This window comes from Nitratireductor indicus C115 (assembly GCF_000300515.1).
In the GTDB taxonomy this organism is placed as follows: Bacteria; Pseudomonadota; Alphaproteobacteria; order Rhizobiales; family Rhizobiaceae; genus Nitratireductor; species Nitratireductor indicus.
Map to the genome: position 1 here is coordinate 115,344 of NZ_AMSI01000010.1, position 56,365 is coordinate 171,708.

A 56,365-nucleotide genomic window follows, 5' to 3' on the forward strand; every position below is an offset into this window, starting at 1 on the left:
GTCAAACCGCCTGTCGACGGTAGCCGACAACATCGCAAACTCGAGCACGAACGGTTACAAGCGCGCCCAGGCCGAGTTCTCCACCCTCGTCCTGCCGTCTTCCGGCGGCTCCTACAATTCAGGCGGCGTCACCACTTCGATCCGCTATTCCATCTCCCAATCCGGCCCGCTTCAGTACACGACCTCCGGCACCGACCTTGCGGTGAAGGGCAACGGCTTCTTCGTCGTACAGGACGCCAACGGCCAGCCGGTCCTGACCCGTGCGGGCTCTTTCGTGCCCAATGCCGAGGGCGAACTGGTCAATGCTGCCGGTTACAAGTTGATGGGCTACAGCTACGCCAATGGCGACCCGACTGTGACGGCGAACGGCTTTGCCGGCCTCGAAGCCATTTCCATCGCCCAGTCGGAACTCGTTGCCACCCCGTCACGCAACGGCATACTGACGGCAAATCTGCCTGCGGACTCGACGCCCGTTGCCGCCGGCGACCTGCCTTCGGCCAACAGCGCAACGGCAAGTTACACGCAGAAGACCTCCCTCGTCGTCTATGACAATCTCGGCGGTGAGAAACTGCTCGACATCTACATGACCATGACCGGCCCTGACAGCTGGGAAGTGGCTGTCTACGACCGTGCGGACGCATCGCCCAACACCTCGTTCCCCTACGCGAACCCTGCGCTTGCAACCCAGACCCTTTCCTTCGATCCGACAACCGGTCAGTTGACCGGCGCGAGCGCCACCGACATCGCGATCCCCGTCCCCGGCGGCGACACGCTCACGCTGGACATGTCCGGCATGACGCAGCTCAGCGCAGGCTTCACCGTCACCGGCGAAGCGGATGGCGCTGCTCCCTATTCGATCGACAGCGTCGAGATTTCGACGGATGGTACCGTCTTTGCGAAATACGCGGACGGGTCGATGCGCGCCATCTACCGCATTCCCGTCGCAACGGTTCAAAGTCCCGACCAGCTTCAGGTCCTGAGTGGCAACGCTTTCGCCGAAAGCACAGATTCGGGCGGCGTGCAGCTGGGCTTTGCAGGCGAAGGCGGGCGCGGCACGGTCGTTTCCGGCGCGGTCGAGAACTCCAACGTGGATATCGCCCAGGAGCTGACCGACATGATCGAGGCTCAGCGCAATTACACGGCAAATTCGAAAGTGTTCCAGACGGGATCCGACCTCATGGAAATCCTCGTCAATCTGAAGCGCTAATCCGGCACGCCTGAAAGGTGGGAGTGAAAGAGAGTAAATGTCCCTGACATCGGCACTCAGTATCGCGCAAACTGCACTGTTCAACACCTCCCGCCAGACTTCCGTGGTGTCCAGGAATGTCTCGGAAGCGTCGAACCCGGACTATGCGCGCCGCAGCGCGGTTCTGAGCAGCACCCTGCCGGGTGCGCGCATCGTCGCCATCCAGCGGGCAGCCAACGAGGTTCTGTTCAGGCAGAACCTCTTTGCCGTCTCCTCCTGGCAAGGCCAGAAGACGCTTTCCGATGGTCTCAACACGCTGCAACTCACCCTGAACGGCGAAGACAACGCAACAGCCGCCGGCACGGCAATCAGCAAACTTCAGGTCGCCTTGCAGCTCTACGCCTCCACGCCCTCAAACGGCACGCTTGCCGAAAGCGCCGTTCAGGCCGCCAAGGATGTGGTCCGCACGCTCAACAGCGGCGCAGCGACAATCCAGACCTTCCGCGCCGATGCCGATCAGGAAATCGCAACGGCTGTCGACAGCCTGAACAAGCTCCTCGGCGAGTTCGAGCAGGTCAACAAGGAGATCGTGAACGGCACCCGCAGCGAACGGGACGTGTCCGATGCGCTCGACCGCCGCGACGCTCTGCTCAAGAAAATCTCCGAATATGTGTCGATCTCGACGACGACCCGTTCGGGCAATGACATGGTCATCATGACCAGCGACGGCGCCACGCTATTTGAGACCATTGCGCGTCCCGTCACCTTCACCGCCAACACGACCTACGGTCCCGCAACCAGCGGCAATGCCGTTTACATCGACGGCGTTCCGATGTCGGCAGGCACGGGCGGAAACACGAATGCCAGCGGTCTGATCTCCGCCAACCTGCAACTGCGCGACGAGGTCGCACTCCAGATGCAACGGCAACTCGATGAGGTCGCCCGCGGCCTGATCACGGCGTTTTCGGAGACCGATCCTTCCGGAACACTTGCCGACGCGACGGGTCTCTTCACCTGGGCAGGCGCTCCCGCCGTCCCGTCCGGAGCGACACTTGAAACCGGGCTTGCGGCCACCATCAGCATCAACGCAGCTTTCGACGCCCAGGCGGGCGGCAATCCGAACCTTTTGCGCGACGGCGGTGCGAACGGTGCGGCCTATGTCCATAACACCAGCGGCGCAGGCTCCTTCTCCGACCTTCTCATTTCCTATTCGGAGCGTCTGGACGAGCCCATGACCTTCGATGCGATTGCAGGCCTGGAAACCTCCGGCAGCGTCACCGACTTTGCATTCAACTCGGTTGGCTGGCTGGAAAGCCTCCGGCAACAGGCCGCAGCCGGTTCCGAAGGCAAGGAAGCGCTCGTGACGCGCACGGCTACCGCCTTGTCCAACCTGACGGGCGTGAACGTGGACGAAGAAATGGCCCTGCTCCTCGATCTGGAACACGCCTATCAGGCGTCATCGCGCATCATCGCGGTGGTCGATGAGATGCTGGCCGCACTGTTGCAGGCCACGAACTAGGGAACGGCCCCATGAAAACCTCCTTCATCTCCTCCTTGGCCATGTCGCAGACCCTGCGCTATCAGGTCATGCGCATGCAGGTGGAGCTGGCCGAACGCACGCAGGAATCCCAGACCGGTCGTGTCGCGGATGTCGGCGTGGCACTCGGCGCCCATGCCGGCCGCAACCTCTCCATGAGCCGCAATATCGAGCGGCTCACGGGGTTGATGGACGCAAACACGCTCGCGGCAAACCGATTATCGGCAAGCCAGGATGCGATGACGCAGATCGGCGATCTGGGTCAGAACCTCCTCGCTTCTCTGACGGCTGCAAATTCGAGCGCAGGTCAGGTTTCGGTTGCGCAGGGCGAGGCCGAACGTGTGCTGAAAAGCATGACCAGCCTGCTGAACACAAATCTCAATGGCGAATATCTGTTTGCGGGCATAAACACCGACGTGAAGCCAGTGGCTGATTTCAGCGATCCGTCATCCGCCGCGAAGGCAGCCTTCGACGCGGCCTTCCTCGCCAAGTTTTCCTTCACCCAGTCCGACCCTGCAGCTGCAAGCATCACCGCTGCGGATATGGAAGACTTCCTGACCAACTATGTCGAGCCGCAATTCCTTGGCAGTGGCTGGGAAACCAATTGGTCAGCAGCATCCAATCAAAAGATCACCAGCCGGATTTCGCTGAACGAAACAGCTGAAACCTCGATGACGGCAAACGAGATCGGCATCCGGAAACTCGCCATGGCCGCCGCCAGCCTGTCGGACCTGTTAAAGGGATCACTCAGCGACGAGGCGCGTGAGGTTTTGAACAAGAAAGCCCTGTCGCTGACCGGCGAGGCGGTGGCTGATATCGCCGGCGCCCAGGCGCAGGCAGGCCTCGCCGAAAACAGGATTGAAGACGCAAACACGCGCCTCTCCTCGCAGGTCACCATCTACAAGAGCTTCATCAAGGAGACCGAGGGGGTCGACCCCTATGAGGCTGCGACGCGCGTCAACGATCTCGTGACGCAGCTCGAAGCTTCCTATGCCCTGACCTCGAGGCTGCAGCAGATGAGCCTCCTCAAATATCTGTGGTGATAGAGCCAAAGAGAGACAAACGGGAAACCCATGTATCAGTTCTCCTATAGCGAAGTTCAGACCGACTCGCTCGCCGACGCGAAGGATCGCGAACAGCAGGTTTTGTCCCGTTCGATCGATCTCCTGATCGCCGCGCGTGACAAGGGTGTGAACTCGCACGAGGCGACCGAATCCATCCTCTTCATGATCCGTGTCTGGACGGCCTTTATCGAGGATCTGGGCAACCCCGAAAACGAACTTCCGAAGGAACTGCGCGCAAACCTCATCTCCATTGGCCTGTGGTTGATGCGCGAAGGCGAGGAAATCCGCCAGGGGCGTTCGGACAATTTCGATGGACTCATCGAGGTTTCACAGATCATCCGCGACGGCATCCAATGACTAGTGCCCTTAAAATATCGCTCAAGGCGAACGAGAAGATCTACGTCAACGGTGCCGTAATCCGCACCGACCGCAAAGTGACGCTCGAGTTTCTCAACAACGTCCAGTTCCTTCTGGAAAACCACGTCCTTCAGGCTGAAGAGGCCTGCACGCCCCTGCGGCAGCTCTATTTCACGGTCCAGATCATGCTGGTCACGCCTGAGAATGCGGGCGAAGCGCGTGCGCTGTTCTCGAAGATCCTTCCCCAGCTCTTACGCACCTTCAAGAACGAGCGCATCCTGGCCGGATTGAAACATGTCGACCAACTTGTCGGCAGCGGACAGGTCTTCGACGCGCTCAAGGAAATCCGGGCACTCTATCCGCTCGAGCAGGAAGTCATGCATCAGGCCAGCGTCGCGCCCCAGGAAGCGGCCGTCGTCATGGCCGCAATGGAGTAGGTCCATGAACGTATCCAGCGCCACCGGCACATCGTCGAACTATCAGAACCAGTCGACAACTGCGCCCCAGACGGTCGACTACAAGTCGTTCCTGCGCCTTCTCGTGGCCCAGATGAAAAATCAGGACCCCACGAGCCCGATGGAATCCACCGACTATGTGGCACAGCTCGCCACCTTCTCGCAGGTGGAACAGACAGTGCAGACGAACAGCAAGCTCGACCAGATCTTGCAGGCTTCCGCGCTCGCCCAGGCAAGCAGCCTTGTCGGCCGCGAAATCACCTCCGCCGACGGCACCGTCACCGGCAAGGTTTCCGAGGTTCGCCTCTACAGCGACGGCGTAATGGCGATCCTTGAAACCGGTGAAGAAGTGCCGGTCGGGCCCGGCGTCGAAATCCGCTAAGGGCGGCAGGCTGGCATGAACGAAGCCGACGCCCTCGACATTGTCCAGTATGCAATCTGGACCGTCCTCGTTGCCTCCAGCCCCGCAGTGGCGGTGGCAATGATCGTCGGTGTCGGCATCGCTCTGGTGCAGGCCCTCACCCAGGTGCAGGAAATCACCCTCACCTTCGTGCCGAAGATCGTCGCGATTCTGATCGTCGTCGCATTTTCGGCGCCCTTCGTCGCCTCCCAGATCTCTTCCTTCACCAACGTCATCTTCCAGCGCATCCAGGACGGGTTCTGATCTCAGCCTCCGCCCTCGCGCAAGCTTGAGCCTCTAGCCTTTAAGCCGGGGTGCTTTCGGCGTTTCGCAATCAGGCGGCTTCGCCTGGGATCGCAGGATCGCGCCGGAAGCCCATACGAAGACCCGCAGCGACTGGCCGCAGCAATTGGCCCCGCAGCAATTGGAAGGCAGGCATGGCTTTAACCGAAGCGATCACCGGCGGCGAAACCCGCAAACATGGCCGGGATATCGGCTTTGCGCTCGGCATTGTCGTAATCCTGGCGGTGCTTTTCCTGCCCGTACCGCCATTTCTCATCGACGTGGGTCTGGCATTTTCCATCGCCCTGTCGGTATTGATCCTCATGGTTGCGCTGTGGATCCAGCGGCCGTTGGATTTCTCGTCGTTCCCAACGATCCTGCTGATCGCGACCATGTTGCGCCTGTCGCTGAACATCGCGACGACCCGCGTCATCCTCTCGGAAGGCCATCAGGGCGCCGATGCCGCAGGCTATGTCATCGGCGGCTTTTCGCGTCTGGTGATGAGCGGTGACTTCGTCATCGGCCTCATCGTCTTCATGATCCTCGTGGTGGTGAACTTCGTCGTCATCACCAAGGGCTCGACGCGTATCGCGGAAGTGGGCGCCCGCTTCACCCTCGACGCCATTCCCGGCAAGCAGATGTCGATCGATGCCGACCTTTCCGCCGGCACCATCGATGACAAGGAAGCGCAGCGCCGCCGCGCGGAACTGGAGGAGGAAAGCTCCTTCTTCGGCGCCATGGACGGCGCCTCCAAATTCGTTCGCGGCGATGCCATTGCCGGCCTGATCATTACCGCCATCAACATTGTGGGCGGGATCGCCATCGGATACGCCCGTCACGACATGAACGTCGGAGAGGCCGCCGACGTCTTCACCAAGCTTTCGGTGGGCGATGGTCTGGTCTCGCAGATTCCGGCTCTGATCGTCTCGCTTGCCGCAGGCCTTCTCGTCTCGAAAGGCGGCACGCGCGGCTCTGCGGATCAGGCCGTCTTCGGACAGCTCAGCGCCTATCCCCGCGCCCTTTTCGTTGCTGCCGTGCTTCTCATCCTGCTCGGCCTCATGCCGGGCCTGCCGCTCATTCCCTTCCTGTTCCTGGCAAGCGTCATGGCCACCATCGCCTATGTGTTGCCGCGCCGTGCCAAACAGAGAGAGGAAAAGGCAGCCCAGGCGCAGCGTCAGGAAAAGCTCGACCAGGAAGAAGAAGACCGCAATTCGGTGAAATCTTCGCTGCGCACCGCCGAGATCGAACTTCTGATCGGCAAGCAGCTCTCCTCCCGCCTGCTCGCCTCGCATCAGGAGCTGGCTTATCGCATGGGCAAGATGCGCAAGAAATTCGCCGGACAATATGGTTTCGTCGTGCCGGAGGTGCGCCTTACGGACGATTATTCCATTCCGCCGAAAAGCTATCAGATCAAGATTCACGGAACGGTCGTCACCGAATACCAGATGCGGGTCGGTGAATTGATGGTTCTGGTGGGCGCAAACCGCCTGCCCGAAATGCCTGGCGAGGAAATCAAGGAGCCGGCCTTCGGCATGCGTGCCTATTCGGTGCCGGAAATGTTCGCCGAAGACCTGAAGCGCGAGCAGTTCCCCTATGCCGACAACATGTCGGTGCTCCTGACCCATCTCAGCGAGGTGATCCGCAACAACCTGCCGCAGCTCCTTTCCTACAAGGACATGAAGGTGCTTATCGAGCGGCTCGATCCCGAATATCGCAAGCTTGCGGATGAGATATGCTCCTCGCATATCACCTATCCGGGGCTTCAGGCCGTGCTCAAGCTGCTCTTGGCCGAGCGCGTGTCGATCCGCAACCTGCACCTGATCATCGAGGCCATAGCCGAGATCGCCCCTCACATCCGCCGTACGGAGCAGATTGTGGAACATGTGCGCATACGCATGGCGCAGCAGATTTGCGGTGACTTGACCGAAGGAAGTTCGCTCAAGGTCCTGCGCCTTGGAGCGCGCTGGGACCTCGCCTTCCATCAGAGCCTCAAGCGCGATGCCAAGGGCGAGATCCGCGAATTCGACATCGACCCGAGGCAATTGGAGGAATTCGGCGCGGAAGCAAGCAAGGCCATCCGCAAATATCTGGATGCCGGCGAACGTTTCGTGCTCGTCACCGCACCCGAGGCGCGCCCCTATGTCCGCATGATCGTCGAAAGGCTTTTCCCGACCCTTCCGGTCCTCAGCCATGTCGAGATCGCCAAGGGCATCGATCTCAGCGTGCTCGGCTCGATATCCTGATCATGCGACCCGGTTCCCACGCGGCCTGACACCATGCTGGAAACTCCACTCCTTGCCGCATTCCTGGCATTCTGCCGCATCGGTGGCTGTTTCATGGTCATGCCCGGTCTGGCAAGCGCGCGGGTTCCATTACAGGTACGCCTTTTCGCGGCCGTCGCGGCTTCTCTCGCGCTCCTTGTGCACCTCTGGGACCTGATCGCCCCACATGTTTCAACCAAGCCCGGCCCGCTCCTGATCCTCATCGCGTCGGAATTGGCCATAGGCGCCCTGATCGGCCTCGTGGCCCGCCTCTATCTCCTTGCCCTCCAGTTCATCGGCTCGGCCATGTCGATGATGACCGGGTTCGGTATGAACGGTGGCGCTACCATTGAAGAGAACGAGCAACAGCCGGCATTAGGCGCCATAATTTCCTTTTCCGCGCTGATGCTTCTGTTCGTTCTCGATTTCCATCACGAGATCATCCGCGCGCTTGTCGCCTCCTATCGACTGGCTCCGATAGAAAGCCTGTTCGATCCCCGTTCGGCGCTGACCGACATCACCGATACATTGTCGGACTCCTTCTTCGTGATGATCCGCCTTGGCAGCCCGTTCATCGCCTATGCGATCCTCGTCAACCTCGCCATCGGTTTCGTGAACAAGCTGACACCTCAGATACCCGTCTATTTCATCTCCCTGCCCTTCGTGATCACCGGCGGCCTGATCCTGCTTTACTTCGCCATCGGCTCGCTGCTCGGCCTTTTTGCCGATGCGTTTTTCCCCCTCTTCTCCGGCACCTGAGGAGCCCCGATGTCGAAGGATCGCCGTGAAAGACTGGGCAAGCTGGTGAACGTGATGGAACGCCTGAAGGATTTCCACCAGGCGCAGCATGCGGGCCATCTGGCGGCCGCCGTTCGCGCGAATGCGGAAGCCGAGGAGATCGCCGGGCGCATCGATGCGGGCGATGCGATGTCCTCGCTCTTCCCCGATCTCTATCATCGCCGTGTGGCCGATGCCCTGCGCCGCGGTCGCGAAAGCACTCTGCGCGCAGAAACCGAAGCGCGAGCGGTGATTGCCGCCGATGCGCGCACCAATGCCCTTGCACGCGCCTATCGGGAGGCAGCCGCGTTCGAGGAACGCGACAAAGCAGACAAGGAACGGCTCGAATTCATCCAGAGACCTGCGGCAAACGGGCCTCAAGCCTCCCGCAAGCTTGATCTGGAAGAATAGTTTCCAACAAACAACGGACGATGGAGGACGCCTTGGCGATTTCGCCTCCCGGCGACATTGTGCTGAACGTAGCCCGCGCGGCCGATCCCCAGAAGGTCGCGGCAGCCCGTGCACGCCTGGCAACGCATGGCGCCGTCACCGCTGGTTTCTCCGCGACCCTGGACGCCACACCCATACAAGGTGCGACGGTCAGGAAGCCTGCGCTTTCGCCGACAGAAACGAAGTTTGAGGCGATGGTCCTGCAAAACTTCCTCCAATCGCTCCTGCCCGAAGAGACAAGCTCCGTCTATGGCGAGGGCATCGCCGGTGAGATGTGGCGCTCCATGATGGCTGAAAAGCTGAGCCAGACCCTTGCCGAACAGGGCGGCCTCGGCATCGCCAGCAAGGTGCTGACCGACTACACGGTCGAAGGCGACAAGAAGATGCCGATCGGTGCTGTTTCCACCACAGCCGAGCAGCAGGAAGCCGGCAAACGCGCATTGATGTCCTCCGCCCTCCTCAACGAGATCGAGCGGCAGGCAGCCAAGACCCTGGGCATCGGCGTCAGCACGGCCCGCAAAGACGACAAGAGCTGAAAGCCTGAAACGGAAAACCTTCATGTATGATCAGATGACCACGGCAAAGTCCGAGACCTCCCCCAACGCGGGCAAGCAGCACCATGGCGGCGCAAGCGCAATCGCCATCATGCGCCGTATCGAGGAAACGATCGACGCCGAGACCACAGCGATCCGCACCGATCCGGCCTTCGATCTGAAGGCTTCCAATGCCCGCAAGAGCCGTCATCTCTACGAGTTGAACAAGGCCCTGAAAGGCGCCAACGAGGAAGGCCTCGCCTCCGCGCATCGCGATGCGCTGTTGCGGCTGCGCGCCAAGCTCGCCGCCAACGAAGCGACCATCAAGGCGCATATGAGCGCTGTATCGGAAGTAGCCGCGCTCCTGCGCGAAACTATCGAGCAGGCGCAGACGGACGGCACCTATTCCGAACGCGCCTTCGGACAGGCATCGCCCGCATGATCAAGTTCGTCCTGGCCGCTCTGTGGATTTGCGCCGTCACGGTAGGAACGGTGCTCTTTTCCTTTCAGTTCTCGCAGGCCAGGAACGAGGCTGCGCCCACTCCAGCCGCATTCTTCGGCGGGCTCGAGCATATCGCGACAGACATGATCTCCATCCCCGTTGTCCGCAAGGGCGGCGTGGATGGCTATTTCCTGACGAAACTCTCCTATTCCATCGATTCCAAAAAGCTGAAGACACTCAGCGTGCCGGTCAACGCGATGCTGGTCGACGAGATATTCTCCTATCTCTACGCCAATCCGCAGATCGACTATGAGACCTCTGGCGGGCTCGATGTGGTGGCTTTCCGGGAAAGTCTGCGCGATGCGATCAACAAGCGCGTCGGCGACGAACTGATCCATGATGTCTTCATCGATCAGGCCGACTACCTGTCAAAGGCGGAAATCCGGGCAAACACGCCCCGCCAGAAGATCGGCCTCGCAGAACCCGCCGCAAAGGCGGAAAAGCCCGCGCCGAAGGGGCATTGAGCCGGGTCTGGTCGCTCCATGCTGAAGACCTAAACGAGCAGGCTCATCGGATTTTCGATCCCGCTTTTGAAAGCTGCAAGCCATTGCGCGCCGACAGCTCCGTCGACCGCACGATGATCCACCGACAAGGTGCAGGTCATCGCCTCCGAAAAAGCGATCGTATCGCCTCGCTCGACCGGCCTGCGGCTCACCGCCCCCACGGCAAGAATGCCGCTCTGCGGCGGATTGATAATCGCCGAGAAGGCTTTCACCCCATACATGCCCAGATTGGAGATGCTGAAGCATCCGCCCTGATATTCCTCAGGCTTCAGCCCTCCATCGCGCGCCCGCGCGGAAAGAGACTTGATCTCATCAGAAAGGCTTCCGAGGCTTTTGCGGTCGGCATCGCGCACAATGGGGGTAATGAGCCCGCCTTCCGTTGCCACCGCCACTGAAACATCCACCGCATGCGGCCGCAGAAGAGCCTCTTCGTTCCATATGCACCGCATGTCCGGCACGGCCCGCAGGGCAAGAGCAACAGCCTTAACGACGAAGTCGTTGATCGAGATGCGAGCGCTTGCCTCGCGCCCTTCATTGCATTGCGCCCGCAACGCTATCAGCGGCGCCATCTCGCATTCTGTTTCGAGGTAGAAATGCGGCACCGTCGTCTTCGCCTCGTGCAGGCGCCGGGCGATGGTGCGGCGCATGGACGATAGCGGCAGCACCTCATAGTCCCCGATCCCGAGCGGGACATGAGCAGTAGCGTGCACAGACTGTTTTCCGGGCTCTTCAAGCGGGGGAATACGGGTAGACGATCGATCGGCCAGCGCATGTTCCACATCGAGGCGCACGATACGCCCTTTCGGCCCCGACCCGGAAAGACCCGAAAGCTCCAACCCGTGCTCTGCGGCAAGCCTCCGTGCCAGCGGAGAGGCCGAATGCCGAGGCACAGCCGGTCCGGAAGACCTTGCAGGCACGTTTACGGCGACAGGGCTGAGTTTGTCGGCTTGCGCCGCAGGCTTCGACGACGCCGGCATCTCGACATTTTCCTCGCCCTCGGCAAGGATCACCGCGATCAGCTGATTGACGCCCGCCCGCTTTCCGGCAGGCACCAGAATGCGGCCGAGTTTTCCCGAACCGGGGGCTTCGATCTCCATCGTCGCCTTGTCTGTTTCAACCTCCGCTACGGGTTCCCCGGCTGCGACATCGTCGCCTTCCGCCTTCAGCCATTGCGCGATAACACCGTCTTCCATCCCCGCCGCAAGTGACGGGAGAACGATCTCGATAGCCACTGAAATCTCCCTTTGGGCCGCATCGACCGGTGCACGTCAATCGACACAGGATGCGGCAAAAGCAAATAAGCGAACCGCTCCCCTCAGGCGTCGAGCGGCAAGCCCTGATCCGCCATGAGCGAACGCAAGGCCCGTTCGATATCCTGGGGACGGGCGCATGCGGCAGCCTCCAGAACCTTCGAGATGGAAGGAGAGGCTTCCGCCCCGTGAACCCGTTGCACCGGCTGGTCGAGCCAGTCGAAAAGCCGTCTCTGGATCTCGTCGGCAAGCCATCCGCCGTAGGATGTGCCAGCCGCCCCCTGCTCGACGATCAGGACATTGCCGGTCTTGCGGACCGAGGCTTCGATGGTTTCCCAATCGAGACCCGCGCGGTCGAGGCTGCGCAGATCGATCACCTCCGCGTCAATGCCCAGTTCCTCGACGACGGCACGGGTTTTCTCGACCATGGCAAGATAGGTGAGGATTGTGGCCTTGCTGCCCTCGCGCACGACCCTGGCCTTGCCAAGCGGGATGAAGAAATCGAAATCCTCTACGGGAGCCATGCCCTTGGAGGCATAGAGATCCACATGTTCAATGACCAGAACCGGATCGCGGCATAAAAGCGCCGAGTTCATCAGCCCCACATAATCGAAGGGCGTCGAAGGCGCCACGATGCGCCAGCCGGGCGCAGTCGCGAATATGCCCGCCGGGTCCATCGAATGCTGCGAACCATAACCCGTTCCCATGGCAATCTTGGTGCGCAGAACGAGCGGCATGTCGCTTTCCCCGCCAAACATGTGGCGTGCCTTGCCGATCTGGTTGAACACCTGGTCGGCGGCCACCCACATGAAGTCCGGATACATGAACTCCACCACCGGACGCACTCGTCCGTCGGCTGCCATTCCGGCGGCAATCCCCGTAAAGGCATTTTCGCTGATTGGCGTGCCAAGGATACGTCCGGGAAACCGGTCGGAAAGGCCGCGCGTCGCACCATTTGTGCCACCCTTCAGACGATGGACGTCCTCGCCCAGAACCACCACCCTGTCATCGGTCTCCATGCGGCGGGCCATGACGTCGGCGACCGTGTCGATGAAGCGGACTTCTTCCAGCGCGCCGGAAAACCCGGCCTCTTCCGCGAAGCGCTTGCCTTCGAATTCGGAAAGGTCGCCACGAACGCCGAAATCGCGAAAATCCTCGTCGGGCCAGAGGGCTGGAACGACCCGCCGGACACCGTCCACCTCTTCGATCAGCTCGCCGGCGACCTCGTCCATCAGGGAAACGCAGCGCTGGCGCAACGCCTGCGCCGCCTCATCTCCGAGAATCTGGCGATCCCGCAAGGTCCGTCCCAGCGCGTCCAGCGGATCGCGCGCACGCCATTCCGCTTCCTCCGCCTTGCTACGGTAACCGAAGGCACTGCCAGGAAGCGCACCATTCTGGTGGAAATACCGATAAAGATCGGCCTCGATGATCGTCGGCCCCTCGCCAGCCCGCATGATGCGATTTGCTTCTTCGCAGGCGAGATAGACCGCCAGCGCATCCATGCCGTCGACCTTGATCGAGGGTATGCCGAAGGCCGAGCCGCGCGATGAAAGTCGCGGTTCGGCCGTCACCTCATCCACATGCGTGGACACGGCATACCGGTTGTTCTCGATAAAGAAGCAGATCGGCAGCTTCCATGCGGCGGCCACATTCATCGTCTCCAGCACGGAGCCGATATTCGTCGCTCCATCGCCGAAATAGGTATAGACGACATTGTCGGTACCCGCATGCCGATGCGCCCAGGCAGCGCCGGCGGCCATGGGTACGCCACCGCCGACGATCGCGTTCGTGCCCAGATTGCCCGCTTCTTCCCAACGCAGATGCATGGAACCGCCACGGCCATGGCAAAAGCCCTGCGCAAGACCCATGATTTCGGACAAGGTCCTCGACGCAAGGTCGCGCAGATCGGCCCCGAAAGCGGCCGTTGGATCGAGCCCGTCCTGCGCAAGATAGGAAAGCGCCTTGGCGAGAAACTGGTGATGTGCCCGGTGCGATCCGTTCACCTGGTCGCCGGGTTTCATGGAAATGGCCGATCCCACCGCACCCGCTTCCTGACCGATAGCAGAATGCGCGGGACCGTGGACGAGCCCTTGCGCGGCCAGTTCCAGAACCTTCTCCTCGAAAGCGCGGATCAGATGCATCTGCACCAGCATGCTGCCGGCGAGCTTCGGATCGAGCGTCAGGCGGTCGTCTTCGCTGACCCTCAGTTCCCGCCACGGGCTTTTCGGAGTGAGATCGAGATAGTCGGGCATTCTGGTCTCCGCAATTCGGTCGGATTGATACTGGCTCAGGCCGCCAGGAAGCCGCCATCGACCGGCAGGATGGCGCCGGTTACGTAGCTGGCGAGATCGGAAGCGAGGAATGCGACGGGACCGACCACTTCGTCGGCTTCGCCAATGCGCTTCATTGGCACACGGTTGAGAAACCAGTCCGCGCCGCCCGGTCGGGCAAGCTGCGCCGTCGCCATTTCGGACATCATGATGCCTGGCGCCACGGCGTTCACCCGCACACCGTGCGGCGCCAGATCGCGCGCCATGACCTGCGTGAGCGAACGGATCGCCCCCTTGGACACCACGTAGCCCGCTGTCGATCCGCCTGCGACGAAACCCGCCACCGAGCACAGATGCACCACATTGCCTTTATGCGCCTTGAGAGCCGGCACGAAGGCATGCGAGACGTTGAAGGCGCCTTCCAGATTGACGGCCATGACCTGGTCCCAGACCTGGGGAGCTTCCGGCTCGCCGAACGCAGCCCGGCCCGCCCGCCCCGCATTGTTGACGAGAATGTCGAGCCCGCCATGCCGTTCCTGATCGGCCTCAGCGAAGGCCTGCACCGCAGCGCGGTCGGTCACGTCCAGCGCAAAGCCTTCCGCCTCATGCCCCTGCGCGAGCAATGACGCGGCCGTGTGTCGCGCGTTGTCGCCGTCGATATCCACGATCGTGATGCGCGCGCCATGAGCCGCCAGGCCCGAGGCGATAGAGGCCCCAAGGCCACGCCCGCCACCGGTAACGAGAGCGCGCCGGCCTGCTAGAAGTAAACTCTGTATTTGACTGGTCATCTGACAACTTGCATCGGTTGTGGCCACATCGGCCAAGGTTCAAAGGTGGCGCGGTGCCGGATCGTTTCGCGTTGCGGCGCTAGACCATGTAGATGCCGCCATTCACCTGAATGGTTTCGCCAGTGACGAAACTCGCCGCCGGAGAGCACAGGAAGGCCACGACGGAAGCGACCTCCTCGGGAGCGCCAAGGCGGGCAAGCGGTGTCTGGGCGACGGAATCCGAACCGCGCCGAGCGATGAGGTCCCGCGTCATCGGTGTTTCGATGATGCCGGGCGCCACGGCATTCACCCGCGTCTTCGGCGCCAGTTCCCGTGCCAGGCTACGGGTCAGGGAGGTCAGCGCGCCTTTCGTCGCCGAATAATGGGCGTTGCTGAAAGCCCCCCGGTGCGCGGCAAGCGATGTCATGTTGACGAGCGAGGACCCTTCGCGCAGTGCCGGCAGCGCCCGGCGCGAGAGATAGAATACCCCGTCGAGATTAATGCCGATGGTGCGGTGCCAGTCGGCATCGCTCATCTCGGAGAACGCAACCGATTGGTAGATGCCGGCAGACGGGATCAGGAAATCGATGCCGCCGAAGCGGGAAACAGCAAGCTCAACGGTCGCTTCAGCCGATGACGGCTCGGAAGCATCGGCCTTGAGCCAGGCAATGCGATCCGTGTCGCCAAGCTCCATTGCCAGTTCCTGAAGCGCCGGCTCGTCGAGGTCGCTCAGAACGAGATTGGCCCCCGCGTGAAAGAAGAGCTTCGCCACGGCGCGGCCTATGCCGCCATTGGCTCCGCTCATGACAAGGGTCCTGCCCCCGAAATCGAATGTCACACCCATGAAATTCCTCCCGGCTCGAGCCCGCGAGCCATCGGTTTGTTACGCATCGTGCCCTCCGAAAGCCCGCTCCGGTTTTCGGGTCGATGCGCTAGAGCGTTTCATCGTTTCATGGAAACCCTGAACCGCTCTATCTCTTTGTTTTTCTGCATTTATGCAGACGTCAGGTGATTCCACCTGACTGCGAAATGCTCTAGTGCACTGCCGCGTACATGATCTTTTCCTCAGTTGCCTCGCCCGGCGAGAATTCCTCGACCACCCGCCCCATCCTGCTGACCAGGATACGGTCCGAAAGAACGAGGATTTCGGGAAGATAGGAGGAGATCACGAGAACGGCGATCCCGCTGTCGGCAAGTCCCTGGATCACCTTGTGAATTTCAGCGATCGCCCCCACGTCGACACCGCGCGTTGGCTCATCGAAGATGACAAGACGCGGCTTCTGGGTGAGCGACTTGGCGATTACCACCTTCTGCTGGTTGCCGCCGGACAACTCCACAATGCGGGCATTGGGATTGATTGCGCGGATATGGAGAAGGCGCGACCATTCCTCGGTTACCTTGCGCTGCGTGCTGGCGCTTGCGATGCCGCCTGCGGGCGGATCGGTGACGATATGGCCCATATAGATGTTCTCGGCGATGGACATCTGCTCGAAGAATCCTTCGGCCTTGCGGTCCTCGGAGACATAGACGATGCCATCCATCACGGCGCGGTGCGGCTGGCGGTAGCGTACCGAACGCCCCATGAAGCGCAGTTCTCCACCATGGAAGATATTGCGCTTCAGAACGCCGGCGATGATCTTCGCGGTCTCCGTGCGCCCCGATCCGATCAGGCCGAAAAGCCCTGTCACCTGGCCGGCATAGAGCGAAAAGGAATTGTTGCGGACCATCGAACCCATGGAGAGGTTCTCAACGCTCAACACCTTCGGACCGGGCTTGCGGGCCTCCTCGTCGCTGCGCTTGTGGTAGAAGAGCTCGTCGGAAAGGCTGCGCCCCACCATCGACGCGATGATGCTGTCGCGGTCGAAGGTTTCCGTCTTGTTCGATGCAACGAGTTCGCCATCGCGCAGGATGGTGATGCGATCCGATATCGCCAATGCCTCTTCCAGCGCGTGGCTGATGAAGACGATCGACACGCCGCGCTTGCGCAGCCTGTCGATGAGCGAGAAGAAATAGTGCTTCTCCTCCGGCGTCAGCGTGGCGGTCGGTTCGTCGAAGATGATCACGCGCGCATTGAGACGCACGGCCCTGGCGATCTCCACGAGCTGCTTTTGCGCAGCGCCGAGCGTCGACACCGATGCCCATGGATCGACATTGAAGTTTAGGGAGGAGAGAAACTGCTGGGCTGCAATGTAGAGGCCACGCAACCGGTTGAAGAGTTTTTCTTCCCCCAGATAGAGGTTCTGGGCGACGGTCATGGAGGGAACGAGGCTGGTTTCCTGGAACACCATGGCGATGCCGCGCTCCAGCGCCTCCGCCGGGTTCTGGAAATCGATGACCTCGCCGTCGAGCGTGATCGTCCCGTTCGAGCGTTGGGTCACCCCAGCGATCATCTTGGTGAGGGTGGATTTGCCCGCTCCGTTTTCACCCAGCAGCGCATGTGTCTCACCTTCATAGAGGGAGAAATCCACATTCTTCACCGCGTAGACGCCGCGATATTCCTTGGAAACACCGCGCATTTCGATCAAGGGCGCCTTCATTGCTTTTCTCCCCCGCGGCTTGCGTCCGGTTTCAGGCGCAGCAATGCATCGCCGCCGCGTGATGTGACGAGCAGGCCATCGGCTGTCGCAAGAGCGCTGGTGATACCGTGGCGGCTGCCATCCGCGCGGCTGTGATAGCTGCTGCGCGGTTGAAGCGCCCCGTCAAGCCGCACAAGCAGGCCATAGGATCGCGTCGGCGCCCAGGGCTTCAACACACCGAGCTGCTTCACCGCTCCGCCCTGCAGCGGTTCGCGGAAACTGCGTCCAGAACGCATGGCGGGAGCAACCCAGAATTCCGGCTCGACCTCGTTCAGCATCCGCTTGCGGAAAGTGGCCTCGCGCAGCACGAATTCGATGAGCTGGCTGCGCGGCGCAAAGCAGCTGAGCCACACATCGCCCTTATCCGCCTGGAGACACCCGGGATAGGCCGGAAGATTGTCGAGCAGCACCTTTGGCTGCTCCTCTTTCATGGCAACGCCCAAAAGCCGATGCCGCCATGCCTCGGCCACAACGATCTGGGTGCTCTCGGCTGAACGGACAAGAAGGCCGGACGGCCAGGCCAATCCGCTGGCCAGCCGGCGTGCCCGCGAGGGGTCGCCAGCCGGAACATGCCAGACCGTCCCATCGTGGCGGCGCTCCATGAGGTTGCGCGCCCAGTCCGAGGGGCCATGCCGCGCAGAACCGCTGGCAACCACCAACCCGCCATCGGCGGCAAAGGCAATGGCCGTGACGCAATGGGCGCCCGAAAAGGAATTCGCCTCGATCCGGCGCTCGCCGGAGGCATCGTCACGCAGGAGAATGCCCTGCCCCTCTAGGGCAATGGCGATTCGTCCCGCGCCGTCGCTTGCAAGCGCGCTGATCGGCGCACCGAAGCTTTCCAGCATTTCCGTCCTGCCGTCGGCAGCCAGTCTTATCAGGCTGCCGCCGCTGCTGAACATCACCCGCCCGCCATACTCGATGAGATTGTCGGGCTCGGTCTGTTCGACAACACATTCGGCTGTATCGAGAACCGTATTCGGCTGGAATGCCCCGTCGAGCGGCGGCACCGTGACGGCGGCCTCGCCTGCGCCGAAGAGGTTGTCGAAGGCCTTTTTCACGACAGCGATCATTTGCTCCCCCAATAGGCGGCCTGGCTTGTCCAGTTCGGGTCGGCATCGGGCAGCGGGTAGCAACCGATGCGATTGTTGTTGATGCCGCCAAGGTAGAGCGCACCCTTGTGCTCGCGGATCGAGGTGATCTGCGGGTGGGACTGTCCGCCCAGATCCCACAGCGATTCCGTCACCGTTCCATCGAGCTTGAGCTTGAGCACGCAGCCCGTGTTCAGATTTGGATAAAGCCATTCGTCCATGGCCACGCGCTGCGCCATGCGGCGGCGGAAGGCCGGCATCTTGAGACTGAGATCGAAGGCCGGTGAGCGCATGCCCGCAAGCGCCACCCAGAACGAACCGTCGGACGCCAGGTTGATATTGTCGGGATATCCCGGAAGGTCCTCGACCACCGGTTCCACCTGGCCCTTGCGCGGCCCGTCGAACCAGAAGCGGCTGATGCGGCACGCCCAGGTTTCGGCAAAAAGAAGGGACTCGCCGTCCCCCACCATGCAGATGCCGTTGGGAAACACCCGGCCCGTCAGGACCGTGCGTGTGGAACCGTTCCTGGGATCGTAGGCGATGATGCGGCCATTGCCGCGTGCTTCAAGCGCGTCCACCGCCCAGTCCGAAACGCCATAGCGGATCGTCGCCTCGGAGAAGAACACCCGACCGTCAGCGGCGATATCCAGATCGTCCGCCATGCGGATGCGGGAATCGTCGATGATCGAGAACAGGCTGCGATTGGTCTCGTCCGAGAGGCAGCGGATCTCCCGCTCGGGCGTAACCATGTAGAGCCCCATACCGGCCACGCAGGCATGGAGATTGTCATCCTTGTCGAAGGCCAGTCCCAGCGGGAAGCCCCCGAGATGGACGAAAACCTCAGATCGCTTGTAGTCGGGCGCGAGGAAGCGGATGATATCGCCCTGGCGCCCGCCCGTATAGAGATTGTCCCTGGAATCGAAGATCATGTCCTCGGGGCCGTCCAGCTCTCCGAGCCCGATCGCGCCCACACCCCTGAAGCGGTCATTGACCGCATAGGGAGACGCCGAGCCCGCCTCGGTTTGCGGCGCGTCCGGCAAGTCGAAATAGGTCGGCGACACATAAACCCGCGACAGAAGCTTGTGGCGGTTCTTCAGCCAGCGGATATCCACCGCAACGGCAAGCAGCAGGAGGAGGCCGAGTACAAGCGGTGTCGAGCCGCTCGGCATGTTGAGCCGGATAAGGCTATTGGTCACCAGAAGCACAATGACCGTACCGATCAGCGCCTTGAAGATCGACCCGCGCCCGCCGCCGAGGCTGATACCGCCGAGGACGGCGGCGGTCAGCACCGTCACCTCTAGGCCGATGCCCGTATCCGGCCCGACACTGCCGAGGCGGGCCGCGTAAAACATGCCTCCTGCAGCCGCGAGCATGCCTGAGATCACATAGGTGAAGAATACCGTGCGGCGCACGGAGATGCCGGCATTATAGGCCGAACGGCGCGAGCCGCCGACCGCCAGGATATGCCAGCCGAACCGCATGCGGCTCAGGACGACATGCGCGGCAAGCGCAACCGCAACCAGAAGCACGAAGTTCACGGGAATGCCGAACACATCCCCCTCGCCCAGAAAATACCAGGCGTCGGAATCCGTCATGGTCATGGCGACCTTGCGCGCATAGGCCAGGATCAGAAGATCAACGACCGCGCGAACGATGATGAGCGTTGCAAGTGTCGTCAGGAAGGCGCGCAGGCGCAGATAGCCGATCAGCACGCCATTGACGAAACCGACCAGCGCCCCAACGGCAAGCACCGCCGGAACGACCGCGTAGATCGGCCACCCGAGATAGTTGATCAGCGTCAAAGACACGAAATTGGCGAGCGCGAAGGTGGAACCGATGCTGAGATCGATCCCCCCGGCCAGCATGACGATGGCCAGGCCGATGGACAGGAAGGCCACTTCGCCCAGCTGGCGCGCGAGATCGGTGAAGCCGTTGAGGCTAAGGAAATTCGGAATGAGTCCCCCGAACAAGCCCAGAACGATCAGCAGGAAAGCGAAGGGGATCGCATTGTCGATCCAGTTCTTGGACAGAACTTCGCCCAGGAGATGGTCCGGGATCAGGCGGTATCGCCACTTCGCGTAGGATTCGGCAGCGGACATGTCGGGAAACTCGTCATCGAGGCGTCGCGCTCCGGAGGAGGACAACCCGGCTCAGCCAGGCTGCCTCCCCGCATCTGCGAGGCCGGTTTGCACTCGGTCGAAATCAGAACGGCGCGTTGGCCACGTCGTCCATCGTCCAGCAGGAATTGGCGCGCATCGTATCCTTGAAGATGTCGCGGATCGGCGTGTAGATGGCGTAGGGTGCCTGGCCGGGTTCCAGATTGGCCTGCAGCACCTGCACGATTGCGTCGGTGAGGTCGCGTGCCTGGCCGAAGGCATCATAGCTGACATAGCCGCTGAACGTTCCGTTCGCGATGCTGTCGCAGGCAGGCTTCTGACCGCCGCCATTCGTGAACAGCTTGATCGCATCGGTCTTGCCGGCTTCGCGGATTGCCGCAGCAACGCCCGCATCCATCACTTCCCAAAGGCCCACATAGGCGCACAGTTCGGGGTTCTGCTTGATGACGGTGGAGGCTACCGCATGAGCCTTCGTGGCATCCCAGTCAGCGGACTGGCTTGAAACGACCTCGATCTCCGGGTTCTCGGCCAGAACGTCCTCAATGGCGCTCATGGTGATGGCGTTGTTCGGGTTGGTCGGCGTACCCTGCATGATGGCGATCTTGCCGCTTCCACCCTTCTTCGGGCTGCACGCCTCGATGGCCATCCGTGCCTGGTGCAGGCCCACTTCGTACCAGTTCACGCCCACATAGGCGTCGGTGGTGGCAACCGATTTGAGGTTGATCTGGATAACGCGGATGCCGGCTTTCTGGGCACGCGTCAGAAGGCGCGCATAGACCTGCATGTCGGGATTGTGCACGATCAGGAGATCGGGCTTTTCGCTGATCAGCGTGGTCAGCGCCTGCGCGCCCGCATCGCTGCTCCAGTTGGGATCGCGCACGGAGAAATCATAGCCGAGGCGCGCAGCCTGCGTTTCCATACCCTTTGCCCAGACCTGCGGCAGGTCGAAGCTCATGGCGAGCGGAAGGAATACCACCTTCTTGCCCTTCATGGCTTCGTAATAGGCCGGGGCAAGCCCGTCGTCGAACTGCTCGGCATGGCCGTACCCCGCCGCCCCGATCATCACCAGTGCAGCAAAAGCTGCCTTCAACATATTCCGCATTACCGTCCTCCCTGAGTGTAGAAGCTGTATTTCAGATGTCCCCTTGCTGAGCGGTCTGCTCGTCACGCGGGTTTGCGATGCTGTCGACGATGATTGCGATGAGAAGCACCGCCCCCTTCACCAGGTTCTGCACGGTGAAGGACATATCCAGAATCGTCATTCCGTTGAGGAGAATGCCGATCAGCAGCGTTCCGACGACGACATTGCGCACGCCTCCCTTGCCGCCGCTCAGGCCGATACCGCCGAGCACCACAACGAGGATGACGTCGTAGACCATCGTTGACTGGGCCACCCGGATGTTGACCGTCGCCAGAAGCGAAGCCGTGATCATTCCTGCTACGAACGCGATGAGCGAAGAAATCAGATATTGCAGCACCGTCATGGGCCGCACCGGGATACCGGTGATGCGCGCCGCCTCGCGATTGTCGCCCATGGCGAAGATGAAGCGGCCACGGCGCGTGAAGCGCAGAAAGGCGAAGGCTGCAAGAGCGACCGCCGCAAACCAGATGACCGGAAGCGGAATGCCCAGAAATTGCCCCGAAAGGGCGCGCAGCCAGGCGGCATCCTCCGGAAGATAGATCACATCCAGATCGACCAGCGCCAGCCGACCGAAACCATAGATGACGGTCGACATGGCAAGCGTTGCGAAGATGGCCGGAATTTCGACATAGGCGACCAGAAACCCGATGACCAGACCGACCACCGCCGCAAAACCGAGCCCCAGCAGGACAGCGCTCACCGGGCCGGTGCCACCGTTCATGAGAGCGATCGTCCAGGCCGTGGACATGGCCATCGTCGTGACCATTGCGAGATCGATGCCGCGTCCGATGACGACAATGCCCATCGCGATGCCGAGAATGCCCAGGATGGAAACGTTCTGGATCAGCGAGAGGATGTTGTCGGCATCGAGGAACCCCGGCAGAAGGATCGAGAACCCGGCGAAGAACACGACTGCGATCAGGAAAACGATGCTTTCCTGCGTCACCCGGAATCGCGCAGTTGCGCGTCCACCGGCCTGAGCCGTACCGATCTCCGACATATTCCCTCCCCCGAACGGCCGCGCCTGCAGCGTTCGTAGAACTCAAAATCCAGCCGGCTAAAACAATCGCCGACGCTCCTCGGGAAGGGTGGATACAGGAAAGCAGCTTGTCTGACAAGTAGGCAAGTATCTCATCATGTGATTTGGCTTGCCTTCGCGCTTTGGCAGAACCTATTGTTGCGCGCGGAAGAACGAGATGATGGAATTTGCAAGCAATGAGCCCAACCAACGGCAACAACCGGCGGCTGAACCCGCCGCGCAGCTACGCCAGCAAAGTGGCGGATATCCTGCGCGACGAAATCCAGCGCGGCGTGTTTCGTCCGGGCGAAAGGCTGCCCACGGAAGTGGTTCTGGGTGAGACCTTCGGCGTCAGCCGTGCTGTGATTCGCGAGGCGATCTTCGCTCTCAAGCAGGATGGCATTGTGGAAAGCTACCAGGGGCGTGGCATTTTCGTTGCCCAGTCATTGCCCGAGGCGACTTTTCGCCTGGCCCGTGCGGAACTGAATGATTCCGACGAGATCGACCGTGTTTTCGAGTTTCTCCTGGCCCATGAAGCGGCTGCCGCAGCCCTTGCCGCCGAAAGGCGCAACGAGGCCGACTTGAGCCGCATCCGCATGGCGTTGGAAGCCATCGATCATGCCATAGAACGCGGAGAAAACGGTATCGAGCAGGACATGGCGTTTCATTCCGAGATTCTGGCGGCGACGAAGAATCATCTCTTCGTCTCTTTCGGCGCCTTTCTGGAAAATCGCGTGCGCCATCTGATCCGCGAGGCGCGCGCCAACAGTTCGCGCAAGGGGCTCACGCAATATGTCCAGGAAGAGCACCGCGCCATCTATGCAGCCATAGCCGATGGCGACAAGGAAGCCGCCCGCAACGCAGCCGAAACCCACCTTGCCAATGCCGCGGCCCGCCTGCGCGTGTACAGCGCTGTCACCCCCGTTCCGGCACGATAGAGCAGTCACCACCTCCCCTGAACAGAGGATAGGCTCCCCGTTTCCTTCTCTCTAGGATTTCCCAAATCATCCTGCCGGGGGACGGGCTTATGAAATTGAGGGCAATTGCGCCTGTGGCGGCTGCGATCTTCGTCGCAGCATGCCAGACGACCGATTCTGGAAGCAAGCTTGCAGAATCTGAGGCAGCGGTGGAGGCACCTCCCGCCGCAAGCGCACCGGTCGCAACGGCATTCGCGCCGACCGCGACCGCTTCCCCCGCTCAATGCGCCATGCGTATCGCCGGACCTCCGCCCAAGCCGAATAAGGGTTCCGATTTCGCCGCCAACATGGGCAAGAATCTCGCGCGCAACGTCGGCCGCAATGTGCTCGCCAACGCAATTGGCGGCGGCAGGTTTGGCGGAAGCGTCGCCGCGCAGGTGGTCCGCACGGAGCAGGACCTGCACGGCACCTGGAGCTTCACCGATGGCTCGCCCCAATGCGGATGCGAGGCACGTGTCGCAACCGGAGCCGGCGTTGTACCGGTCGGCTTTTTCCGCAACAGCGGCTACAAGCTGAAGGATGCGAAGAGCGGCTCCATCCGCCCCGCAGGTTGCTCCAATCCGCTTCTCTCCCAGATGGCCAGCTTCGCACTCGGTTATTCCTTTACCGGTTATGACGCCGAACTGGTTATTCAGACAGCGGATGGTCGCGGGGTCGGCAAGCTCAAGCGCGATGGTGTCGACTATTTCTCTGGAACGCTGGCCGACGGATCGCCCGTCGTGATGTGGCGCCGCTAGGGCATTTTGCAGCCAAGCGTAGCCACCTGACATCCGCACAATCGCGGAATGCGATCCGATCCAACATCGCTCCCCCGCAGGCTCCACCGCGCGGGGGCGTTTTCACATGCATCGGCAACAAATGAGGGCACACCTGTCCACCAGGCGACGCGGGCCGGATCGCGGCACATCAGCCGCGCAGTTACAGGGATGGAGAGACTATCGGCAACGCCGGAAAACGCGGGGGTCGTTCCAGCCGGCACGCCCCGTCATCGGATCGACCGTATAGCTGAAGAAGGCATCCGGCTCCGTCCACACGGCGAGAATGCTTGCGCCCTGTTCGGGCATCCAGGTCGTTCGCCCTTCGAAAGCGTTGAGTTCAAAGGAAATTTCCCTCCCCTCGCTCGACCGGAAAATCAGCCCGCCCTGACCGGCGGCTTTCAATTCCACCGGGCGCTCACAATCCACTACCGGCTTTCCGTTGATCATTCCCTCGCCTTCGGGAAAGCCGATGGACCACTTTCCAACGAACGGAGCTGCCACGCCATTTGGAATATTATCGGCGCCTTTTCTCGGAAACTGCGCATGCGCGGTTGACGCAAAGACAACCAGTCCCACGACGATACCCCATTTTTTCAAGACACCGCCTCCATCAGTCCGGTTCGAATTCACCGGAACCCGCTCGGCCACGAGATAAACGAAAACGCAAAAACACCGGCAAAACCTATGGTTAGCCGATTTCCATTTCCGGGTCGCCAGGCAAAAAAGTCCTCTTTTTCGCCCGTAGAACCCGCATTGAAACTAGGCAGAACCGCCCTTCTATGGCATCCCCTATTTAGGGGAATGGGGAAGTAAACAATGGCGTTAGCCTCCGGAAGCCATTCGGGGATTCTTCTGGGTATTCGCCCATCGCCAATCGTCATTCTGACGGCTGCGCTGGGGATTGCTCTGCTTGCCACCGGCATCAGCCTCTATCTTGTCGCGAGCCAGTCATGGCTGGGCGTAAAGTTAGGACTGGATACGGACGGCGCGGTTGTCATCGAGTCCCTTCAACGTGCTGATATTCCTATCCAGATCATGCCCGGCGACCGGCTGCAGGCGATCGGCTTTCCCGGCAGTGAGCCCATTGCGTTGCAACCCCTCGACATCACGGAAGAACCCGACACACTTGAGACCTATGATTTGCTGAACACGTTCCTGTCTCGTCAGGAAGCGCTGAGCACTATTCTGGCTCAGCCGATCGTGGTCCTTCACTTACGGAATGCGAGAGACGAACCCTATGAGGCGGCTGTTTCGCCTACCGATGGAAGAGCGCTCTCCTCACTGCCGCCGGAATACTGGATTCAGATTGCCGTTGGCATAGCAGGCATGCTGATCGGGGCTTGGATTCTTGCCCTTCGCCGACGCGATGCGAGCGCACTCTGCCTGTTCCTGACCGGCCTTGGCTTGATGATCTCCGCCCTTGCCTCTTCGATCTACACAACTCGTGAACTGGCGATCCAGGGCGAGCTCTTCCGCGTTCTGGGGTTCATCAACCAGTCGGGTACGTACAGTTTTGGGGCTGCGCTGATCTGTCTCTTCCTGAACTATCCCAACCGCATCGTCCCGCGCGGTGTTCCGCTGTTGATATGGACGGTTTCGCTCATCTGGATCGTGGCCAACCAATTCCAGCTGTTTCCTTCTCAGGCGGCGGGAACCTATGGCCTGATGGCCATCGATTTCGCCCTTATCGGCATCTGCATCGCAATCCAGATCTACCTGTCCCGCAAGAACCCGCTTGCCCGCGCTGCGCTCGGCTGGTTCGGCCTGTTCGTGCTTTGCGGCACCGGGGTCTTCGTCTTCGCCATCGCAGCCCCCCTTCTTCTCGGCCTGGAGCCCGGCATGTCCCAGGGGCAGGCCTTCGGCATCATCCTCCTGATCTATGTCGGGCTTGCTCTTGGCGTTGCACGCTATCGCCTCTTCGACCTCGGCACCTGGGCCTTCCGGTTGGGAACCTATTTCCTGGGCGCCCTTTTGCTGATCGGGCTTGATGCTTTCCTGATTTACGGCGTGGCGATAGAACGCGCGCCGGCCTTCGGCATCGCGCTCCTGACCGTGGCCCTCATTTACCTTCCCTTCCGCGATTATCTTGGTCGGCGTCTACGAGGCGGCGAAGCCCTGAATTCCAGCCGCTTCCGGCAGATCGTCGATATCGCGCTGACCCGCGCTGGCAGGGAACAGACAGGCGAATGGCACAGATTGCTGAACGACTATTTTAACCCGCTGACGCTTGAGAGCGCAGATTGGAGCGCATCGGCGGCCCTCATCGACGATGGCCTCGCTCTCATGATCCCCGGACACCGCACCTTGGAGCCCCTGAAGCTCTCCTATGCCAATGGCGGACGCCGCCTCTTTTCGCAGCAGGATGCGGAACGGGCACAGGAACTGATCGACCTGATGCGCCATGCACTGGACAGCCGCGATGCGCATGAACAGGGCGTGAAGCAGGAGCGCGGGCGTATCGCCCGTGACCTGCATGACAATATCGGAGCGCAGCTTCTGCGCACGCTGCACAGCAACGACCCGCAACGCAAGGACGCGATTGTCGGAGAAACCCTTGCAGACCTGAGAGAGATCATCAGCAACGCACAAGGGCATGGCATAGGCCTTGATGAAATTCTTGCCGAGTTGCGTTTCGAAACCGACGAAAGACTTGCGCTGGCGGGCCTTCATCTGGAGTGGGCGGCAGACTGCTCGTCCGCGACTGCCGTTAGCGCCGGACTTGCCCACACATTGCGCTCGATCATACGCGAAGCGGCAAGCAACACGATCCGCCACGCCCGGGCAACGGGATTGAAGGTGGAGATTTCCGAGCGGCAGAACCGGATCGACCTGCTCATCATTGATGATGGCATAGGCTTCCCGGACGAAACCCTCCAATCGAGCCGCGGGTTGAACAATATCAACCTGAGAACCTTGACGCATGGCGGCAGCGTCGCAATTTCCGGGCGCAACGGCGCTCGTATTGAAGCCAGTTTCCCAATGGAAAGGAGCGCCGTGAATGGTTGAGCGTCTGCTGATCGTGGAGGACGTTGCCGAAGCCCGCGCCTGGCTGGTCTCAGTTGCGCAGAACGCCTTTGCGCATGCCCGCATCACCACCGCGCAAAACGTGGCGGAAGCCTGCGCCCAGCTGCAGGCCGACGATTTCGACATGGCGCTTGTGGACCTCGGCTTGCCGGATGGGTCCGGCCTCGACATCATAAGGCGGATCGGCCAGCGCTCTCCCCGCACCGTCTGCATCGTCACCACGGTTCTGGGCGAGGACGCTCATATCGTTTCCGCCCTTGCCGCCGGTGCGCAGGGTTATCTGCTGAAAGGACAACCGGCCGAGCAGCTCAGCCGGCAACTCGTTCAGATAGAACATGGTGTCCCGGCCCTCTCGCCAACCATTGCACGGCGCATCATGGAACATTTCCAGCGCACAGGGCCTATCGATAACGAGACGGAACAGCTCACGCCGCGCGAGGTGGAAGTGCTGACACTCATAGCCAAGGGACTGCGCAATTCCGATGTCGCGATAGCGCTCGGTCTGGCCGAAACCACCATCGCCACGCACATCAAGACCATCTACCGTAAGCTCGGCATTTCCTCCCGCGCTGAAGCCGCTCTTCACGCAAATCGCATGGGCTTGACCTGAACGCGGCCTATCCGCCGTTCGAACCGGTCAGGGATAAGCAGCAGGCCGCGCTTCCGACAGACACTTTGTCAGGCGAAAGATTCCACGTGGAATGGGATCGCGATCAGCCGAACGATCTTCAGTCAGCGCCTGAGGTTCATACCAGAGGGTCAGGCCGATCTCCGGCATCATCACCATCGGCGGAGCCGTCATACCCGATGCGGGTGGTTCGAACAGAAACCCAAGCTTTTCGTCCAATGCGTAAAACCGCAGGGAAACCAGCACCTCGTTGATGAGACCTTCATCCATCCGGCGCGTTTCAAGCAGAAGCGCCGGCCCGTTTTCCCTTGCAGCTTCGGCCCGCGGATCGCTGACCGGAATAAGCGTCATGCCGCTATAGCCGTTCGAGACCGAAAAACTGAACCAGTAGGTCCTCTGCACGGTCGTAAGGTAGAGATAAAGATCGGAAGCGATCGACGCCCTGCCGCGGGAAGGGACAAACCCCACCTCAAGCGGTCCCTCGTCGCTGTCCAGCCGGTAGACCGCACGTTCCGCCGGGCAGGTCAGCCCTCCTTCACCCGCTGCCGCTGCCCCAGATGAAGCAAGCAGAACAACCAATGCGGCGGAGAACCGTTTTCTCAACCTCGAGTGCGGCAAATTCTTCACCGTCATTTCAGCGCAACGCGATGGGCACGAGCCCCGACAGAAGTAGGAGAAGCACGGTCGTCGAAAAAAGCCGCCATCGCACCGAAAAATAGCGCGGCTCCGTGAGCGCTCCTCGAAATGCCCTCAGCGTCGCCCGCAATCCCGGCATGACACTGCCAGTTGCCACCACCGCATCGTTTCTCAACGCAAACAGAAAACGGAAGGCAAGGAATGCCCAGACGGTAAAGAGCATCCCCTGACATGCCAAAAGAACAACAGCTGCCTCGCTCATCCTGATCCCCCGCCCCTTCAAGAAACACGACTGCGGACCTTCGGCGCCAGCCGAAGGTCCGCAGTCATCTTGCCCAAGCCCCGGACGCCCGAAAATTAGCCGGTTGAAGGGGTTGCCCACATACCCGGTTCGGGGGAGGAAGCCTGTTCAGAACACCAGAGAGCGATGGATGGAGGTGGCGGCCATCACACCGTCCGCGCAGGCGAAGGTGACACTGTGGGCGCCGCGCGTGATATCACCAGCCGCATAGACATCCGACACGGATGTCTTCTTCTCCCCATCCGTCCGGATAAAACGACCGAACGGGGTTTCCTCCACGGCGCAACCGAGCTTGTCGCCGATATCACTGTTGAAGCGATTGCGCGGCCCCAGATAGAGGGCGTCGAGCGGCAGTGCCCTGCCGTCATCGAATTCGATCTCCGCAAGTGCCTGACCATCGCCATGCACTGCTGCAACCGCCGCCGGCTCGATGGCGACGCCCCGCTCCTTGAGTTTTGCCAATGTTTCGTCATCGGGCATGGGTGAGCCGTTCAGGAAATAGGTGGTTGGCCCCCATTCGGAAATCAGGATGGCCTGATGGGTCGACATGGGCGACACACTCAGAACGCCGAGGCGTTGGCCGCTGAATTCGAAGCCATGGCAATAGGGACAATGGATGACCGATTGTCCCCAATGCTCCGCCAGCCCGGGAATTTTCGGAAGTTCATCCGAGATGCCATAGGCAAGAACAAGCTTGCTACCCGAAACCATATCGCCGCTCTGCAACTGGACGACGAAACCATCGCCGTCCCGCTCCACGCTCACAGCCGCGTCACTGACGAAACTGACGGTCGGATAGGCTGAAACCTGATCGCGCGCAGCAGAAAGCATCGCACCGGGTTCGCTGCCATCCTGTGTAAGAAAGCCATGGGAGTGCTTTGCAAAGCGATTTCGCGGCTTGCCTGTGTCGATGACACAGGCTGAACGCCGTGCACGGCCAATATAGGTTGCGGTGGCAAGCCCGGCAAAGCTGCCGCCGATGATGATTGCATCATGATGCATGAACGGTCTCCAGATCCTGGTTCCGAACGCCACGAGAAACGAGGCGCCGATGGAAATCCGCGCTCAGCATGGCAAGCGTCACCTCACCGAAACGAGCAAGCAACAAGGCCTCCGCATCATCGAAAGCCTTGTTGAGCGCAGCGTTCACCGCCTCTTCGACGATGCAACCGGGCATCTCTGTACGGTTGCCCATGGCAAGCAGGGACGGCGAACCGAGCGCGGTGTAGATGTCGCGCAAGGTCACCTGCGAAAGATCGCAGGCGATGGTCCACCCTCCGCCATGCCCCTTTTCGGAGCGGACATACCCTTCATCCCTCAATCCGCCCATGATCCTGCGGATCACGACCGGGTTTGTGTTCATGGCTCTTGCGAGCACCTCGGAGGTAACGGGCGTGTCGTATTCCGCCATGTGCAGGAGCACATGCAGGACACCGGAAAGTTTGCTGTCGCGCTTCATGAAACTTTATATGTTACGTGAAACGTGTCCCGTCAAGATGGCTTTGCAAAATCGGCTGGAAACAAAAAAGGCCGAGCGCAACCCGCCCGGCCTTTTGCCTCGGAAAAACAACGTGTTCAGGCGCGGATATCGCCGGGCCTCAGACCTGTCAGTTTTTCATAGAGCGCCGGATCGGTCGCCCCTTCCGTATTGACGAGGAAGATGCGCGAGGTGCGGTCAAGCCGGAGCATTTCCCGCGCGGTGTCATCCTTCAAAGCCCGCACGAGGCCAGCAAGGCCAACGCCGCCGCTTTCCCCCGCGACAATGGCCGGATCTCCGGCAACGGGTTTGCCCAGCCTTTTCATCGCCGACACGGCATCATCCTCATCGACGGTCATGAAGCCGTCGGCAACACGCGACAGAATGCGCCAGGCCACAAGCGACGGCTCGTAGCATTCGAGCATTGCCATGACCGTCGCCTCGCCATCCTCGATCTTCACGATGCGATCGGCCCGGGCCGTTTCGAGCACGCAGGCCGCACGCGCCGGCTCCACGACCACGAAGCGCGGGCGCTCCTCGCCGAACACGACGGCCAGATGACCGGCAATGGCAGCAGCCACACCGCCCACACCCGCTTGGATAAAGACATGTGTCGGCGTCTCGGGCATGGCGCGCAGCGCTTCGCGCAGGAGAGGCACATATCCTTGCATCACGAGCCCCGGAATACGCTCGTAACCCGGCCATGCCGTGTCGGAAACCACGGTCCATCCGTTCCGTTCGGCCACACGGCTCGCTTCGGCAACGGACTCATCGTAATTGCCCTCGACGCGGATTACATCAGCTCCGAAACGGGCAATCTCGTCAGCCCGTTTCTGGCTGACACCCGAATGAACGAAGATCATGGCCCGGGCACCGATCAGACTTGCACCCTGTGCCACAGAGCGCCCGTGATTGCCGTCCGTTGCACAAGCCACCGTCAAGCCGGCTGAAACCGCCCTCACCTCCGGCGATTGCAGTTCAGCCACATCCACGCTTCGCCCGAGCTGCTGCGAGGCTTCCTCCAGCGCAAGGCGAATGACCGCATAGGAACCGCCAAGCGCCTTGAAACTGCCGAGCCCCAATCGAAGCCCTTCATCCTTGATATGGATCGAGCCGACACCGAGCTGCCCCGCAAGGCTGGGTAGAGCCCGCAGCGGCGTTTCCGCATGGCCTTCCCGAAAAGACAGAAAACGCTCCGTCTCCATTGCGGCTTCGGTTCCAAGAAGAGCGGCGTCGCCCTGCAGGAGCGGTTTGCCGTAATCGGCAGTACTGTTGGCAATGAACATGGGAATTCCTGAAACTTCACATCCAGAGGGTCGCGCGTCCTTTGCGACATCATTGTCATGACGGCCGGTTGCAACGACGTTGTGCGTAGTTCGACAAGCTCAACGCCGTTGCCATAGACTCTAGGCGTCGATGCCCAGCATCTGCGGAATGGTGACGACCTCAATACCGCGCTCGACGAATTTTGCCCGCACGGCCTTCATCACCGGAACCGCGGTCGGCTCGTCGCCGTGGATGCAGAAGGTGTGAACCTCGGCAGGAATGCGCTTGCCGTTGACGGAGAACAGCGCGCCCTCTTCCAGTATCCGCACCACCTGCTCGCTGGCTTCCTCAGGCGAACGGATCACGGAGTTCTCGAGTTCGCGCGACAGCATCTTGCCATTGTCGTCGTAACGGCGATCCACATAGGATTCATTGGCCACACGCAATCCGAGCTGTTCACCGGCGCGGGTCATCTGCGAACCGACATTGGCAACGAAGACGAGCTCAGGATCGGCAGCCTTGATGCCACGTCCCACCGCCATCGCGATATCGATGTCGTCATGCGCCATGTTGTTGAGCGCACCATGCGGTTTGACATGCGTGACGCGAGCACCGCGCGAAGCGGCAAGCGCCTGCAGGGCGCCGATCTGATAAGTCACCGAATATTCGAGGTCGAGCGGGTTCATGCGGATCTGTCGGCGTCCAAAACCCCAGACGTCGTTGAAGCCGGGATGTGCGCCGATGGAGACGTTCTCGCGCTTCGCGAACTCCACCGTCTGCACCATGATCGTTGGATCGCCGGCATGCATTCCACACGCGATATTGGCTGAGCCGATGAGGCGCATAAGCTCCTCGTCATTGCCCATTTTGAATTTTCCATAGCTTTCGCCAATATCGGCGTTGATATTGATTTTCATATTGAATCTCCGACCCGATGCCGCTTCGCAATCATCTTTTCTGTGCTTGCAGCGGCAATCTGTCAGCGATTGATTGCTGTGTCCAATGCATTTAAGATTGCCAACTATATGCATTCAATGCATCGATAAAATGCCGGGAAAACAACACCATGCTTGAGCTCAAGGAGCTGCAGAATTTCGTCGCCGTGGCCGAACGGCTGAGCGTTTCGGGAGCCGCCAAGGTCGTGCACTTGAGCCAGCCGGCGCTCTCCCGCCAGATACAGGCGCTTGAACGCAAGCTCGGCGTCAAATTGTTCGAGCGCATCGGAAAGCGGTTGGTTCTGACGGCCGAGGGCGATGACCTCCTCATGCATTCGGCCCAGCTTCTCGATCAGGCGCAGGCGCTCATCAACCGGGCCTACGGGCTGGAGCACGGCCATGTCGGCCTCCTGCGCATCGGCGCCTCCCCGCAGACCATTTCCGGCCTCATCTCGCCGGTGATGACGGAGTTTGCCCGCCTCTATCCGAACGTGAACCTCGTCATAAGCGAGGCGCATAACGACGCCCTTGTCGAGCTCGTCGAGAATGGTGGAGTGCATATGGCCGTGGCGAGTCGCACCAACACCTGTAATCTCGTCGGCCGCGAACTGTTCAAAGCGGAGCTCTTTGCCGTGCTTCCTGAAAGCCACCCCGCCAAGGGGGCCCGCACGATCGACATCCGGGAACTCGCCGACGACCGGTTTCTTGTTCTCAGGCGCGGCTTCCTGACCCGCCAGCTCTTCGATCATGCATGCGCCGGGGTCGGCATACGCCCGCGCATCATGCTGGAAAGCGACAGCACGCACACCCTGATTTCACTGGCACGCGACGGGCATGGCATCGCCGTGGTCTCATCCTCTGCACGCGAGGTCCACCATCTCGACAATTCGGCAGCCCTTGTCTCGGCAGGCCACACGATCAGCGACATGGTCTTCGCTCTTTGGCACCCCAACCGTTACCGGCCGGCAAGTCTGCCCGCCTTTGTCGATCTCCTGGAACTCCATGCCGATTTTCGCGGCAAGGGGCTGACACCCATACCCTAGAAAAGAAGGCCCGCCGGATGGGCGGGCCTTTCATTCTTTTTCTCAGACGCCGGTCTGTTGCGCCTGTGCGAGCTTGCCCGCCGGTTTGATGAAGAAGATCGCCGCAGCCACCGACATCACCAGAAAACCGATGGCGATGGGGTGATGCAGAATCGCCTCCAGTCGATGATTGGTGACGATGATCGATTGACGCAGCGACAGTTCGAACAGCGGCCCGATCACGAAGCCGATCAGGAACGTGACCACCGAATAGCCGTAGCGCTGCATGAAGTATCCGACCACGCCGAGCACCACCATCGCATAGACCGAGAACATCGCATGATGTTCGAGGAAGGATCCGAGCGTGCAGAAGACGATCACCATCGGAATGATGATGACAGCCGGAACGCTGCCGATCCGTGCGAAGAAGGTCAGCCCCACGCGGCCCACGATCAGCATGCAGAAGCTCGCCACGAGCATCGAGACATAGATGCCGTACATCAGGCGCGGATGCTGCTCGAAGACCAGCGGGCCCGGCACGACGCCATGCATCATGAACGCGGCAACAAGGATCGCCGCCGAAACACTGCCCGGCAGGCCGATGGCAAAGAGCGGGATGAAGCTTGCGGGCAGCACCGCATTGTCCGCAGCCTCCGTTGCGGCCACGCCCTTGATATCGCCTTCGCCATAGCGGTCGCCCGGCTTGGCGAATTTCTTGGCAACGACATAGGCCAGGAACGCGCCGATCGTGGGTCCCAGCCCCGGAATGATGCCCGCAGCGATCCCCACCAGCGTCGAGCGGACAGCCGTCGGGGCTACCTCGCGAACCTCTTCCAGAGAAACACCGTTATCGTCCGGCAGGAGCTCCATCTTCTGGATTTCCTCCCCGGTCTTGCGCGCCCGTATATAGGCTTCCGCCTGGACCAGCATTTCCGTGAAGGCCAGCATGCCGACGGTGGCAGACACCAGCGGTATGCCGTCGAAAAGCTCGATCATGCCGAAGGTCAGGCGCGGGGTGGCGCTTTCCGGGTCGAGCCCCACAGTCGCAAGCAGGATGCCGAAAATGCCCGACACCAGTCCTTTGGTAAGCGAGGTGCCGGAAAGAGCCGCGATGAAGGTGAGCGCAAAGATCATTACCGAAGTCATCTCCACCGGCCCCATCTTCAGGGCGAAGGAGGCAAGCGGCATGGCAAGCGCGATAAGCACCAGCGTCGATACCATGTCGCCGAACACCGAAGAATAGAGCGCGATCTTGAGCGCCTTCGCGGCCTTGCCCGCCCGTGCCAGCGGATAGCCGTCATAACAGGTGGCCGCCGAACTCGGCTCGCCCGGCGTGTTGAGCATGATGGCGCCGGTGGCGCCACCCGCCGCACTCGCCTTGGTCACGCCGACCAGAAATGCGATAGCCGCGATGGGTGTCATGTAATAGGTCAGCGGAACCGCGACCGCGAGTGCCGCCGGCCGGCTGAGCCCCGGCACCACGCCGACGATATAGCCAAGCAGGATGCCGCCGAACACGGCGGCGATGGCCGTCAGAGAGAAGGCATCGCCCGCACCGAGAAGAATGTTTTCCAACCTAGATCCCCGTTTTCTGGATCAGGAACAAAAGCACCGCGACCAGAACCGGTAGCAGCGAAAGCATGAGCAACCGTCGCTCGCCGAGCACAAGAAGCACGAGCAGCGCAAGGATTGCCCCGCCGATAGCCCAGCCCAGATAGGCAATTGCCGCGATACCGGCCGCAGTCGCGGCGATCATGGTGAGTGCATAGTGGATCGGTGCATCGTCGCCGGGTTCCGGCGCCGGTGTCGAGATCAATGTCGAGATGAAGCGAAACAGGGTCAGAAGACCGATTGCCGCCGAACAGACCGTCGGCACCAGTTGCGGCGAAAGACCCAGTTCGCCGCCCGAACTCGTCTGGGCCGGGATGATCCAGAAGATCATGGCCAGACTGGCGCCTCCAACGACAATCAACTCGCCGAGGGCTTTCCTGAACTGGGGCAAGCGCGAAACGCGCCTGCCCTGAATGTCGCCGTTCATCTTACTTGCTTGCTTCGACAGCCGCTTTGAACTGGTCGCTCTGCTTGTGAATGAGCGTGGAAATCTCCTCACCCACCGGCACGAACGAACCCATGTTCCGCTTTTTCAGCGTTTCCAGCAACTGCGGGTCCTTGGCTGCCGCGCCGAAGGCTTCCGTCAGCTTGGCCTTGACCTCGTCCGGCGTGCCCTTGGGGATCAGGAAGAGCACCATGTTCATGCTGGAAATGTCGTAACCCAATTCCTGCAGGGTCGGCGTATCGGGAAAGCCCTCGATGCGCTCGTCGCCGAAGACCGCCAGAACCTGAAGATTGCCCGCTTCGGCCTGCGCGTAGTAGGTGCCGGAGCTATAGGCGAAGTCCACATGGCCACCCAGCGTCTGGGCCACCGCTTCCGCGCCGCCCTTGGTCGGCGTCGGATTGAGCGTGACACCTTCCTGCTTGGAGATCATTCCGACCACCACGCGGTCCACCGAAGTGGTGGAAGCATAGCTCATCGGCTCGCCCTTGGACTTGGCTTCGGCAACCGTGTCGGCGAAGGTCTTCCAGCCGCGGCTGGGCAGCGAGATCAGCGCTTCGGGAAACACGCCGAAAGCCGCGATATAATCGAAGTCGTCAACGTTGAAGGCGAGATCCTGCGTATGCGGATCGAAGGTCAGCGTCGTCGAGGTGGTCGCAACGATGTTGTAGCCATCGGCTGGCATCGCCTTGAGTGCGGTCGTTGCAAGACCTCCGCCGGCGCCCGGCTGGTTCTTGATCGCGACAGGCTGGCCAAGGCTTTCGCCAAGCGCGTTCGCTGCCGCGCGGCTAACCGTATCGACGCCGCCACCGGCGCCAAACCCGACGATGATCGTCACCGGCTTCTCCGGATACTCGGCCATGGCGGGCACAGCACCCGTGGCAACCAAGGTCAGCGCGCTGAGCCCCAACAGCATTTTGGGAAGTAAATTCATAACTTGTCTCCGGATTCTTCTGCTTGGATGATCGAATACGAAGAACTGGTCGCCGGGCCCCTAGTGTGCCCTGCCGCTTGGTGTATGCATGAGACGTCCACACCCTGCCCGAAGGCTGCGAGTGCACCCGTTTCTCCTGGAGATGCACTGGTTGTGTTTATTGTTGTTCCCCACCAAGGTTTCGCGTTTTCGATTGTCACTAAACGCACCACCAGCTCCATGAAAGGGATGGCTTTCCGCCATTCCGCAATGGGCCAAAGCCCTGGAACGCAAGGGCTAATGCCTTGCATCTCCATTGTTGAACCACCCGGCGGCGCATCTGTCCAATGCATTTATTCGGATATCTGTCATGCGTATGACGCATAAGACAGATCAACGGAAAAAACCGGCGCGCACCCTTCCGGGATGCGCGCCGGCAAATCGTTGACTCACTTGGGTTTTGAAACGCTTCAGGGGTTTTGGTACGCTCCCGTGCGGCAGGTTTCTCAGTTCACCCCGGCTTCCTTGGCCACCTTCGCCCACAGGTCGATTTCCATATTGACCTGTTCGCCAAGCTCCTCGGGCGTTGAGCCGATGACCTCGCCCTGTGCCTCGACGGTTTCGAGCACCTTCGGATTCTTCAGCGCCTCATGCAACGCGGTATTGAGTTTGGCGACGATTTCCTTCGGCGTTCCCTTTGGAGCGGCAAAGGCGAACCAGGCCGCGAGTTCAATCCCTTGAACGCCCTGTTCCTCGAATGTTGGAATGTCCGGATTAAAAGCCTGCCGCTTGGCCGTGCCGACCGCCAGCGCCTTCACATCCTTGCCATCCACTGCCCCCTTCAATCCAAGATAAGTGTCGACCATGAAGTCGATCTCGCCGGCCCTTGTCGCGGTCAGAACGGCAGAGCTGCCGCCATAGGGCACGTGCAGGAGATCAATGCCCACCTGCTGCTTGAAAAGCTCGGCAGCAAGCTGCGTCGAGGTGCCGGCACCCGGCGAGCCATGATTGAGCTCGCCGGGATGCTCCTTGGCGTAGTCGATGAAGCCCTCGAGATCGTCGACCGGCAGCTTGTTGCTGATTGCGATCACGTAGGGCGCCCGCGTGGCCAGCATGATCGGCTCGAAATCACGCGCATAATCGAAATCGAGATTGGGTTGAGTGGTCGGATAGACGGCAACTGTCGCGGTATGGAACAGCAGCGTATAGCCGTCCGGATCGGACCGAGCCACGAACTCCGCTCCAACGGCGCCCCCTGCCCCGGCACGATTTTCAATCACCACCGGCTGCCCCAGGGCCTCACCGAAAGGCGTCGCAATAACACGCGCGAGCGTATCGGTAGCCCCGCCTGCGGTGTAGGGCACCACAACCGTGACCGGTCGGACAGGATAGTCCTGCGCCATGACCGGGCCGGCAAAAAACGCCGCCGTGGCCAGCGCGATAAAACTTCTACGGATCATTGTCTCTCCTCCTCGTTGATATTTGGCTTGCGGATCAATCGAACCCCGTCGATCCAAGCGAATTCGAACGGCGATCCCTCGCGCGACCGATGAAGCCGGCGAGCGGCGACCAGAACGACCAGACCAGTGAAACGACAGAGAGCACGGCGCAGGTGGCTGTGATGGGGCTGTCCACGAAAGTCAGCCAGTCTCCCCGCGACAGAAGCAGCGCCCGGCGCATGTTTTCCTCGATCATCGGTCCCAGGATGAAGCCGAGCAGAAGCGGTGCGGCCGGAAAGCGGGCGATCAGCATGAACGTTCCCACAAGGCCGAAGCCGAGCATCACAAAGATGTCGAAGACGTTGTTCCGGATGGTGAAGACGCCGATGCAGATGAAAAACAGCATCGCGATGTAGAGCGCGTCGTAGGGAATGCGCAGGATTTGAACGAACAGGCCGATCAGCGGTAGGTTGAGCGCCAACAGGATGATGTTACCGACCCAGAAGCTGGCCACCAGCCCCCAGAAGAGCTGGGGTTGTTCCAGAACCAGCGTGGGGCCCGGCACGATGCCGTGAATGATCAGCGCACCCAGAAGAACCGCCATCACGGAATCGCCCGGAATGCCGAGGCTGAGTGTGGGGATGAACGCCGACTGCACCGACGCATTGTTGGCCGCTTCGGGCGCAGCAATGCCCTGGACGACGCCGGTTCCAAACCGTTCGGGATGACGCGAGGCACGCTTCTCAGCCGCGTAGGCCATGAAGGAGGCGATGGTGGGTCCTGCCCCCGGCAAGATGCCGCAAAGACATCCGATCAGCATTCCGCGCACCGTCGAGGGCGTGGAATCCCGGATATCCTGCCGTGTCGGCATCAGGCTCGCATAGGTGACCTTGTCGATCTTGTATGGCTCGCCCGAATAGCGCAGCAGATTGCTGAGGATTTCGGCCACCCCGAAGAGCCCCATCGCCAGCGCAACGATGCTGAGGCCATCCGAAAGTTCCAGAATTCCGAAATTGAAGCGCTGCACACCGGAATTCACATCCATCCCGACAATGCCCAGAAGGACACCCACCACCACCATGGCAAGCCCTTTCAGCGCAGAACCGCGCGAAAGCGTCGAAGCAGCGATCAGGCCGAAGACGGCGATGGAGAAATACTCCGCCGCCCCGAATTCGAGCGCGAAGCGCGCGATGTAAGGCGTCAGGAAGATCATCACCAGGATCGAGAAGGATCCGCCCACAAAAGAGGTGATTGTCGTAAGAGCAAGCGCCACGCCCGCCCTGCCGTTCTTGGCCATGGGATGACCGTCAAGGCAGGTCACCGCATTGGCTGAAGTGCCGGGAATATTGAGAAGGATGGAAGCCGTCGAGCCCCCGTATTGCGCGCCGTAGAAGACGCCGGCCAGCATGATGATCGCAGTGGTCGGGTCCATGTAGAAGGTGATCGGCAGGAGCATCGAAATCGTCGACAGCGCCCCGATGCCCGGCAACAGGCCGATAATCGTTCCGAGCGTCACGCCGATAAAGCAGAACAGGATATTGTCCCATTGCAGCGCCACCGCGAATCCAGCTTCGAGATTCGTAAGGATTTCCATCGCTTGCACCCTTTTCCTTTACCAGGAGATGGCATCGACCGGCAGGCCGAGCCCCTTGATGAAAAGGCCCCACCCCATGAGCGGCAGGATGACCGCCGTAATGACGACACGGCGCAGATGGGGTTGCGGATGTGCAAAGGCGGCGATCACCACAAGCGCCACCGTGGCCGGCACGAGACCGAAGGGTTCCAGCAGCACGCCCCACGCAAGAATGCTGCCGAAGACGGTTGCGAAGACACGCGGCTTCAGGGGCGTTTCTTCCTCCGGCTCCTCATTGGTGAACAGGAAGACAAGCCCTCCCAGAAGCACAAGCAGAAGCCCTGCAAGCAAGGGGAAGTAGCCCGGCCCCATCCGCGTGACCTGTCCGAGCGGATAGGAAAGAGATTGTAGGACAACGAACACGCCGAGCCCGGCGAGGATCGCCCCACCGGCAAGGTCATGCGGACACCGCGATCTGAAATTCACTTGTTTCCTCCTCGCCTGCGTCGCTGCCTTCTGAACGGGCCGGGCATCTGTCGCCCTCGCGGCTCCCTTGAGGGTGCCTTCAGCGTCGCGTGCAGGGATTATTCGCAACAGGGTCGTCCGCAATAAACGGGCAAAACCCGACAACTATCTTTGCATTCCATGAAACGCCGCTTTCCCATTTCCTCCATTTTTCGCAGGTCCGACGATCTGCTAGATCAGCGGCATGGACGAGTTCCGGTCGATGCAGGTTTTCGTTTCAGCCGTTCAGGAGGGCAGCTTCTCAGCAGCCGGCCGACGGCTCGGGCTGTCGCCCGCCTCCGTGTCCCGATTGATCGGCACGCTTGAGGATCGTCTCGATACGCGCCTTCTCAACCGGACGAGCCGGGCGCTCACCCTGACTGAAGCGGGCGAAAGCTATTTTGCCGAGGCGACCGGCATTCTCCAGCGCGTCGCCGCAGCCAACGAACGCGTCCGTTCCTTCGGCGGCCACCCCAAGGGCACTTTGCGCGTTCACTCCCGCATCTTCGTGGGGAACCAGTTTCTCGTTCCTCTCATCCCTCGCTTTCTCGCGGAAAACCCGGATCTGACGGTCGAGCTGATGCTCTCTAACGAGGAATGCGATCTGGTGGACCAGAATGTCGACGTGGACATACGCGTCGGCAAACTGCGCGACAGTTCCTATGTGGTCCGCAAGCTCAAAGAGAGCGAACGCGTCGTGGTGGCAAGCAATGCCTATCTGGAAAACCACGGCGCGCCGCGAACCCCAGAAGACCTCGCCAATCACAATTGTCTCGCCTACCGGCTCAACCTCGGCCAGTCCGTCTGGGCCTTTCAGGACACTGCGGGAAATCGCACGGACGTAACGGTGAGAGGCAATTTTCGAACCGACTTCGGTCCGGCTCTGCGCGGGCTGGCGCTCGACGGCGTGGGACTGTGTCTGATGTATGAGTGGGCCGTGCGCGAGGATATCGAGCAGGGGCGGCTGAACAGGCTCTTTAGTGACTATCACGTCAGCCATGTCGGCTTCGACAACGGATTATACGCGGTCTTTCAAAGAAGCCGCCACGACGCCCCCAAGACGAGACGCTTTGTCGACTTCATCGCCAACGCATTCCGTTGAGTGCCCACCCGGGAGGAACAAACCACATGGCAGCAATGATCGATCGCGCCCGGCTGAAAACCGAAATCATGGAAGCCCGCGGCTACTGGCATCCCTTCCATGAGGGTCTTCTGGAGCTCGCCCCGGACTATCTGGAGGCCTATCTCGCCTTCCAGGATGCGCCGGCACGTTCAGGCAGGCTGGAACCCAAGGTGCGTGAATTCATCTACATCGCTGCCGATGGCGCCGTCAGCCACCTCTACACTTCAGGGCTTAAACGGCATATCGAGATGGCGCTGGACAAGGGAGCGACACCGCTCGAGGTTCTCGAGGTGATCGAACTCACCATGTTCACGGCGCAGGCGCCCCACGAGATGGGGCTGCGCATTCTCGCGGAGGAAATGCAGCAGGCCGGTCTCCAGCAGGATACGATGGCCAGGCCTCTCACCCCTGACGAGGAACGGCGCAAAAGGGCCCATATCGAAGCGACGGGAAGCTGGCCCGCCTGCGGCGACACGCTGTTCCGCATTGCCCCCGATTTCGTCGACGCCTTTCTGGCCTATTCGGCCATTCCGCTCCGGTCCGGTCCGCTTCCCGCCAAGGTCAAGGATTTCATCCTGATCGCCGTCTGTGCCGCCCCTACCACGCTTGATGCCGAAGGAACCCGCCGGCATATTCGCTCTGCCCTGGGACACGGGGCAACGGCCGAGGAAATCGCTGAAGTCCTGCAATTGACCAGCGCCATCTCGATCCACACCTGCACAGCCGCAATACCTGCACTGATGGAAGCAATCGAACAGGAGAGCTGAGCTTTGCGCCCGGTGAAAAGCTGCTTGTCATGACGGCTTCTCCCCCGCGCATCGGCGAAGCGCTACACCTCTGGTCCCAGCCGGCAAATGTGCGGAAAGTCCCGCGAGGAGGACAGATGACGACCCTACCCGAATTCGCCACGGTGCAATCACGGATCGAAGATGGCATCGCCATCGTCACCATCAACCGCCCCCCGGTGAACGCGCAGAACCGATTGTTGCGCGAGGAAGTCATCCAGCTTTTCGACATGCTGAGCGATCTCGACGAAGTGCGGGTCGTGGTGCTGACCGCCACCGGCCGTATCTTCTCGGCCGGTGCCGATATCAAGGAGCGCGCGGGCTTCGAGGAAACGCCCGGACACTACATTGCCCACAACCGGCTGACCCGCGAGTTCTTCTACGCAGTCTCCGATTGCGCAAAACCGGTGATTGCAGCGGTTAACGGTCCCGCCTTCGGCGCAGGCTTTGCGCTGATGCTGTCCTGCGACATCATGTTTGCCAGCGAGGATGCGTATTTCGTCATGCCTGAAATCGACGTCGGCCTTGCGGGCGGGGTGAAGTTCATTGCCCGTCACTTCGGCAAGTCACGTACCGCGGCGATGTATCTGACGGGGCGTCGTTACCCGGCTACTGAACTCTATCGCCTTGGCATCATCGAGGCCGCTCTGCCTGAAGAGGAAATGTGGGCCGAGGTCATGAAAATGGCGCGCGAGATCGCCGCCAAGAGCCCTTTGGCCATACGCAAGATCAAGCGGGCCATGCAGATCATCGACGAGATGCCCGAACGCGAAGCCTATCGCTACGAGCAAAGCGTGACGGTGGAGCTCTCCCACACGGAAGACGCCCGGGAAGCCCAAAGGGCCTTTGTCGAGAAGCGGCCGGCACACTTTAAGGGCCGCTGAAAAAGGCATGAGATCAATGACTTCGATGACAGACCGGATTCAAGACTTCGGGCAGTTCGACTATATTGTGAACGGCGGCGGTTCGGCAGGGTGCGTTCTTGCCAACCGGCTCTCTGCAAACCCGCGCAATCGCGTGCTTCTTCTGGAAGGCGGCGGCCAGGATAACTGGATATGGTTCCATATCCCGGTCGGCTATCTTTTCGCCATCGGCAATCCCCGCGCGGACTGGATGTTCCGCACCCAGGCGGAAGAAGGCTTGAACGGCCGCTCGCTCGCCTATCCACGCGGCAAGGTGCTGGGCGGTTCCTCCGCCATCAATGCCATGATCTACATGCGCGGCCAGGCCGATGACTACAATGTCTGGCAGCAGGAAGGCCTGCCAGGCTGGGGGTGGGACGATGTATTGCCCTACTTCCTGAAACATGAGGATCATATTGACGGGGCAAGTGCATTCCATGCCGCCGGCGGCGAATGGAGGGTCGAGCATCCGAGAATTCGCTGGAAGATACTCGACACGATCCGGGATGCGGCCGAAAATGCCGGCATTCGCAAGATCGATGATTTCAACCGTGGCGATAATGAAGGCTCCTCCTATTTTCAGGTGAACCAGCGTGCCGGCCGACGTTGGAGCGCAGCACGTGGTTTCCTGAAGCCCGCAGCTCACAGGCCCAACCTGCAGATCGTTTCCAACGCAACCGTCAAAAAGGTGGAGTTCGAAGGCAGGCGTGCTCGCGCCGTGATCTTCGAACAGCAAGGCATCTGGCGGCGCGCCATCGCGAATGGAGAGATCATCCTGTCGACCGGCGCCGTTGCTTCCCCCGTCATACTTGAAGCCTCCGGCATCGGAGATGGTGCAAGACTCTCCTCCCTCGGGATTGAAACCGTTCAGCACGCACCCGGCGTCGGCGAGAACCTGCAGGATCATCTGCAGATACGGCCGATCTTCAAGGTTCAAGGCGTGCCGACCCTGAATAGCCTTTATGCCAATCTCTTCCGCCGCGCGATGATGGGACTGGAATATGCGTTCCGGCGCTCCGGCCCTCTCACCATGGCGCCCTCCCAGCTTGGCGCCTTTGCCCGCTCATCGGACGCATTCGACAGGGCCAATCTGCAGTTTCACTTCCAGCCGCTCTCCCTCGACGACTGGGGCAAGGGCCTGCACCCCTTCGATGCTTTCACCGCCAGCGTGTGCAATCTGCGGCCCACAAGTCGAGGCAGCATCCATATGGTCCGCGACGACCAGGGAGCCGCTTTGCCGGAAATTCGCCCCCGCTATCTCTCGAGCGAGCAGGATAGGCAGGTGGCGGTGGATTCTCTCAAGTTGGTGCGCCGCATCGTCGAACAGCCCGCGCTAAAGCCTTATGGTCCGGTCGAGTTCCGTCCCGGCCCCGATATCCGCTCGGATACTGAGCTTCTGAAAGCAGCCGGCGACCTGGGCACCACCATCTTCCACCCAGTCGGGACGGTAAAAATGGGCCGCAACGACGATCCGATGGCCGTTCTGGATGAAAGGCTGCGCGTGCGCGGTGTTGACCGGCTGCGCGTGATCGATGCCTCCATCATGCCGTCCATCACTTCGGGCAATACGAATTCACCAACCATCATGATCGCCGAAAAGGGAGCGGCGATGATCCTGGAAGACGCCATGTGAGAACGTGGCTAAACACCGCAAGGGGCGGAAATTTGCGGAAAGTAAAAAGATGTTTGACGGTTTTTGCAAATTGAGTTCGCTTTCCACCCTGCCTTAGGCTCCCGGAAAACAACGACAACACAACGAGGAGGAAAACATGAACAGGCGATCTGTCATCAAGGCAGCAACGATGGCTCTTGCGACGATGCCGATTTTGGCCGGCACGGCCTTCGCACAGGACGGCGCCAACTGGCCGCAGAGGCCGGTTACCATGATCGTGCCCTACAATCCCGGCGGCTCCACCGACGCCGTCGCACGCTTCATCGCTCCGATCCTTTCCGAAAAGCTCGGCCAGCCTTTCGTCGTGGAAAACAAGCCAGGCGCTTCGGGAACCATTGGCACCGATCTCGTCGCCAAGGCGGACCCGGATGGCTACACCTTCCTCGTGCACACTTCCGTCATCGGCATTCACCCGGCCTTCAAGTCTAACCTGACCTATGACACGCAGGCCGATCTGTCGGCTGTAAGCGTCATCGCCAATGGCCCGTTCGTTTTGAACGTGAACCCTGAACTGCCGGTCAACAGCGTCAAGGAGCTTGTCGACTACGCCAAGGCGCATCCGGGCGAGTTGAATTTCGGTTCGGCGGGCGCGGGGTCTTCCGGCCATCTGATCACCGAACTGTTCATGGAATCCACCGGCACGGACATGGTGCACATCCCCTATGCCGGCGGCGGCCCTTCGCAAGTCGGTCTGATGGGCAATGAGGTCCAGCTGGTTTTCGACACATTGACCTCCGTCCCCTTCATTCAGGAGGGGCGCCTGAAAGCGCTCGCCGTGACCACCGACAAGCGCTGGGCCGGCCTTCCCGATGTTCCGACCATGGAAGAGCAGGGCTTCGGAGAATCCGCAGCCGCCATCTGGATCGGAGCCTTCGCCCCCGCAGGTGCGCCGGATGCGATCGTCGAGAAAATGTCGGGCGCAATCGCCGACGCGATCAAGGACAAGAAGGTCGTCGACCAGCTCTTCGGCGTCGGGCTTGTCCCCGTTGGCAGCACGCCGGCAGAGGCCAAGGGACAGCTGGACAAGGACATCGAGCGCTGGAAGGCGCTGGCCGCGTCCGGCGTGACGCTGGAATAGAAACCTATCGAAAAGGGCCGGGCACGCTGCGGTGCGTCCGGTCCCCTCACCCGCGAAAAGCAGCGATCGGAAAGATGCAGAACAGCAATACCGTGGTGTTTGCCGGCCCAGTCGAGGCTGCCCGGCGAAAAGAGCTCGAACAAGCCTTTGGCGACATATCGATGCGGACGCGGTTCGTTTCCTATGGCGAAACCGATAGCGTCTTCAAAGATCGGGAAACGCCCCGATTTCTGATCACCCTGCCGGCGCCGGCAACGTGCGGTTCTTTCGAGACGCTCGACATCGGCGCGCTCGACGCTCATTTCGACATCGAACTGCACGGCCGGTTCGATGCAGCCCAGTCCTGCTTGAAGGCTGCCGGCGAGGCCGGCTGCGCGCTCCTGCATATCGTCGATGCCGACGGATTGATCGGCGGGCAAGGCAATAGCCTTGGCGCAACTGCGGCAATGGCCGCGCTTGGCCTTTCCCGTTCCATTGCGCTCGATCATCGCGACAAGCCCATCCGTTCAAACGCCCTGGCGCTCGCACCGGATTGGGATGCCGAAGACCTTGCCGCGCTCTCCGCGTTCCTCTTCACAGGTAAGGGCGGTGAAATGAGCGGCCAGGTTCTGGCTCTGTCGAAAAACACCGTCCACATCTGCAGTCAACCCCGCCCCTTGCGCGTCGGCCACCGTGAAAACGGCTGGCGGCAGGAAGAGGTCGCTGCCCTCGTGAGCACCTCCTGGCAAGGCGCGCTTCTCGCACACGAAAGCGCCAGCGAGGCATTTTCCCTATGATCAAGGATCTGTTTCTTTCCGGAAAGACCGCCATCGTCACAGGCGGTGGAGGCGGGATCGGCCGTGCCATTGCACTTGGCCTGTCGCACGCCGGCGCGAACGTACTGGTCAACGACCTTGGCGTATCGGTCTCGGGCGATAGCGAAGCACGTAACCCAGCCGACACGGTTGTGGAGGAAATTGAAGCGCAGGGTGGAAGGGCATCGGCCAATCACGGCAGCGTCGCGGAAGCGAAGGCCACTGAAAAAATGGTCGAACAGGCGTTGGATACCTTCGGCTCCATCGACATCGTCATCAACAATGCGGGCATCATCCGCATGGGCGAGTTCCCGCAGATGAGCCGCTCCGACTGGGAAGCCGTATTGCGGGTGAACCTGCAAGGCAGTTTCTATCTGAGCCGTGCGGCGGCTCCCCATTTTCGTGCGCAGGCAGGCGGCGCCTATCTTCATCTCACATCGGCCAGCGGCCTGATCGGCTCCACCAGCCAGGCAAACTATGCCGCCTCCAAGCTCGGTATTGTCGGCCTCTCACGTGCCATCGCGCTCGATCTGGGCCAGCATGGTGTCCGTTCCAATTGCCTTGCACCTTCCAGCACGAGCCGCATGACGGAGCTCACCGACAATGCGCGAAAACACCTGATGAGCCCTGAGAAATACGAAGCGCTTAAGCGCATGCGAGCCGCATCCGCTCCAGAACGCATCGTGCCTCTGATCGCCTATCTGGTGAGCGACCGCGCCCGCGGCATCAACGGACAGGTCTTCGGTGCTCGCGGCAACGAGATCTACCTCTACGGTCAGCACCGTCCCGTGCGCATGATGCACGCTGCGGAAGGCTGGACGCCGGCGCAGGCAGATGAACGCCTGCCGGCCGGTCTTGGCGCATTCGCAACACCACTGGAAGTGATCACCGACGTCTTCACCTGGCCTCCCGCCTGACTTTACTGAATCTGCAAAGATCATCTGCCGTTTCCTGTTGTTAAGCCCTTCCCGGCCCGGTGCTACGAGGGAATGAACACCAAAGAGAAGGCAGAAAGGAACTGCAATGGCTACCGGAGGAGTGGTTACGGACCTGGACGTTGGAGATGTCCTGGGACCCGTGGAATTCACCTTGAGTCCCTTCGTCGTGCGCGAATATTCGCACGCCGTCGAGATGCATCATGAGTGCTTCCAGAGTGCGAATGAGCTGTTCATGCCCCCGACGCTCATCCATCTCGACAAGCTGCGTCTCTACAATCACGCCTGCCCCGGCGGCACCGGCCCAACGGCACGCATCCACTATGAATACGATGCGGAAGTCCTTGCTCCCGTCCGGCCCGGCGACCGCCTCTCCGTCTCGGGCGAGGTAAAGGAGCGCTACACGAAGAAAGGGCGCGAATACGTGCTGATCGAAATGCAGCTGAAACGCGTTTCTGATGGAGAACTGCTGGTTCGCTACTTCGACCGGGTCATCCTGGCCTACAAGACCCGCGACGAACAGGCAGCGTGAGGAGGAAGCCATGACAGGACAACCGATGAACCCGATCACGCTGGAACCCGGCACCGAGTTTCGCACCCGCCCCCGCGCCATGACCCGCGAACGCATGCGCTGGTATGTGGATGCTCAGCCAACCATCGCTGCAGATGACGGGCGCGTTCACACGCAGCCGCCGACAATCCACGACGACGACGAGTACGCCCGCTCGCAAGGTCTGCCGGGCATCATTGCCGACGGCATGATTTCGACCAACTGGATTCAGGGTCTTCTGGTCGATGTGTTCGGAGCGCAGTTCGCCTGCCGCAGCCGCCTGCAGACCAAGTATATCGCGCCCATCTATGAGGATCAGATCGTGACGGCCTGCGCGCGGGTTGCAACGGCCACGCGCAACGAAAACGGCGCAAGCGTATACACGCTTGAAGTCTGGTGCGAGGATGACACGTCCAAGAAGCTGACCGTCGGAAGCGCGATGGTGGAACTGCCGGTCTGACCGGTGTTCTGAAACCACATGAAACGGGCGGCATCGTGTGCCGCCTTTTTCATTTCCGCTCTTCTCATGAGAAGAGCCTGACTTTAAAAGAACTTTGCAATTTCTGCAAAGAACGTTGTCAACGTTTTGCGGTTTTTGGATGGTTCGATCCGTATCACATTGTGATCCTTTCAACTGGCGTCCGCGCCAGCCCGAAAAGCGCAAGGCCTTGGGAGGGGCAATTTCATGCGTCTGATTTCTGGGAGGTGGTCCGACACGATCAGCGGCGGGATGATCGCCCTGTTCGGGGCCGGCGTGTTGCTCGAGGGAGCACGCTACCCCATAGGCACGCTCAATCGCATGGGTCCCGGCTATCTGCCCATCGTAGCCGGCGTGGTGCTCCTGGCACTTGGCATTGCCATCATATTCGTCGGCGATGGCGGCATCGGCGAGACACCGCGCAACATGCGCGCTCCGGCCTTCATCTTTTCCGGCCTCATCATGTGGGGCCTGCTCGTTGAGCGGGCAGGACTTGTCATTGCGACGGCAGCCCTCATCATCCTCGCCGCCCTTGCGCATCCGAAGCCAAATCCCCGGCGTGTCCTGATAACGCTTGTAACCCTGCCGCTCGCTTCGGTGGCGGTCTTCATCTACGGCCTCGGCCTGCCCATCAAACCTTTCTTCTAGGGCGGAGCAACTCCCGATGAACTTTCTTTCCGACTTCCAGGCCGGCCTCGGCATTGCCTTGCAGTTTGACAACCTTCTCTATTGCTTTGCCGGCGTTGCACTTGGCACGGTCATCGGAATGTTGCCGGGCATAGGTGCCCTGTCGACGATCTCCATGCTCCTTCCCCTGACGTTCTACATGGAACCGACTGGCGCCATCATCATGCTGGCAGGTATCTTCTACGGTGCACAGTATGGCGGCTCCACCGCCTCCATCCTCATGAATATTCCCGGCACCGCCACCAATGCGGTGACCTGTCTCGACGGCTACCCCATGGCCAAGAACGGCCGCGCCGGCGTTGCCTTGGGAATGACCACGATCGTTTCCTTCATCGGCGGCTCCTTCTCCATCCTGCTCCTGATGTTTCTTGCCCCGCTGATCGCCGATGTCGCGATCTCTTTTCAGGCGCCTGAATATTTCGCAGTCATCCTGTTTGGCCTCGTCGCTGCCTCAACAATGGCGAGCGGTTCCGTCGTGAAGGGTCTGGCCATGGTCACCGTCGGCATCGTTCTCGGCCTCGTCGGCCTAGACCTCAACACGGGCGTGCCGCGTTTTCAGTTCGGTTTCGTCGAGATGTCGGACGGGCTGAGCATCGTCGCGCTTGCCATGGGCCTCTTCGGCGTGGCCGAAATCCTCTATAATCTGATGAACACCGACGGCAGCCCGTTCAAGGTTCAGGACGTCACGATGCGGTCGCTGATGCCCACGAGACAGGACGTCAAGACGGCAACCGCTCCCACGATCCGCGGCATGATCATCGGCGCCGCTTGCGGCATTCTTCCCGGAACCGGCGCAACCATCGCCTCCTTCCTCTCCTATGCGACGGAAAAGCGCCTCTCCCGGCATCCGGAAAAATTCGGCACCGGCATCATCGAGGGCATCGCAGCACCGGAAGCCGCCAACAATGCTTCGGTTCAATCGGCTTTCATCCCGACGCTGAGCCTCGGTATCCCCGGTGATGCGGTGATGGCCGTCATGCTGGGCGCGCTGATGATCCACGGCATCGCACCGGGGCCCGCGCTTGTCACCCAGCAGCCGGAGCTGTTCTGGGGGCTGATCATGAGTTTCTGGATCGGAAATCTTTTCCTTCTCCTCCTGAACCTGCCGCTGATCGGGTTGTTCGTGCGCATCCTCAAGATCCCTTACGATGCGCTCTATATCGCGATGCTCGTCTTCATCTGCCTTGGCGTGTACAGCATCCGCAACAACGTGTTCGATATCTTCGTTGTGGTGTTTTTCGGCATAGTCGGTGTCGCCATGATCCTCGGACGCTACCCCGCCGCTCCGCTCCTGCTCGGCTTCCTGCTCGGTCCGATGCTTGAGGAGAACATGCGGCGTGCCTTGCTGGTTTCGCGCGGCGACTTCTCGATCTTCGTCCATGGACCGGTATCGGCTACATTCATCGTTTTGTCGGTGCTCGTTCTGGCTTACGGCCTCGGTCGACCGGCAATGGGTTTCTTGCAGAAGATGCGAAGCAGGCCGGCCTGACACGGCAAGGGAGGAGACATGCGCGCAGACGATCACGACGTTTTCCGGATTCCCGGACGGACCATCCACCACAGCCCAAGCCTGCGCGATATGGAGCTGTTCGTCACCGTCGTTCAGAACGGCAGTTTCTCCGCCGCCGGTCGCATGATCGGCCTGTCTCCGGCTTCCGTCTCGCGATACATCAACGCATTGGAGGACAAGCTTGGCGTACGCTTGCTGAACCGTACCAGCCGCAAGCTCTCGCTCTCGGAAGTGGGCGTCATGTTTCACCAGCGCGCCGAGCAGATTCTCTCCGATGTCCGCGAGATGAGCGCTGAAATCAGCCAGGAACATCTCTCGCCACGCGGCACGCTGAGAGTGCATTCGCGTATTCTCGTCGGCGAGGAATACGTCGTTCCGGCGCTTCCCGGCTTTATCAGCCGCCATCCCGATATCCGCGTCGATCTCACCCTTTCCAACGAGGTTGTCGACCTTGTCGAACAAAATATCGATGTGGACATCCGCATCGGCCATCTGGCGGATTCCTCCCTCATTGCCCGCCGCCTCGTCACCAGCGAACGCGTGCTCTGCGCATCACCCGCCTATCTGGAAAACCGCCGCCCGGTGAATTCACCGCAGGACCTGTTGCACCACAATTGCCTCGCCTATCGCGTCAATCTGGGTGACATCGCATGGCGTTTCCTCGACAAGGCCGGAGAGCTGAGCGAGGTCGCCATTTCGGGAAGCATGCTGACCAATAGTGGGCCCGCGCTGAAGATCGCCACCCTGTCGGGCCTAGGCATCTCCCTCATGCCCGACTGGTCGGTGCGCCAGGAGATGAACGAGGGTCGGCTGGTGCGGCTTCTGCCCGACTACCGCATCAGCTTCACCTCCTTCGATAATGCCGTCTATGCCGTCTATCCGCCAACCCGGCACCTGCCGGTCAAGGCCCGTGTCTTCATCGATTATCTGGCACGGATATTCCAGGATACGCCGTAGCGTTGCTCACGGAAGGTGCCCCCGCGGGCTTTTCAGATTCTGTAAAAAACGTGCTCGACATATGGGTGTTATCGGGTCTGGAAGCGGATGTTAGCAAATGATGCCGGTTCATTTCCGGCGCATCAGCAACGCAAGAGACCCGACCCCAGTCCATGCAGAATATTCTTGATGACATTACCGTTCTCGACTTCTCCAGAGTGTTTGCAGGCCCTGCCGCAACACAGGTGCTGGGCGACATGGGCGCGAACGTCATCAAGATCGAACCGCCGGCAGGCGATGAAGCGCGCTATTATGGTGTTACCAAGGAAAAGCTCGCTGAGCTTGGAGGCGTCAGCCCCTCCTTTCTGGCCCTCAACCGCAACAAGCGTTCGCTGACCCTGGATCTGCGCAATGAGAAGGGCAACCGCATTGCCCGCGAGCTGGCGGATCGCGCGGATGTCGTCGTGCACAATTTCCGACCGGGCGTCATGGAGCGCCTGGGCCTTGGTTTCGATACCCTGTCGCAAAGCAATGAACGCCTCGTCTACGCAGAGTTTTCCGCCTATGGCCGAAAAGGGCCGCTCGCCCATATCGGCGCCAACGATCTTGCGCTCCAGGCGCATAGCGGACTGATCAGCATCACCGGCGAACCGGATCGCCCGCCCGTTCGTTGCGGTACGGCGATCGTCGACCTGCATGGCAGCCTGGCGCTGGTCGCCGGCATCCTGGGCGCGCTCCTGCATCGTCACACGACAGGCCGCGGCCAGCGTGTGGAATCCTCGCTGTTGCTGAGCTCGGCTCATTTGATGAGCTATTTCTACACCGAATACTGGATGGACGGCACAGTTCGGAAACCCATGGGCACGGCCAACCATTTGAGCGTACCCAATCAGGCATTTCCCGCGCGCGACGGCGAGGTGGTCATCATCGCCAGCACGGACGAGATGTGGAAGAAATTTGCACACGCCATCGATGCCGATACGCTCGATCTGCCCAAATTTGCCCGTGTGTTCGACCGCCGCCAGAACCGTGTGGAACTGATCGCCGCTGTTTCGGCACTCACAACCCAGATGACATGCGCGGAAATCATCGACCGGTTGGGCGAGGCGAAGGTGGTGGTCGCCAAGGTCAATTCAGTGGGTGAGGCAGCAGACAGCGAACAACTCGAGGCCGTCGACGGCAAGATCATGCTTCAGGCCGGCGCACACGAATTCCCGAGCGTGGCTTCGCCATTCCAGTTTTCCGAGGTAGACATCAACGCAGCGAAATCCCCCCCATCGCTTGGCGCTAACACACACGATATCCTGCACGAACTCGGATATGATTCCGCCACGATAAATTCCCTTTCCAATGCCGGTGCCTTCGGTCGTCTGCCGGAGGCTGCCGAATAATACGGAGCCCGAAACCATGACCGGAACGCCCTTGAAGGCCGTTATCCTCGACGACTATCAGGGGGCAGCCCTTGCCGCAGGGGACTGGTCGAGGATCGCGCCTCAGGTCGAGGTCACGGCGCTGCAAGAACATCTTCCATCGCCGGAAGCTCTCGCAAAGGCAGTCGGCGACGCAACGATCCTGATCGCCATCCGTGAACGCACGCCGCTCCGCGCGGAACATTTCGACCGACTGCCCGCGCTCAAGCTCGTCATCACCTTCGGACTGGCGAACGCCTCCATCGACCTTGCTGCCGCAAGCGAGCGTGGCATCGTCGTTTGCGGGGCGGATGGGGCTGGTGAGCCGACCGTTGAAATGACCTGGGCCCTGATCCTCGCATTTTTCCGCAACATTCCGCAGGAGACGGTGGCAATGCGCCAAGGCGGGCGATGGCAGCAGACCATCGGCATCGGCCTGCAGGGAAAAACGATCGGGCTCGTGGGCTTCGGACGCGTCGGACAAGGTGTGGCACGCGTTGCCGCAGCCTTCGGCATGAAGCCTCTTGCCTATACGCCGAACCTGACAGCGGAAAGGGCGGCCAAGGCAGGCGCGGAATGCGCGCCGGACCTGGATACGCTGCTTGATCGGTCCGACATTGTTTCCCTGCATGTGCGCCTGAACGCCTCGACCCGCCACATGATCGGCGAACGGCAATTGGGCCGGATGAAGCCAGGCGCCCTGCTCGTCAACACCTCGCGCGGGCCGGTGGTGGATGAAAAGGCTCTCCTTGATGCATTGGCCGCCAAACGCATCGGCGGCGCGGCACTCGACGTATTCGATATCGAGCCGCTGCCGCTGGATCATCCGTTCCGGACCATGGACAATGTACTGACCACGCCACATATCGGCTATGTCACCCGCGAGAACTACGAGAGCAACATCGCCGACGCCATAGAAGGCATAGCCTGCTGGCTTTCCGGCATGCCGGTCCGCCGCCTGAACGGCTGATGGTCAGGCGAGCGCCCGCTTGACGGCCGGGCGCTCCATCATACGCTCATGGAAGGCTTTGAGGCGGGGCGTGAGCGGTAGGTCGTAACGCGGTTGCCAGTGGACGAGGTAGAACACGGCCATATCCACGATCGTCATGTGGCCGAAGAACCATTCCTTTTCGCCAAGCTGCTCCTCCAGCCTCTCGAAGCCGACCGTCAGCACTTCACGCCCGCTCTTGCGCACTTCCTCCTGACCTTTGGGGTCCTGACAGAAGCGGTCCGGCCTCATAGCAAGCGTCGCGCCCCGCATATGCAGCGTCGAGACCACATAATCGAGAAGTTCGAGCGCATCGATATCGCCTTCGGGCCCGTCGGGAAGAAGGTTCTTTTCCGGAAATTGGCGCGCCAGCCACAGAGCGATCACCGGAAACTCGGTCAAAAGCCGGCCGTCGGGCCGCAGGAGAGCCGGCACCTTGGCTTTCGGATTGAGCTTCATGTAGGCGGGCTGGCGGTGTTCACCGCTTTTCAGGTCGACGTTCACGGTTTCAAACGGAGCGCCGATCTCCTCCATGAGAACACGAATGCCAAGGGAACATGCGCCGGGCGAATGGAAAAGTTTCATGAAACCTCCTCAAGCCTGAGACCCCTCCCATAGGGGTCTCCATTGTTCGCACAGGTCATCGAGGATTTCGAGCACCAGCCTCAACTGGACCAATCGGCAGATATCCGTGCCTGCCCCGCACCGCAAACCGGAACCGCAATGCTGCAAAAGTGTCTGGCCCCGGCGTTTGAGATCAGCCGATTGCAATCTCCTTCTGCATGACAATCGCCCCGGCGAAATCGCCGATCACCGGATCGAGATCGCCAAGCCCGGCGGATTCTGAAAGCGTAACGCGGCCATCCGACAGCGTATCGAAAACGGATTGCGAGACGTGGCTGCGCATGGGGTTCTTGTTGAAGTCGACTTCCACATAACCGCTCTTTGCCCCGGCTGCCGCCTTGAGGTGCAGAGAAGCGAGAAGACCGATCCCCCCACCCAGCCAGTGAGGGCAGAATTGCCGTCCCGTCGCCTCGGCTTTACGGGCAGCCCGCAACCCCTGCCCAAGCCCACCCCATTTGCCGATATCGGGCTGCAAAAAGCCCAGCGAGCGCTTTTCGGGAAGCGTCTCGAAATCATTCCAGGAGGAGAAGTTCTCACCCGCGGCAAGCACCACTCCGGTTTCCCGCGCGATGCGCGCCCAGTCGGCATCCGGTTGATCATGAGCGATGGGTTCCTCGAGCCAGAGAAGTCCTGTTTCACGAACATCGCTGGCAAAGGCTATCGCCTCATCCGCGCTCCACGCCTGATTGGCATCCGCCATCAGCGCGATACGCTCGCCAATGACATCGCGCACTTCATGAAGATTAAGCCGGTCCAAAGCTCCGTCAAAACCGACCTTCACCTTGCAGCCGGCATATCCGGCGGCCACGGCACGCGCGGCCGTCTGCGCCGCACCGTGGGGATTGATGCCGCTGGCATAAACGGCGACGCTGCGCCCGCTGCCTTGAGACAGATGCTCATGCAGGGGCTTGCCGGCGCGCCGGGCAGCAAGGTCCTGAAGCGCACACTCAAGTCCGGCAATACATTGGGCGAGCGGCCCCGGCTCACCTGCCTGAATTGCCAGAATGCGCAGTTTTGCCGAAAGAGCCTCCCAAAGGGCTTCCGGCTCATCGAGAAGGCCGCTTTCGCCAGCCAGCGGCAGCACCGCGCTCTCAAGAAGGCGCGCGCGATGCTCCGCCCCTACGGAGGGGTAATTGCACCAGACCTCGCCCCAGCCGACATGCCCGTCCCCATCCTCGATACGGATCGCGATGGAGGGCCGGTCATACATGGTGCCGAATGAGGTGCGAACGGGTGTCTCGACGGGAATACGGTGCACGAGAATACGCACATTCATCCGGTTCATGGCTGGTCTGCCTCCTTGTTGCATTACGGGCACCGTGCCCAAAAATATGCGGCCGGGCACGAATGCCCGGCCGCAGGCCGTATCAGCCGGCCTGTTCGAGGAACAGGCTGGGATCGAAATATCCATCGGCCATCACCGGATTGCTGATACCGCCGATGTCCACGTAGAAGTTGGTGACCCTGTCGAGCCAGCTGGTCACGGTGCCGTCCTTGTACATCTTGGCCCAGTCCGGCGTCGAAAAGAGCTTTTGCGCGCCATACTGCTCGCGCAGATCCTCGATGGGCACGTCGGAATAATAATCCTTCTGGAGTGCCGTCAGCGAGGCATCGGCATCCTCGATCAGGTCCTTGTTGGCGGGCATCCAGGCCTTGATGACGCGGCCGAGCACATCCTTGTTGCCATCGAAATAATCGTTGCGGGCAGCCCATCCGCCGACGATTGCGGCCTCGGGATAGAATTTCGAGGCATCGACCAGCATCTTGGCGTCGGGCAGCTGCTTCTTGATCTGCACATTGAACGGCACCCAAAGAGCCACCGCAGGTACAGCACCCGACATGAAGGCCGTGACT

Annotated in this window: 57 protein-coding genes (2 of these 57 only partly in view); 32 read left to right on the top strand and 25 right to left on the bottom strand. The window is 60.8% G+C overall.

What is annotated here, in order from left to right; genetic code table 11:
* The 13 genes from NA8A_RS15290 to NA8A_RS15350 form a co-directional block, all read left to right on the top strand.
* On the top strand, positions 1-1,207 hold the 3' portion of the coding sequence (locus NA8A_RS15290) for a flagellar hook protein FlgE (RefSeq protein WP_009451236.1). It extends 50 nt beyond the left edge of the window; 1,207 of the gene's 1,257 nt are visible here — the last part of the coding sequence; its start codon lies beyond the left edge, outside the window; its stop codon occupies positions 1,205-1,207.
* A 37-nt stretch (positions 1,208-1,244) separates the two neighbouring features.
* A complete protein-coding gene (flgK, locus tag NA8A_RS15295) occupies positions 1,245-2,705 on the top strand; it encodes a flagellar hook-associated protein FlgK (protein WP_009451237.1) in 1,461 nt (486 codons plus the stop codon).
* Between the two features lie 11 nt (positions 2,706-2,716).
* Complete coding sequence (locus NA8A_RS15300) at positions 2,717-3,766, top strand: flagellar hook-associated family protein (protein WP_009451238.1); 1,050 nt, start codon at positions 2,717-2,719, stop codon at positions 3,764-3,766.
* Positions 3,767-3,796: 30 nt separating this feature from the next.
* The gene (gene flaF / locus NA8A_RS15305; RefSeq protein WP_009451239.1) at positions 3,797-4,144 is read left to right on the top strand and encodes a flagellar biosynthesis regulator FlaF; all 348 of its coding nucleotides are present in this window, start codon (positions 3,797-3,799) and stop codon (positions 4,142-4,144) included.
* Positions 4,141-4,581: a flagellar biosynthesis repressor FlbT gene (gene flbT, locus NA8A_RS15310; RefSeq protein ID WP_009451240.1), complete on the top strand. Its 441-nt coding sequence runs from the start codon at positions 4,141-4,143 to the stop codon at positions 4,579-4,581. Before flaF ends, flbT begins: the two co-directional genes overlap by 4 nt.
* Positions 4,582-4,585: 4 nt before the next feature.
* Positions 4,586-4,981, top strand: a complete 396-nt coding sequence (gene flgD, locus NA8A_RS15315; RefSeq protein WP_009451241.1) for a flagellar hook assembly protein FlgD — start codon at positions 4,586-4,588, stop codon at positions 4,979-4,981.
* A 15-nt stretch (positions 4,982-4,996) separates the two neighbouring features.
* A complete protein-coding gene (gene fliQ / locus NA8A_RS15320; protein ID WP_009451242.1) occupies positions 4,997-5,263 on the top strand; it encodes a flagellar biosynthesis protein FliQ in 267 nt (88 codons plus the stop codon).
* A gap of 173 nt (positions 5,264-5,436) precedes the next feature.
* Positions 5,437-7,524, top strand: coding sequence for a flagellar biosynthesis protein FlhA (gene flhA / locus NA8A_RS15325; protein WP_009451243.1), 2,088 nt, complete (start codon positions 5,437-5,439; stop codon positions 7,522-7,524).
* 33 nt (positions 7,525-7,557) lie between these two features.
* Positions 7,558-8,301, top strand: a complete 744-nt coding sequence (gene fliR / locus NA8A_RS15330; protein WP_009451244.1) for a flagellar biosynthetic protein FliR — start codon at positions 7,558-7,560, stop codon at positions 8,299-8,301.
* Between the two features lie 9 nt (positions 8,302-8,310).
* Complete coding sequence (locus NA8A_RS15335) at positions 8,311-8,730, top strand: hypothetical protein (protein ID WP_009451245.1); 420 nt, start codon at positions 8,311-8,313, stop codon at positions 8,728-8,730.
* A gap of 32 nt (positions 8,731-8,762) precedes the next feature.
* Positions 8,763-9,305, top strand: a complete 543-nt coding sequence (locus NA8A_RS15340) for a rod-binding protein (protein WP_240532801.1) — start codon at positions 8,763-8,765, stop codon at positions 9,303-9,305.
* Between the two features lie 22 nt (positions 9,306-9,327).
* Positions 9,328-9,744 carry a hypothetical protein gene (locus NA8A_RS15345; RefSeq protein ID WP_009451247.1) on the top strand — a complete coding sequence of 139 codons (417 nt, stop codon included), beginning with the start codon at positions 9,328-9,330 and terminating at the stop codon, positions 9,742-9,744.
* On the top strand, positions 9,741-10,268 hold the full coding sequence (locus NA8A_RS15350) for a hypothetical protein (protein ID WP_009451248.1): 528 nt from the start codon (positions 9,741-9,743) through the stop codon (positions 10,266-10,268). Before NA8A_RS15345 ends, NA8A_RS15350 begins: the two co-directional genes overlap by 4 nt.
* A gap of 29 nt (positions 10,269-10,297) precedes the next feature.
* Here NA8A_RS15350 and NA8A_RS15355 read toward each other — a convergent pair whose 3' ends face one another.
* The 9 genes from NA8A_RS15355 to NA8A_RS15395 all read right to left on the bottom strand — a co-directional run bounded on the left by NA8A_RS15355 (position 10,298) and on the right by NA8A_RS15395 (position 22,516).
* Positions 10,298-11,539: a dihydrolipoamide acetyltransferase family protein gene (locus NA8A_RS15355; protein ID WP_009451249.1), complete on the bottom strand. Its 1,242-nt coding sequence runs from the start codon at positions 11,537-11,539 to the stop codon at positions 10,298-10,300.
* 83 nt (positions 11,540-11,622) lie between these two features.
* Positions 11,623-13,809, bottom strand: a complete 2,187-nt coding sequence (locus NA8A_RS15360; RefSeq protein ID WP_009451250.1) for an alpha-ketoacid dehydrogenase subunit alpha/beta — start codon at positions 13,807-13,809, stop codon at positions 11,623-11,625.
* 35 nt (positions 13,810-13,844) lie between these two features.
* On the bottom strand, positions 13,845-14,615 hold the full coding sequence (locus NA8A_RS24395) for an SDR family NAD(P)-dependent oxidoreductase (protein WP_009451251.1): 771 nt from the start codon (positions 14,613-14,615) through the stop codon (positions 13,845-13,847).
* Between the two features lie 79 nt (positions 14,616-14,694).
* The gene (locus NA8A_RS15370; RefSeq protein WP_009451252.1) at positions 14,695-15,432 is read right to left on the bottom strand and encodes an SDR family NAD(P)-dependent oxidoreductase; all 738 of its coding nucleotides are present in this window, start codon (positions 15,430-15,432) and stop codon (positions 14,695-14,697) included.
* A 196-nt stretch (positions 15,433-15,628) separates the two neighbouring features.
* A complete protein-coding gene (locus NA8A_RS15375) occupies positions 15,629-17,131 on the bottom strand; it encodes a sugar ABC transporter ATP-binding protein (protein WP_009451253.1) in 1,503 nt (500 codons plus the stop codon).
* On the bottom strand, positions 17,128-18,240 hold the full coding sequence (locus NA8A_RS15380; RefSeq protein WP_009451254.1) for an SMP-30/gluconolactonase/LRE family protein: 1,113 nt from the start codon (positions 18,238-18,240) through the stop codon (positions 17,128-17,130). The genes NA8A_RS15375 and NA8A_RS15380 overlap by 4 nt, the downstream gene beginning before the upstream one ends.
* Positions 18,237-20,357 (bottom strand): ABC transporter permease, encoded by a 2,121-nt coding sequence (locus NA8A_RS15385; protein WP_040672791.1) that lies wholly within the window; start codon positions 20,355-20,357, stop codon positions 18,237-18,239. The genes NA8A_RS15380 and NA8A_RS15385 overlap by 4 nt, the downstream gene beginning before the upstream one ends.
* A gap of 103 nt (positions 20,358-20,460) precedes the next feature.
* The gene (locus tag NA8A_RS15390; protein WP_009451256.1) at positions 20,461-21,477 is read right to left on the bottom strand and encodes a sugar ABC transporter substrate-binding protein; all 1,017 of its coding nucleotides are present in this window, start codon (positions 21,475-21,477) and stop codon (positions 20,461-20,463) included.
* 31 nt (positions 21,478-21,508) lie between these two features.
* Positions 21,509-22,516, bottom strand: coding sequence for an ABC transporter permease (locus NA8A_RS15395; RefSeq protein WP_009451257.1), 1,008 nt, complete (start codon positions 22,514-22,516; stop codon positions 21,509-21,511).
* A 215-nt stretch (positions 22,517-22,731) separates the two neighbouring features.
* Between NA8A_RS15395 and NA8A_RS15400 the strand changes: the two genes are divergently transcribed.
* Both NA8A_RS15400 and NA8A_RS15405 read left to right on the top strand, forming a co-directional pair.
* Positions 22,732-23,472 (top strand): FadR/GntR family transcriptional regulator, encoded by a 741-nt coding sequence (locus tag NA8A_RS15400; RefSeq protein WP_009451258.1) that lies wholly within the window; start codon positions 22,732-22,734, stop codon positions 23,470-23,472.
* Between the two features lie 89 nt (positions 23,473-23,561).
* The gene (locus NA8A_RS15405; RefSeq protein ID WP_009451259.1) at positions 23,562-24,248 is read left to right on the top strand and encodes a hypothetical protein; all 687 of its coding nucleotides are present in this window, start codon (positions 23,562-23,564) and stop codon (positions 24,246-24,248) included.
* Between the two features lie 198 nt (positions 24,249-24,446).
* Here NA8A_RS15405 and NA8A_RS15410 read toward each other — a convergent pair whose 3' ends face one another.
* Positions 24,447-24,866 (bottom strand): hypothetical protein, encoded by a 420-nt coding sequence (locus NA8A_RS15410; RefSeq protein ID WP_009451260.1) that lies wholly within the window; start codon positions 24,864-24,866, stop codon positions 24,447-24,449.
* 219 nt (positions 24,867-25,085) lie between these two features.
* On the opposite strand from NA8A_RS15410, the gene NA8A_RS15415 reads away from it, so the two are divergent.
* Together NA8A_RS15415 and NA8A_RS15420 are read left to right on the top strand one after the other, a co-directional pair.
* Complete coding sequence (locus NA8A_RS15415; protein ID WP_009451261.1) at positions 25,086-27,275, top strand: sensor histidine kinase; 2,190 nt, start codon at positions 25,086-25,088, stop codon at positions 27,273-27,275.
* A complete protein-coding gene (locus NA8A_RS15420) occupies positions 27,268-27,903 on the top strand; it encodes a response regulator (RefSeq protein ID WP_009451262.1) in 636 nt (211 codons plus the stop codon). The genes NA8A_RS15415 and NA8A_RS15420 overlap by 8 nt, the downstream gene beginning before the upstream one ends.
* A 27-nt stretch (positions 27,904-27,930) precedes the next feature.
* Here the strand turns inward: NA8A_RS15420 and NA8A_RS15425 are convergent, their stop codons facing one another.
* The 6 genes from NA8A_RS15425 to NA8A_RS15450 all read right to left on the bottom strand — a co-directional run bounded on the left by NA8A_RS15425 (position 27,931) and on the right by NA8A_RS15450 (position 32,518).
* The gene (locus NA8A_RS15425; RefSeq protein WP_143088076.1) at positions 27,931-28,524 is read right to left on the bottom strand and encodes a hypothetical protein; all 594 of its coding nucleotides are present in this window, start codon (positions 28,522-28,524) and stop codon (positions 27,931-27,933) included.
* A gap of 31 nt (positions 28,525-28,555) precedes the next feature.
* A complete protein-coding gene (locus tag NA8A_RS15430) occupies positions 28,556-28,819 on the bottom strand; it encodes a hypothetical protein (protein WP_009451264.1) in 264 nt (87 codons plus the stop codon).
* A 147-nt stretch (positions 28,820-28,966) separates the two neighbouring features.
* Positions 28,967-29,860, bottom strand: coding sequence for an NAD(P)/FAD-dependent oxidoreductase (locus tag NA8A_RS15435; protein ID WP_009451265.1), 894 nt, complete (start codon positions 29,858-29,860; stop codon positions 28,967-28,969).
* Positions 29,850-30,317 (bottom strand): Rrf2 family transcriptional regulator, encoded by a 468-nt coding sequence (locus tag NA8A_RS15440; protein WP_009451266.1) that lies wholly within the window; start codon positions 30,315-30,317, stop codon positions 29,850-29,852. Before NA8A_RS15440 ends, NA8A_RS15435 begins: the two co-directional genes overlap by 11 nt.
* 116 nt (positions 30,318-30,433) lie before the next feature.
* Positions 30,434-31,621 (bottom strand): diaminopropionate ammonia-lyase, encoded by a 1,188-nt coding sequence (locus NA8A_RS15445; RefSeq protein ID WP_009451267.1) that lies wholly within the window; start codon positions 31,619-31,621, stop codon positions 30,434-30,436.
* Between the two features lie 120 nt (positions 31,622-31,741).
* Positions 31,742-32,518 carry a LamB/YcsF family protein gene (locus NA8A_RS15450; protein ID WP_009451268.1) on the bottom strand — a complete coding sequence of 259 codons (777 nt, stop codon included), beginning with the start codon at positions 32,516-32,518 and terminating at the stop codon, positions 31,742-31,744.
* A 149-nt stretch (positions 32,519-32,667) separates the two neighbouring features.
* Here NA8A_RS15450 and NA8A_RS15455 point away from each other — a divergent pair, with 149 nt between their 5' ends.
* On the top strand, positions 32,668-33,579 hold the full coding sequence (locus tag NA8A_RS15455; RefSeq protein ID WP_009451269.1) for a LysR family transcriptional regulator: 912 nt from the start codon (positions 32,668-32,670) through the stop codon (positions 33,577-33,579).
* Between the two features lie 42 nt (positions 33,580-33,621).
* On the opposite strand, the gene NA8A_RS15460 is transcribed toward NA8A_RS15455, so the two are convergent.
* From NA8A_RS15460 to NA8A_RS15485, 6 genes are all read right to left on the bottom strand, one after another.
* A complete protein-coding gene (locus tag NA8A_RS15460) occupies positions 33,622-35,133 on the bottom strand; it encodes a tripartite tricarboxylate transporter permease (RefSeq protein WP_009451270.1) in 1,512 nt (503 codons plus the stop codon).
* A 1-nt stretch (position 35,134) separates the two neighbouring features.
* Positions 35,135-35,596 (bottom strand): hypothetical protein, encoded by a 462-nt coding sequence (locus NA8A_RS15465; protein WP_009451271.1) that lies wholly within the window; start codon positions 35,594-35,596, stop codon positions 35,135-35,137.
* A 1-nt stretch (position 35,597) separates the two neighbouring features.
* Positions 35,598-36,545 carry a tripartite tricarboxylate transporter substrate binding protein gene (locus NA8A_RS15470; protein WP_009451273.1) on the bottom strand — a complete coding sequence of 316 codons (948 nt, stop codon included), beginning with the start codon at positions 36,543-36,545 and terminating at the stop codon, positions 35,598-35,600.
* 485 nt (positions 36,546-37,030) lie between these two features.
* Complete coding sequence (locus NA8A_RS15475) at positions 37,031-37,984, bottom strand: Bug family tripartite tricarboxylate transporter substrate binding protein (RefSeq protein WP_009451274.1); 954 nt, start codon at positions 37,982-37,984, stop codon at positions 37,031-37,033.
* Positions 37,985-38,018: 34 nt separating this feature from the next.
* Positions 38,019-39,557: a tripartite tricarboxylate transporter permease gene (locus NA8A_RS15480; protein ID WP_009451275.1), complete on the bottom strand. Its 1,539-nt coding sequence runs from the start codon at positions 39,555-39,557 to the stop codon at positions 38,019-38,021.
* Positions 39,558-39,575: 18 nt separating this feature from the next.
* Positions 39,576-40,022 (bottom strand): tripartite tricarboxylate transporter TctB family protein, encoded by a 447-nt coding sequence (locus NA8A_RS15485; protein WP_009451276.1) that lies wholly within the window; start codon positions 40,020-40,022, stop codon positions 39,576-39,578.
* Between the two features lie 223 nt (positions 40,023-40,245).
* Here NA8A_RS15485 and NA8A_RS15490 point away from each other — a divergent pair, with 223 nt between their 5' ends.
* The 14 genes from NA8A_RS15490 (at position 40,246) to NA8A_RS15555 (ending at position 53,869) form a co-directional block, all read left to right on the top strand.
* Positions 40,246-41,142, top strand: a complete 897-nt coding sequence (locus NA8A_RS15490; protein ID WP_009451277.1) for a LysR family transcriptional regulator — start codon at positions 40,246-40,248, stop codon at positions 41,140-41,142.
* 26 nt (positions 41,143-41,168) lie between these two features.
* Positions 41,169-41,930 carry a carboxymuconolactone decarboxylase family protein gene (locus tag NA8A_RS15495; protein ID WP_009451278.1) on the top strand — a complete coding sequence of 254 codons (762 nt, stop codon included), beginning with the start codon at positions 41,169-41,171 and terminating at the stop codon, positions 41,928-41,930.
* A 116-nt stretch (positions 41,931-42,046) separates the two neighbouring features.
* Positions 42,047-42,832, top strand: a complete 786-nt coding sequence (locus tag NA8A_RS15500; RefSeq protein ID WP_009451279.1) for an enoyl-CoA hydratase/isomerase family protein — start codon at positions 42,047-42,049, stop codon at positions 42,830-42,832.
* Positions 42,833-42,848: 16 nt separating this feature from the next.
* Positions 42,849-44,483, top strand: a complete 1,635-nt coding sequence (locus tag NA8A_RS15505; protein ID WP_009451280.1) for a GMC family oxidoreductase — start codon at positions 42,849-42,851, stop codon at positions 44,481-44,483.
* Between the two features lie 136 nt (positions 44,484-44,619).
* Positions 44,620-45,600, top strand: coding sequence for a Bug family tripartite tricarboxylate transporter substrate binding protein (locus tag NA8A_RS15510; protein ID WP_009451281.1), 981 nt, complete (start codon positions 44,620-44,622; stop codon positions 45,598-45,600).
* A 74-nt stretch (positions 45,601-45,674) separates the two neighbouring features.
* Complete coding sequence (locus NA8A_RS15515; protein WP_009451282.1) at positions 45,675-46,376, top strand: short-chain dehydrogenase/reductase; 702 nt, start codon at positions 45,675-45,677, stop codon at positions 46,374-46,376.
* Entirely contained in the window at positions 46,373-47,311 is a 939-nt protein-coding gene (locus NA8A_RS15520) for an SDR family NAD(P)-dependent oxidoreductase (RefSeq protein ID WP_009451283.1), read from the top strand. Before NA8A_RS15515 ends, NA8A_RS15520 begins: the two co-directional genes overlap by 4 nt.
* A 106-nt stretch (positions 47,312-47,417) precedes the next feature.
* Entirely contained in the window at positions 47,418-47,861 is a 444-nt protein-coding gene (locus NA8A_RS15525) for a hotdog family protein (protein ID WP_009451284.1), read from the top strand.
* Positions 47,862-47,871: 10 nt separating this feature from the next.
* Complete coding sequence (locus NA8A_RS15530; protein ID WP_202802950.1) at positions 47,872-48,339, top strand: MaoC family dehydratase; 468 nt, start codon at positions 47,872-47,874, stop codon at positions 48,337-48,339.
* 225 nt (positions 48,340-48,564) lie between these two features.
* On the top strand, positions 48,565-49,005 hold the full coding sequence (locus NA8A_RS15535; RefSeq protein WP_009451286.1) for a tripartite tricarboxylate transporter TctB family protein: 441 nt from the start codon (positions 48,565-48,567) through the stop codon (positions 49,003-49,005).
* A 16-nt stretch (positions 49,006-49,021) separates the two neighbouring features.
* On the top strand, positions 49,022-50,533 hold the full coding sequence (locus NA8A_RS15540) for a tripartite tricarboxylate transporter permease (RefSeq protein WP_009451287.1): 1,512 nt from the start codon (positions 49,022-49,024) through the stop codon (positions 50,531-50,533).
* Between the two features lie 18 nt (positions 50,534-50,551).
* The gene (locus NA8A_RS15545; protein ID WP_009451288.1) at positions 50,552-51,511 is read left to right on the top strand and encodes a LysR family transcriptional regulator; all 960 of its coding nucleotides are present in this window, start codon (positions 50,552-50,554) and stop codon (positions 51,509-51,511) included.
* 152 nt (positions 51,512-51,663) lie between these two features.
* Positions 51,664-52,881, top strand: a complete 1,218-nt coding sequence (locus tag NA8A_RS15550) for a CaiB/BaiF CoA transferase family protein (protein ID WP_009451289.1) — start codon at positions 51,664-51,666, stop codon at positions 52,879-52,881.
* Between the two features lie 16 nt (positions 52,882-52,897).
* Positions 52,898-53,869, top strand: coding sequence for a D-2-hydroxyacid dehydrogenase family protein (locus NA8A_RS15555; RefSeq protein WP_009451290.1), 972 nt, complete (start codon positions 52,898-52,900; stop codon positions 53,867-53,869).
* A gap of 3 nt (positions 53,870-53,872) precedes the next feature.
* Here the strand turns inward: NA8A_RS15555 and NA8A_RS15560 are convergent, their stop codons facing one another.
* From NA8A_RS15560 to NA8A_RS15570, 3 genes are all read right to left on the bottom strand, one after another.
* Positions 53,873-54,472 (bottom strand): glutathione S-transferase family protein, encoded by a 600-nt coding sequence (locus NA8A_RS15560; RefSeq protein ID WP_009451291.1) that lies wholly within the window; start codon positions 54,470-54,472, stop codon positions 53,873-53,875.
* Positions 54,473-54,644: 172 nt separating this feature from the next.
* Positions 54,645-55,796, bottom strand: coding sequence for a mandelate racemase/muconate lactonizing enzyme family protein (locus NA8A_RS15565; protein ID WP_009451292.1), 1,152 nt, complete (start codon positions 55,794-55,796; stop codon positions 54,645-54,647).
* Positions 55,797-55,878: 82 nt separating this feature from the next.
* Positions 55,879-56,365: the 3' end of an ABC transporter substrate-binding protein gene (locus NA8A_RS15570; protein WP_009451293.1), read on the bottom strand. The gene runs 521 nt beyond the window's last position; 487 of the gene's 1,008 nt are visible here — the last part of the coding sequence; its start codon lies off the right edge, out of view; the stop codon is at positions 55,879-55,881.

What these genes read in the sequence shown, in the direction of transcription:
- NA8A_RS15530 (WP_202802950.1), top strand. Translation starts at nt 47,872, where the DNA reads ATGACAGGACAACCGATGAACCCGATCACGCTGGAACCCGGCACCGAG.
- NA8A_RS15500 (WP_009451279.1), top strand. Translation starts at nt 42,047, where the DNA reads ATGACGACCCTACCCGAATTCGCCACGGTGCAATCACGGATCGAAGAT.
- NA8A_RS15535 (WP_009451286.1), top strand. Translation starts at nt 48,565, where the DNA reads ATGCGTCTGATTTCTGGGAGGTGGTCCGACACGATCAGCGGCGGGATG.
- NA8A_RS15520 (WP_009451283.1), top strand. Translation starts at nt 46,373, where the DNA reads ATGATCAAGGATCTGTTTCTTTCCGGAAAGACCGCCATCGTCACAGGC.
- NA8A_RS15480 (WP_009451275.1), bottom strand. Translation starts at nt 39,557, where the DNA reads ATGGAAATCCTTACGAATCTCGAAGCTGGATTCGCGGTGGCGCTGCAA.
- NA8A_RS15440 (WP_009451266.1), bottom strand. Translation starts at nt 30,317, where the DNA reads ATGAAGCGCGACAGCAAACTTTCCGGTGTCCTGCATGTGCTCCTGCAC.
- fliQ (WP_009451242.1), top strand. Translation starts at nt 4,997, where the DNA reads ATGAACGAAGCCGACGCCCTCGACATTGTCCAGTATGCAATCTGGACC.
- NA8A_RS15360 (WP_009451250.1), bottom strand. Translation starts at nt 13,809, where the DNA reads ATGCCCGACTATCTCGATCTCACTCCGAAAAGCCCGTGGCGGGAACTG.
- NA8A_RS15495 (WP_009451278.1), top strand. Translation starts at nt 41,169, where the DNA reads ATGGCAGCAATGATCGATCGCGCCCGGCTGAAAACCGAAATCATGGAA.
- NA8A_RS15380 (WP_009451254.1), bottom strand. Translation starts at nt 18,240, where the DNA reads ATGATCGCTGTCGTGAAAAAGGCCTTCGACAACCTCTTCGGCGCAGGC.
- flbT (WP_009451240.1), top strand. Translation starts at nt 4,141, where the DNA reads ATGACTAGTGCCCTTAAAATATCGCTCAAGGCGAACGAGAAGATCTAC.
- NA8A_RS15560 (WP_009451291.1), bottom strand. Translation starts at nt 54,472, where the DNA reads ATGAAACTTTTCCATTCGCCCGGCGCATGTTCCCTTGGCATTCGTGTT.
- flhA (WP_009451243.1), top strand. Translation starts at nt 5,437, where the DNA reads ATGGCTTTAACCGAAGCGATCACCGGCGGCGAAACCCGCAAACATGGC.
- NA8A_RS15350 (WP_009451248.1), top strand. Translation starts at nt 9,741, where the DNA reads ATGATCAAGTTCGTCCTGGCCGCTCTGTGGATTTGCGCCGTCACGGTA.
- NA8A_RS15390 (WP_009451256.1), bottom strand. Translation starts at nt 21,477, where the DNA reads ATGCGGAATATGTTGAAGGCAGCTTTTGCTGCACTGGTGATGATCGGG.
- NA8A_RS15515 (WP_009451282.1), top strand. Translation starts at nt 45,675, where the DNA reads ATGCAGAACAGCAATACCGTGGTGTTTGCCGGCCCAGTCGAGGCTGCC.
- NA8A_RS15335 (WP_009451245.1), top strand. Translation starts at nt 8,311, where the DNA reads ATGTCGAAGGATCGCCGTGAAAGACTGGGCAAGCTGGTGAACGTGATG.
- NA8A_RS15490 (WP_009451277.1), top strand. Translation starts at nt 40,246, where the DNA reads ATGGACGAGTTCCGGTCGATGCAGGTTTTCGTTTCAGCCGTTCAGGAG.
- flgD (WP_009451241.1), top strand. Translation starts at nt 4,586, where the DNA reads ATGAACGTATCCAGCGCCACCGGCACATCGTCGAACTATCAGAACCAG.
- NA8A_RS15455 (WP_009451269.1), top strand. Translation starts at nt 32,668, where the DNA reads ATGCTTGAGCTCAAGGAGCTGCAGAATTTCGTCGCCGTGGCCGAACGG.
- NA8A_RS15420 (WP_009451262.1), top strand. Translation starts at nt 27,268, where the DNA reads ATGGTTGAGCGTCTGCTGATCGTGGAGGACGTTGCCGAAGCCCGCGCC.
- NA8A_RS15300 (WP_009451238.1), top strand. Translation starts at nt 2,717, where the DNA reads ATGAAAACCTCCTTCATCTCCTCCTTGGCCATGTCGCAGACCCTGCGC.
- NA8A_RS15470 (WP_009451273.1), bottom strand. Translation starts at nt 36,545, where the DNA reads ATGAATTTACTTCCCAAAATGCTGTTGGGGCTCAGCGCGCTGACCTTG.
- NA8A_RS15555 (WP_009451290.1), top strand. Translation starts at nt 52,898, where the DNA reads ATGACCGGAACGCCCTTGAAGGCCGTTATCCTCGACGACTATCAGGGG.
- NA8A_RS15545 (WP_009451288.1), top strand. Translation starts at nt 50,552, where the DNA reads ATGCGCGCAGACGATCACGACGTTTTCCGGATTCCCGGACGGACCATC.
- flaF (WP_009451239.1), top strand. Translation starts at nt 3,797, where the DNA reads ATGTATCAGTTCTCCTATAGCGAAGTTCAGACCGACTCGCTCGCCGAC.
- NA8A_RS15565 (WP_009451292.1), bottom strand. Translation starts at nt 55,796, where the DNA reads ATGAACCGGATGAATGTGCGTATTCTCGTGCACCGTATTCCCGTCGAG.
- NA8A_RS15525 (WP_009451284.1), top strand. Translation starts at nt 47,418, where the DNA reads ATGGCTACCGGAGGAGTGGTTACGGACCTGGACGTTGGAGATGTCCTG.
- NA8A_RS15345 (WP_009451247.1), top strand. Translation starts at nt 9,328, where the DNA reads ATGTATGATCAGATGACCACGGCAAAGTCCGAGACCTCCCCCAACGCG.
- NA8A_RS15510 (WP_009451281.1), top strand. Translation starts at nt 44,620, where the DNA reads ATGAACAGGCGATCTGTCATCAAGGCAGCAACGATGGCTCTTGCGACG.
- NA8A_RS15450 (WP_009451268.1), bottom strand. Translation starts at nt 32,518, where the DNA reads ATGAAAATCAATATCAACGCCGATATTGGCGAAAGCTATGGAAAATTC.
- NA8A_RS15385 (WP_040672791.1), bottom strand. Translation starts at nt 20,357, where the DNA reads ATGTCCGCTGCCGAATCCTACGCGAAGTGGCGATACCGCCTGATCCCG.
- NA8A_RS15415 (WP_009451261.1), top strand. Translation starts at nt 25,086, where the DNA reads ATGGCGTTAGCCTCCGGAAGCCATTCGGGGATTCTTCTGGGTATTCGC.
- NA8A_RS15475 (WP_009451274.1), bottom strand. Translation starts at nt 37,984, where the DNA reads ATGATCCGTAGAAGTTTTATCGCGCTGGCCACGGCGGCGTTTTTTGCC.
- fliR (WP_009451244.1), top strand. Translation starts at nt 7,558, where the DNA reads ATGCTGGAAACTCCACTCCTTGCCGCATTCCTGGCATTCTGCCGCATC.
- NA8A_RS15445 (WP_009451267.1), bottom strand. Translation starts at nt 31,621, where the DNA reads ATGTTCATTGCCAACAGTACTGCCGATTACGGCAAACCGCTCCTGCAG.
- NA8A_RS24395 (WP_009451251.1), bottom strand. Translation starts at nt 14,615, where the DNA reads ATGACCAGTCAAATACAGAGTTTACTTCTAGCAGGCCGGCGCGCTCTC.
- NA8A_RS15395 (WP_009451257.1), bottom strand. Translation starts at nt 22,516, where the DNA reads ATGTCGGAGATCGGTACGGCTCAGGCCGGTGGACGCGCAACTGCGCGA.
- NA8A_RS15405 (WP_009451259.1), top strand. Translation starts at nt 23,562, where the DNA reads ATGAAATTGAGGGCAATTGCGCCTGTGGCGGCTGCGATCTTCGTCGCA.
- NA8A_RS15375 (WP_009451253.1), bottom strand. Translation starts at nt 17,131, where the DNA reads ATGAAGGCGCCCTTGATCGAAATGCGCGGTGTTTCCAAGGAATATCGC.
- flgK (WP_009451237.1), top strand. Translation starts at nt 1,245, where the DNA reads ATGTCCCTGACATCGGCACTCAGTATCGCGCAAACTGCACTGTTCAAC.
- NA8A_RS15400 (WP_009451258.1), top strand. Translation starts at nt 22,732, where the DNA reads ATGAGCCCAACCAACGGCAACAACCGGCGGCTGAACCCGCCGCGCAGC.
- NA8A_RS15465 (WP_009451271.1), bottom strand. Translation starts at nt 35,596, where the DNA reads ATGAACGGCGACATTCAGGGCAGGCGCGTTTCGCGCTTGCCCCAGTTC.
- NA8A_RS15550 (WP_009451289.1), top strand. Translation starts at nt 51,664, where the DNA reads ATGCAGAATATTCTTGATGACATTACCGTTCTCGACTTCTCCAGAGTG.
- NA8A_RS15540 (WP_009451287.1), top strand. Translation starts at nt 49,022, where the DNA reads ATGAACTTTCTTTCCGACTTCCAGGCCGGCCTCGGCATTGCCTTGCAG.
- NA8A_RS15505 (WP_009451280.1), top strand. Translation starts at nt 42,849, where the DNA reads ATGACTTCGATGACAGACCGGATTCAAGACTTCGGGCAGTTCGACTAT.
- NA8A_RS15430 (WP_009451264.1), bottom strand. Translation starts at nt 28,819, where the DNA reads ATGAGCGAGGCAGCTGTTGTTCTTTTGGCATGTCAGGGGATGCTCTTT.
- NA8A_RS15435 (WP_009451265.1), bottom strand. Translation starts at nt 29,860, where the DNA reads ATGCATCATGATGCAATCATCATCGGCGGCAGCTTTGCCGGGCTTGCC.